We start from the raw sequence: 57,671 nt of genomic DNA on the forward strand, positions 1-57,671 counted from the left end.
ATAACAATCATCTCGACCGGAGCATCGCGGAGTGGAGAGATCTATCTAGACAGATTTCTCGACTTCGTTGTACTTCGCTCGAAATGACGACTAATCTTTATTGAAAAATAACCAATCTATTTTAAACCAGCTACAATCTTTTTCGCCATTTCATCATGCGATTCAATTACTTTTAAAGTATTTGTAGCCCATTCTTTAATGCTTTGGTCGCGGTTTTCTGTACCTTGTTTAAATAATGCCACTGTTTTATCATGATCGGTAACCATCATATCCATATAATGTTTATCAAAAGCGGCACCTGTCATTTTTTTCATTTCATCCAAATGAATCTGCTGATCAGCAGGTAAAGCATCCGGCGTAATTACTTTTTTGCTTTGAGCTAATGTTTTTAGTTCAGTATTGGCTTTGGTGTGATCAGCCAGCATTTTCGCTGCAAAATCTTTTACTTGAGCGCTTTTTGCATTTTTAGCTGCAATTTTTGCCGCTTCAACCTCCATAATGCCACCTACAGCTGCTTTTCTCAAGAAGGTTGCACCTGCTTCATCAATTCCAGATTCGGTGCTTTCTGAGCCTGCAACATGGTTGCCATTTACCATTGTAGTATCGCCGGAAACACTGTCTTTCGTAGTTGCCGATTTTTTATCTGCAGTTTGACAGGCCTGGAATGAAAGGGCTAATGCAAAAGCTGTTGACAATAAAAATATCTTTTTCATGTTTTTTCTATGTTTTGATGTGTATGAAAAACACAGGAACTTAAAAAAGGTTTTTTAATCTATTCTGCAGCTTTACTGTAAATATCCGGAATTACAATACCCATTTGCCTTTCAGGGTTTTCAATCTGTGAAAAGCCAAATTGTTCATACAAACCATGGGCATCTAATGTAGCCAGTTGATAACGGCGTAATCCCTGCAGGTCAGGGTGAAAGATCATGAACGACATCAGTTTTTTAGATAAGCCCAAACCGCGATAACTATCTTTAACATACACATCGCAAAGCCATGCAAATGTAGCTTTATCGGTTACCCAACGGGCAAAACCAACTTGTTCCGGCCCTTTATAAATGCCGAAGCATAGCGAATTTTCTATAGAACGTTTTACGGTATCGAATGGAATATTTTTCGCCCAATAGGATTCCGTACTTAAATAATGATGGATGGCTTCTATATCTAAAAGATCCTTTTTGTCAGAAAATATAAATCCGTTTTCGCTGATTTCCACGTTGTTTGGGTTAACTGGTTAATTGTTTAAATTGGTTAACTGTAGAGATTGGTTAATTGTAGAATTGGTTAACTGATAGATTTCGCTAAGACAGTTAACCAATTAACCAGTTTATACAATTAACCCTATTAATTACGCATGTTAATGTATTGCAGTGGCTGGCCAAAATCTTCATTTCTGCAAAGATTGATCACCGCTTGTAAATCGTCGATTTTTTTTGCCGTTACACGCACCTGATCATCCATAATAGAAGCCTGAACTTTTAATCCGCTGGCTTTAATCTTGGCAACAACTTTTTTAGCTGCTTCTTTATCCAATCCTTCTTTAATGCTGATTTCTTTTCTGATCATATTACCCGAAGCCTGTTGCTCATCGCCAAAATCCAAACTTTTAGGGTCTAAATTCTGTTTCATCATCCTCGAAATAATCGAACCTTCTATGGCTTTAAGGCGCATATCGTCTTCGGTAACTATGGTTACAATGTTTGTTTTTTTATCCAGTTCGACGGTGCTTTTTGATCCGTTAAAGTCGAATCGGTTAAGGATTTCTTTCTTGGCATTATTGATCGCATTATCTAATGTTTGCGCGTCAACTTTACTCACTATATCAAAAGAAGGCATGGTTTTAGCTTTAAAGTAAAAAAATAAGTAGATTTAGTAGAAATTAATCTACGTCACAAAAAAACGAAAAATAATATGAAAACCACTAAACCAAAGTCTCAAAAAAAGATCACTAAGAAAGAAGCTAAAAAACAATTAGAGCAGTCAATCACTGATAAGTTCTTAGATGTAATTAAAAGTTTAGGTCACGATGTATCTGAAATTAGTACAGAGGTTGGAAAGGCGAGTAAACGTGTGGCTAAAAAATTAACCAAGAAATTTACCATTGTAAAAGCCGATGTAGGCCAAAAAATAGATGAGTTATTGCACGCATCAAAAGAAAAGGCAAAAACGGAAAAGAAACCAGTTGCTAAAGCGGTTAGCAAAGCAGAAAAATCAGCCGAAAAAGTAGTTAAGAAGGCAGTGTCTAAAGCTAAACCTGTGGTGCAGAGCATTAAGGTAGCTGCGATTGAAACCGAAGAAAAAGCCGAAAAAGTATTGGCAAAACCAGTTGCTGAAGTTAAAAAATCAGTTGCAGCACCGGCAACAGTTGCCAAAAAAGCGGTAACTACAGCAAGCAAAGCTCCTGCAAAGGCCACGGCAGCTGTAAAAAAAGCTACAGTTCCTGCAGCTGATCCGGAAAAAACAGCACCAGTTGTTAAAAAAACAGTAGCTAAAACTACACCTGCCGTTAAGAAAGTGGTTAAAGCTCCGGCCAAAAAATAAATTTGTTAACGTTAATGTGTAGATGAATTAACATCGATTTAACAAATTAATATGCAGTTTTGAGCATCCCTGTTTTCGACAGGGATTTTTATTTTTTTAAATGAGCAATAAGAAGATCCCCTTTTTTAACCGCGAAATTAGCTGGCTTTACTTTAACGACCGCGTGCTACAGGAAGCTGCTGACGAAACCGTGCCGTTAATTGAGCGTATTAAATTTCTATCCATATTTTCTTCAAATTTAGAAGAGTTTTATCGGGTAAGGGTAGCCACTATGACCCGGCTTACCAATCTGAACGATAAAGCAAAAGCACTTTTAGGATTCAACCCAAAAAAAATCCTGAACGAGATTAAAAACATTGTGGTGAAGCAGGAAAGAAAGTTCGACCAGCTTTTTCAGGCCACTTTAATCAACGAACTTGCACAAAACAGGATTTTTATCTTAAACGATACCCAGCTGAACGTAAGCAGGGGTGAGTTTGTGAAAAACCATTTCAGGGATAAAATTTTATCCAACCTGGTTCCGATTATGCTTGATATGGAAAAGCCTTTTCCAGAACTGAAAGACCGTTATTTGTATTTCTTCGTAAAACTATCTAAAAAGGATACAAAAGTAAGGGAAAAGTATGCCCTCATCGAAATTCCGCCTAATTTACCCCGGTTTTTAGTACTTCCTGAAACAAATGACCTTAAATTTATCATTCTGGCCGAAGACATCATCAGGTATTGTTTAGATGATATTTTTTATGTTTTTACCTACGATAATTTAGAGGCTTATTCGATTCAGTTAACACGTGATGCTGAACTGGATATTGATAAAAATATCAATGATAAATTTATTGAAGACTTAAAAAGCAGTTTAGAAAAGCGCAAAAAGGGGAAACCAATGCGTTTATTATACGATTCGGCTATGCCTTTGAATATGCTTACGGTTTTGGTGAATAAATTAAAACTCGAAGCAGAAAGCCTGATTCCAGGTAACCGTTATCATAAATTCGGCGATTTTATTGCCTTCCCTAATGTAGGGAAAAAGGAACTGGAATATACTCCAAATGTGCCGTTAAAAGTTCATGGTTTACACCGTACCGAGAGTGTTTTTAGTAAGGTATCACAACGTGATTATTTGGTCAATCTGCCTTACCAATCTTACGATTACATTATTTTGTTTTTACGCGAGGCTGCCATTGATCCAAAGGTTTCCGAAATACAGATTACCTTATACCGTTTAGCCGAAAATTCAAAAGTAATTAATGCATTGATTAATGCTGCTAAAAATGGAAAGGCCGTTTCTGTTGTATTAGAGCTTAAAGCACGATTTGATGAACAGGCCAATATTTATTGGACTACCCGTTTAATGGAAGAAGGAGTTAAGGTAAATTATGGTTTAACCGATTATAAAGTTCACTCAAAAATCTGTTTGGTAAAACGGATTGAGAAAGATAAACCCGTATACTATGCCAATTTAGCAACTGGTAATTTTAACGAAAAAACTGCTGGCTTATATTGCGATCATAGTATTTTTACAGCCAAAAAGGAAATTACCAATGATCTGGTAAAACTTTTTGATGCCCTGAGCAAACGTACCGTAACCAAAGGTTTTAAACATTTAATTGTATCACCTTTAGAGAGCCGCTCCAAACTGGTTAATTTTATTAATCGCGAAATCAGAAATGCAAAGCAGGGTAAATTGGCCTATATCATGTTAAAAGTAAATAGTTTAGCTGATGAAGGTATTATAGCCAAACTTTATGATGCAAGCAATGCAGGGGTTAAAATCCAGTTAATTATCAGGGGAATCTGTTGTCTGGTGCCGGGCGTAAAGGGTTTCAGTGAAAATATAACCGCCATTAGCATTATCGATAAATTTCTGGAGCATGCCAGGGTGTACATTTTCGGAAACAATGGCAAAAACGACATGTATCTCTCTTCTGCCGATTTAATGAGCCGGAACTTTGAACACCGTGTCGAGGTGGGTTTTCCGGTTTTAGATCACGATGTGAAACAGGAGATTCAGGACATCATTGATCTGCAGCTGCAGGACAATACTAAATCGAGGCAGATTAATGCTTTAAACAACAATAAGTACCATAAAAATAGATTAAGCAAAAAAATACGGGCGCAAGTAGATATTTATAACTATTTAAAAACCAAGCATCAATCATAATGTTAAGATACGCAGCTATAGATATCGGTTCGAATGCAGTGAGGTTACTCATTGCTGATATCAGCAAACAAGACGGAAAATATAAATACAAAAAGAATACTTTAATCCGTGTGCCGCTCCGCCTGGGCGATGATGCTTTTTTAGATCAACATATTTCAGATAAAAAATCAGCAGATCTGGTAAAAACGATGACGGCTTTTAAAAATCTGATGGATGTTTATCATGTTTCCGAATATTTAGCTTGTGCAACATCTGCTATGAGGGAAGCCCGTAACGGACAGGATATTGTGAAACTCATTAAAGAAGAAACCGACCTTACGCTGGAGATCATCGAAGGACAAAGGGAAGCCAATATTATCTATGCCAACCATATTGAAGAGGAACTTGACGAAAATAAAACCTACCTGTATATCGATGTGGGTGGTGGTAGTACTGAACTTTCTGTTTTTGTAAAGGGAGCACCCGAAGCTTCAAGGTCTTTTAATATCGGTACCATCAGGATGCTCGATAATCAGGATAAAGAAGAAACCTGGGAGGAGATGAAAGATTGGGTGAAAGAACATACCAAAGCTTATAAGCACCTTGCAGGTATTGGTACAGGCGGCAATATCAACAAACTTTTCCGCATGTCGGATGAAAAGGATAATGCGCCTTTATCTTTACAAAAGTTAAATTCGATGTACAATAAGCTCACGGGTTACTCTTTAAAAGAGCGGATCAATACTTTAGGTTTAAATCCCGATCGTGCTGATGTTATTATACCAGCCTGCGAAATTTACCTCACTTTAATGAAATGGACAGGAATTAAACAGATTTATGTGCCTAAAGTGGGTATGGCTGATGGGATTATTAAATTATTGATCGAGGAAAAGCTGGATTAGGTAAGAAGATATAAAAGTAAAAGAGGTTATATCATAAAGTTAATTTTCATTCAAATTGTCATGTTGAGCCTGTCGAAACACTTTATCGTGTATTAAACAAGTCCTTCGACAGGCTCAGGATGACAAATCTATATTAATGTATAACCTCTTTTTTATAAAACTGTTAACCGAAAATTGCTAACTGCAAACTGATTAAGCTAATTTACCTAACGCTTCTTTAATTCTTCTTAACGCTTCTACCAAACTCTCGTCTGATGCGGCGTATGATAAACGGATATAGTTATTGTTGCCGAAAGAATCGCCACCCACGGTTGCTACGTGACCAACGTTCAATAAGTATAATGCTAAATCTGAAGAATCTTTGATTACATTTCCATCAGCATCTTTTTTACCAAAGAATGAGCTGATTTCAGGGAAGAAATAGAAAGCACCATCGGGAAGATTGGTTTTTACACCCGGAATTTCATTTAATAAGTTATAAACGAGTTCTCTGCGGCGTAAAAATGCTTCTTTCATCTCTAAAACGCTTGCTAATCCTTGCTCGTAAGCTACAATACCGGCTCTTTGTGCAATAGAACACGTTCCGGAAGTAGTTTGTCCCTGTAATTTATCATTAGCAGCCGCTATTTCTTTATTTGCAGCGATATAACCTAATCTCCATCCAGTCATGGCGAAAGCTTTAGAGAAACCGTTTACAATGATTACGCGGTCTTTAATGCTGTCGAACTGGGCGATTGATTCATGTTTGTCCACAAAGTTAATGTGTTCGTAAATCTCATCAGAAAGGATATAGATATTTGGATATTTTTCAAAAACGGCAACTAATGCAGCCAATTCCTCCTTACTGTAAACCGAGCCAGTTGGGTTACAAGGAGAAGAAAACATGAAAAGTTTCGACTTCGGTGTAATGGCCGCTTCTAACTGTGCTGGTGTAATTTTGAAATTGCTTTCAATATCCGTATCGATAAAAACAGATTTTCCTTCCGCTAAGGTTACCATTTCTGAATAAGAAACCCAATACGGTGTAGGGATAATCACTTCATCATCCGGATCGATCAAAGTTAAAATTACATTCGATAAAGACTGTTTGGCACCTGTTGAAACAACGATCTGAGAAATATCATAATCGAGGTTATTTTCTGTTTTTAACTTATTTACAATGGCCTGGCGCAGATCAGGATAACCTGGTACCGGCGAATAACGCGTATAATTTTCGTCTAATGCTTTTTTAGCAGCATTTTTTACATGGTCAGGCGTATTAAAATCGGGTTCGCCAACACTTAAACTGATGATATTAATGCCCTTAGACGCCAATTCGCGGCCAAGTTTGGTCATTTTAAGGGTTGCAGATTCTGATAGACTGTTGATTCTTTTCGATAAGGTGCTCATGGTTAATTACTTTGAGCGCAAATATATAAACCAAATATTATTCTGCACTAAAAAAGGCAGAGTTTTTCTCATTTAATTTCTCTGTTAACCGTATTTTTGAAAAAAATATACTGGTGTCGGTCAAAAAGAAAGCTATCATTATTTCTCTTGTAGTAAGTGTTGTATTAATGCTGGCCAAGTTTATTGCTTACTTTATAACAGGTTCTAACGCCATTTTAACCGATGCTGCAGAAAGCATTGTAAACGTAATTGCAGGTAGTTTTGCCTTTTACAGCATTTATTTAAGTACACAGCCTAAAGATGAAAACCACCCATACGGGCATGGAAAAGTAGAGTTTTTCTCCGTCTTTGTAGAAGGCATCCTGATTCTGATTGCGGGTATAGCTATTATTTTTAAATCTTCATACAACCTCATTTATCCTCATCCTGTTGGCGAACTGCTAACCGGAACTTTGATTATTGGCATTACCGGCTTAATTAATCTCATCGTAGGTCTTTATCTAATGAATGTTGGCAAAGAGGTACATTCGGTTACCTTACAGGCAGATGGAAAACATCTGCTTACTGATACTTACACCAGCGGAGCCATTGTTGTTGGCTTAATCCTCATTCAACTGACAAATATTATTTGGTTAGATAGCTTACTCTCTGTCTTTGTGGGCTTTTACATTGTTTATTCAGGTTATAAACTCACCCGTGGTTCGGTTGGAGGACTGATGGATGAAAGTGATTTTACGCTCGTTGAAGAGGTAGTAGAGGTGTTGCAAAAGAACCGCCACAATCCATGGATTGACGTACACAACCTTCGTACACAGCAATATGGCCCTGAATTTCACATCGATTGCCATGTAACTTTACCTTATTATTTTGATTTAAATAAAGTTCACCGCGAAATTTCGCAGATTGATGAACTGATCAACAAAAATGGGGTACGCAAAGCCGAACTTTTTATCCACGCAGATCCATGTTTGCCCGAATGTTGCCATTATTGCCACATGAGTGAATGTAAGGTTAGGGCTGAAGCTTTTAAAAAAGAAATCGTCTGGACACCAGAAATAGTCATAAAAAATAAAAAACATTTCGAAAATGAGCTACTTTAATGTAAGGGTTTATGGTTTATTGATCAATCAGCATAACGAGGTGCTGGTGAGTGATGAAGAAGAATACGGATTTCGTTTCAGCAAATTCCCCGGCGGTGGATTAGAGTTGGGCGAAGGCCTGATTGACGGATTAAAAAGAGAATTTATGGAAGAATGTGAAGCTGAAATAGAGGTTTTATCTCATTTTTATACCACCGACTTTTATGAAAAATCATCCTTTAACGATAGTCAGGTAATCAGCGTTTATTATTTGGTTAAAGAAAAAGCACCATTACAACTGGCATTTAAAGACACCATTTACGATTTTGACGGTGAAGGTGAAATTTTACAAGCTTTCAGGTGGGTAAAAATAGAAGAGTTGAATATCGAAGAGATCACCTTTAAAACCGATAAAACCGTCGCTCAACTTTTAAAAGAACAATTTTCAGTTAATTTATAATCATTTATGTCAGATACTTCCGAACTCCAAACCCTGAACCCCAAACTAAATCTAACTGAACGCGATCAAAAGGTGATTTGGCACCCTTATACCCAAATGAAAAATGCCCTTCCGCATATTCCGATTGTTAGCGGAGAAGGAGTTTATGTTTTTGATGAAAATGGTAAAAGATATATCGATGCCGTTTCGTCGTGGTGGGTAAACATACATGGACACTCACATCCTTACATTGCTGAAAAAGTAGCCGAGCAACTTAAGGTTCTGGAACATGTAATTTTTGCTGGTTTTACGCATGAACCTGCTGTTTTATTGGCAGAACGGCTTTTGCCAATATTACCAGGCAAACAGGATAAGGTTTTTTATACCGATAACGGCTCAACCGCTGTAGAAGTAGCCTTGAAAATGTGCCTGCAGTATTGGGATAATAAAGGAAAGCCAAAAACAAAGATTCTGGCGTTTAAAAATGCCTATCACGGAGATACTTTTGGTGCCATGTCGGTTAGTGGCAGGAGTATTTTTACCGATGCTTTTAACAGTTTATTATTCGATGTAGAATTTATCGACCTTCCAAACGAAGCGAACATTTCAGATCTGGTATCTCACATCTTAAATCTAACCGATACCGCTTGTTTCATTTTCGAGCCGCTTATTTTAGGCTCGGGTGGAATGTTGATGTATGAATCAAAATATTTGGATTCGCTTTTATCTGCTTGTAAAGAAGCGCAGATTTTAACCATTGCAGATGAAGTAATGACGGGTTTTGGTAGAACAGGAACTTATTTTGCATGCGAAAAGCTAACCAACAAACCCGATATTATCTGTTTAAGCAAAGGATTAACCGGCGGAACAATGCCGCTGGGCGTAACTACTTGTACCAATGAGATCTTTGAAGCTTTTTTGAGTGATGATAAGTTAAAAACCCTCTATCACGGACATTCATTTACAGCCAATCCGATTGCCTGCGTAGCTTCTTTAGCAAGTTTAGATATCCTGTTAAAAAGTGAAACACTACAAAACATTAAAAGGATAGAAGCTAAACACGCGGTATTTCTGGAAGAGATTAAAACACACCCAAAAGTAAAAGCCATCAGACAAACCGGAACGATTATCGCTATTGAATGGGAAACCGGTAATGAAACTTCTTATTTAAGTAACCTGCGTAATTTGTTGTATGCCTATTTTTTAGATAAAGGAATTATTTTAAGACCATTAGGGAATATTATTTATATCCTGCCACCTTACGTAATAAGCGATGAGGATCTGGATTATATTTATGCAACAATAAAAACGGCTTTAGAAGAGGTATAGTTTTAGGGGCGTAGCGAGATGCTAAGACCAGTATTTTTATGCGTCGTCATTGCGAGGCACAAAGCAATCTTACCACGAACGCTATCATGCTAAAGTATTATCTGTGGTGTAAGATCTTAGCATCTTACACTTCATCAAATCTTTTTAGATGTATGCTAAGTCAGGTGGTAACACCTGACTTCACTATGAAAGTTATATCGCCGTGGTTCGTGTCTCCACGAACCACTTATGGCATAAATTAAATTTCAGGTTCCAAATATTTGTTAAGCGCCTCATTAAGAATAGTTCCAGCCGCCATTAAAGCTTGTTTTTGCAAAGTCTAGTCCATTGGTTGAGAAACTTTCTATCGCCGTGGTTCGTGTCTCCACGAACCACTTACGGCATAAATTAAATTTCAGGTTCCAAATATTTGTTAAGCGCCTCATTAAGAAAATAGTTCCAGCCGCCATTAAAGCTTGTTTTTGCAAAGTCTAGTCCATTGGTTGAGAAACTTTCTATCGCCGTGGTTCGTGTCTCCACGAACCACTTATGGCATAAATTAAATTTCAGGTTCCAAATATTTGTTAAGCGCCTCATTAAGAAAATAGTTCCAGCCGCCATTAAAGCTCGTTTTTGCAAAGTCGGGACCATTAGAAGCAAAACTTTCTAAACCTGTATGCGTAAGTTTTAATAATGTTTTGTCGCCCTGTTCAAATAATTCCCAAGCCACTTCAGAGTTGCCCGGTAAACCATCATATCGCCAGGTGTAAGCTAATTTTTTGCCCGCGATAATTTCGGTTATTTCACAAAGGTGGAGGTACTGAGGCCCATCATCAGCCCCACCCGAAAATTCAAATTTAAAACCAACTTCAGGTTTAAAATCTGCCAATTGAAAATACCATTGTTTAATTTCATTGTTATCGGTTAAAGCTTTCCATACTTTTTCTATAGGAATATTGTATATCCGTTCTACGATAACTGGTTCATTTTCCATATTATTAGATAGATTTAGTTCTTATAATAGAAGTTAATTTGTAAAGCGCTTAACCTAATGGCATTTTGCTCATATCCATGTAAAGTACACTCCACCTTTGTCCATCCAGATCCACAAAACCGCAGCCATACATCCAGCCATCTTTATAACCTGGTTCGCCATAAATGGTTCCTCCGGCAGCTACAACTTTTTGGGCTAGATCATCAACTTCCTCAGGACTTTCTGCGTCAATAGAGAATAGTACTTCACCACCATGACGTATGTCGGCAATGTTGGTTCCAGCGAAGCTTTCATATAGCGCTTCTTCGAAAAGCATAATCGCTAAATTACTTTCACCCACTAAAAAACAGGCTGAATCTTCGCGTGCGCCGTATTGGAGGTTGAGGCTGAAACCTAAAGCCGTGAAGAATGCTTTCGATCGGTTAATATCTTTTACCGGAAGGTTTATCCAAAGTGATTTTGTCATAACGTTTTATATTTTGTTGTAAGTAAAGATAGGGAACAGATTGTGTAGTTGACCTTGCTAAAAACGAAAAATTATAGGGCTATTTGAGACAATTATAAATCAATGTATTTTTTTAAAAGATACGATGCATGGGGGCGTCATTCCCAACTAGATTGGGAATCTTAGTGCAATAAGCTTTAAGATTCCCGCCTGCGCGGGAATGACGACTGTCTATGTTAATTAAGCCATTTCCTACAATTTATACAATTTCTGCGGATGTTGTTCTGCGTGGTTTAAAATTAAATTCAGAATATAACTATTGGATTGGTAAATGGATAAATCGCCCTTAATCGGCGCTAAACCATCCGAAAGATAATTTTTATCGGTAAAATATCCCATTCCATAAAATTTTCCTTTTTCTACAAGCAAGCAGCTAAATTCTTCATCCTTTCTGCCTTCATCAACCAGGGCAAAGCTGGGTTGCTGATTTTGAATATCGCTTAATGCTGCATTTAATTTTTTGTTGTAAACAGCTACGGTTTCTATGCCGCTACAAGCGCCAAAACATTGTCCGTTTTCATGTGCATAACATTTTGTTGCTGTTTTTTGTAGATAGCATAGCTTTGCACAAAGCTGATGTTTATCGATTAATTGAGTTAAAAAGTTATAACCTTCCAATAAACTGTTAAAACTCTGTATGGCGTTATTGTTCTTTTTATGCTTATCAACGGCTAAACGCAGGTATCCGTTCTGGTCTTCAAAAACGTACAAATCATATTTATGCTCATAACGTTTCATGGCGCGGTTATTTTCGGGCCAAAGACGCTTAATTTCATTTGCCTCTAAAATCAGGGCCATCAATTCCGTTCCGCAGATGACGAAATCGACATGATGTATGGTGCGTAAAAACTCTTGTCGTTGCCTGTTCGGCGTATTCCCCGTAAAATGACTGGTTACGCGTTTTTTAAGGTCTTTGGCTTTGCCTACGTAAACAATTTTGCCCTTACTGTCTTTAAAATAGTAAACCCCTGGTTGATTGGGTAATCTTAAAATAGATGCTTTATCTAAATGAGGAGGCAAAACCTGTTCTTTCGAAGTTTTCTTCAGCATCTCTGTAATGATCCCTTCCTGATCATTTTTCAATAACATATTGAAAAGGATACTGGTGGCATCGGCATCGCCCGCAGCCCTGTGCCGGTTCTCTATCGGAATCTGGAGAGCAGTACACAATTTACCCAAGCTATATGAAGACTTCCCGGGAATTAATTTTCTACTTAATCTTACGGTACAAAGTTTCCTGCATTGTAAATCGTAACCCGCAGCAGCTAAATGATGTTTTAAAAATGAATAATCGAAATTCACATTGTGTGCTACAAAAACCTTATCGCTCAGCAACTGGTAGATCTGCAAGGCAACATCATTAAAAGTTGGTGCATCCCTCAGCATAGCATCATCAATGCCTGTTAAGGCAGTAATGTAGTCTGGAATTGGCTGTTTAGGGTTGATCAGGGTAGTATAAGACTCAACAATCTGATTGCCGTCATGGATATTAATGGCAACTTCAGTAATGCCATTTGCTGAGGCATGACCACCAGTGGTTTCGATATCTACAACTGCGTATAACATTAAATTGATTTAAAACACAAATCTATGCTAAAATAATTAGTATAAAAATTATTTTGATGATTTCTTTAGCATAAAAAAAGCGGTTACATTATTTAACGTAACCGCCCTGGTATTTTGTATACGAATGCTATTATAGCTTGCTCAATAATTTACTTAAATTTGGTTTAATACCAATATTAATGGGTACTGTGTTAAAAGCCCTGTTCTGGATTTTGCTAAAACCATACATGTAACTGGCTTCTACAAATAAATTGGCACCTCCAATATTATATTCAATACCTGCACCACCTTCGGCAATGCCCAATCCATTTGATTTATTATCCTGTGTAACCTGTAGGTTTGAAGTATTTACCGCAACCTGTGGGGTGAGGATAAAACCACCTCCGGCACCTGCAAAACCATAAAATGCCCATTTATTTACAATTTTGCGATAACCCAGCGCCACATTTAATAAATAGGTGGTCGCCCTGCCTTTTTGTAAAGTGTAAGTATAGCCTTCGTCTGGTGTAATCTGGTTAAAAGTAAAAGCATGTAAGCTTACTTTAGGGTATAAAAACAAACCACCGTCGCCTAGGCCTAAATTTAGGCCCAATGAAGTAGAGAATTTAGGTTTAAAATAATCTGAAGTTTCGCCCATAGGAAAGGCAAATCCAATTCCACTCATCGAATAGAGTTTATCTGGTCTGCTCTGCGCTTTGGCTTTAATTGATATAGCCACACACAGCAATATCATTGGTGTTAATAATTTTAATTTCATATCTGATTTTTTTAATTTACGGTTAAGGCATTTACTTTTTGTAGTAAATCAGCCATATTAAATGGTTTCTCTAAATAATCATCGGGATGATATTTTTGGGATGCAATATAATTTTCGTCATATCTGGCCGAAGCGAGGATAATTGGGATGCCCTCTGTTTCAGGGTTTAACCTCAGTTCTTTAAATACAGCGCGTCCATCCATTCCATTTAACATAATGTCGAGAATAATGAGGTCTGGTGCAAAATCCCTAATAGTTTTAAAGATATACCTCGGCGATAACAACGGGTAAACTTTATAATGTTCGGTTTCCAAAACTTCCTGAAAAACCTCCAATACATCAGGATCATCATCCACAACCAATACTCTTTTCAAAACAGATAAATCAATTAATAACTAAATAGACTATCCTAATACAAAGTTTAGAGAGGAATGTTTTAAGGTGCTGGTAAAAAATAGTTCGAAAGAAAAATGTTAGGCTATATAAAGCTTAAGTGGTGGGATCTGGCTTTTGTTCTTCTTGCGGTAAATTGTTTTTTATAAAATCAGCAAAATGTTCCTCATGGGTTTCGGATAAAGTGAAGGAGGTTTCTCCTGATAGTAAGATTTTATTATCCAGTACGCTTTTAATATGCTGTTTTGCAATAACTACTGTTGGGCTGATCTGGATAAATGCCGAATGTTTCTTCAGCATTTTTAAAGTTTTGATAAAATTCGATCTGGAGCTTAAAAATGTATTTTTAGTGGTTTTAAACCGGATATCTTCTCCAAGTTCTTCTACTGCAATCAGTTCATTCAGATCAATTCGTTCCAAATCCCCGTTTTCTCCCTGCAAAGGGATGTAAAAGAAATATTCGTCACTTACTGAAAACATATTTGGTGCTTCTTTACCAGTAGGGTAAAGGTTATTTATGGTTTTAGTAAAATGCAGAATAGAATATGGCTTAAGCAGATAGGCATCAGCCTCTACTTTAAAAGCATCAATGGCATAACGCGCATGTGCGGTGGTAAAAACCAGGTGTTTGGTTTTTTGCCTTAATAAACCAGCCAGTTCAAGGCCCGAAAGCGAAGGCATTTCTACATCCATAAAAATAATATCCACAGGATTGGAGACAGATATTTCTGCGAGTGCCTGGAGCGGTTCGGTAAAAGTTTGGATCAGTTTTAAATCAGGCAACTTATCCATATACGAAATTAAGCTTTCGAGAGCGTACGGGTCGTCATCAATAGCGATGCAACTTATTGGCATTTTTTCATGTTTAGGTGATGCAAATTACAATTTCACCTAATAAAAAGGAAAAAAAACGTCTTGGTAACGGATTTTTATCTATTCGGCAAGGAAAATTGGCTTTTCTTTTGAAATTGTTGCAGAATTTTAAAGTTTTGAGTGAAAATATTAAATCAAGTAGCTGTTGTGAGCTTTATCTTTAATATTACCCTATAATAGTTTTTCGCGTCGCTGAAGTAGTTAAAAGATGCATTTTCGCCATAGGTGTAAGCTAACCGCTTTTTAATATTTTTTATGCCGGCACTTAAACCAGACTTATTTTTAACAGCCTTAATTAAATTGGATGTTTCGATAATCAGGTGATTCTCTTCAATTTTTAAGCTCACCTCTGCCGGATCAGATTCTTTGGATAATTCCCCATGTTTAAATATGTTCTCCACCAGCGTAATAAGTACCATCGGAATGATCTGCAGGTTTCTGATTTCATCATCGTACCAAAAACGGAGCCGGATGTTATGGTCATTGCGGAGTTGGTGCAAATTAATCAGATTTTCTACCTGGTTAATTTCTTCTCCCAATAGTATAAATTCCCGGTCTTTATTACTGTCTACAGAATAACGCATCATTTCCGAAAGGGAATGGATAGCTTCTGCAGCAACAGGAGAAGAATCGCGGGCATTTTGATAAATGAAATCTAAGGTATTAAATAACAAATGAGGCTGTATCTGTGCTTTTAGGAAAGCATTTTCCGAACGGGCAATCTGGATGAGGTTATATAAACGCTGTTTTTCCAGTTCTTCAGTCTTTTTTCGCTCCTTAATGTAACGCATTAAAAAGTAATATCCCGTAGAAAAACACATGAAATATACGCACCGGTACAATGGGGCTAAAAAATACTGCAGATTTAACTCAATCTTCCTGGAGCCGGTATATGCTGTATGGTAAATAATAATGTAATCGAGCAAAATGGCAATCATTAGATAAGCCGTAATTTCGAGTATTACAGCCAGTGGCAGTTTCCATACGGTTTGTTTTGGGTTTTTAAAACCTATTGTCAGCACCACATGGGCATGCATATAAAAAGTAATGATATTAAGCGTATAATATAAAATGTAAGGAGGGAAGCGGCCAAATTTCCCGTTAATAAGCCCTACTATAATAGATTCGTAAAAGATAAAGATGATCCAGACTATGATGTGGAGTTTTTTACCGATCACCCACTCTAATACTGGGCTTTTTCTTCTATTTACGCTTTCGTTTGTTGCGTTCATCTGGCTAGTTAATTGGGGGACGGCTATATAATTAACAAAAAAACCAGTGGTTTAATTGTTTAACAACGAAAATACTAAAAAATTAGTTTTAAGAACGATTAGTTTTGATCGTTTTTTCTTTAATGTACTCCTGTATGCTTTCGCGGTAGTTATTTCCAATGTTAATGGTTAAGTCGTTGATCATTTTTAATGTATTGCCTTCTACCTTCTCTATGTAATTTTTGGCAATGATAAAGGAACGGTGAGCCTGTGCAAAATTCTGATAATCCTTTAAAATAATCTTAATCTCTGATAAGGCGATGTACGATACAATGGTTTCGTTCAGGGTGAAAATCCTTACATAATTTTGAAGACTCTCTATTGCAACAATATCCGTATACCTTACTTTAATCAGGTTATTCTTTTCGCTTTTGTTGCGTACAAAAAAATAATCATCTTCTTGCTTTACCGTAATGTTAGGTACACTGGGTGTGTATGGAAAGAGGTGATTGATGGTTTCGGCAAAGCGTGCAAAAGTATAGGGTTTCAATAAATAGGCACTTGCATACATTTCAAAAGCTTCGTAAGCATATTTAGAATGTGAAGTGGTAAATATTAATTTGTTGGTTTTATGCCGAATGGCCTTTGATAATTCAATACCCGAAATCATGGGCATATCTACATCTATAAAAATAATATCAATTTGCTCTCCAGCGGTAATTTCTTTCAAAGCCTGTAGCGGATCGGTATAGGATTGTATTAACTGAACATTTGTGAGGCTGTTGATATACGCTGTTATCCCGTTGACGGCATGTATGTCGTCATCGATTACGATGCATGTAAGTTTCATTAGGTGTGTGTTAAGTTCTACTAAATTATAGCTTGCATTTTTAAATAAAGAAATTATTTTCCATTTGTATTTGTGATTAGTAGCGATTGTAAAGAATATGATACTAATATGTTTTCAGAACAAAATTGCCGCTACAACCGATGGAAGCAACAATATCTGATGTCAGAAAAAGAAAACAAATTGTTTTAATTACTTGTATAACAATATATTGTATTTTGATTCGTAGTAATTAATAGATATATTTAATAACCTAAATATTAATCCCGAAAATCCCTAAACCAATATTTCATGAAAAATAAAATCCGCACCACAAATAGATTAAACGTATCCATAACCAAAAAAGTTATCGAACTACAAGAAAGAGGGTACGATTGTGATTTCCTTTTATTGGCAAACGGCAGCCTGCTGTGCATGCAAACCAATTTTAATTATCCGGTAAATACGGTATCCATTAAAGAGATGGAGCATGGTTACGATTTTTTCAGCCATTCTTACAAACATGTACATACCATAGAAACAGGGAATGGCGAAAGGGGAGTACTCTTAACCGAAAAAGCATTTTAGCTTAAGCTTTCGTTTTCTTACAATTTTATTTCTGCTCAAGGCCAGAGATTTGTAGTCTAATTAAAATTTAAAATATGACACATTCAATCCAGCCTATAATATTGATTACCGGCGCAACAGGAAGCGTTGGTTCAGCATTGGCAGAACAATTAGCTCAAAAGAACATTCCTTTCAGGGCATTGGTAAGAAACCTTGATAAAGCCGGTAATTTAAAACATCTTAATGGGGCCGAATTGGTTATCGGCGATTTTAACGATCAGCAAAGTATTGTAAATGCCTTAAAGGGGATCGAAAAAGTTTTTCTCTTAAGTAATTCTTCCGAAGATGCTGAAAGGTTGCAATGCAATTTTGTTGATGCCATTGCTAAAGGTGAGGTAAAACATATTGTTAAGCTTTCGCAGTTTGCTGCAAATATCAATTCGCCAGTTCGGTTTCTTCGTTACCACGCCGCTGTAGAGCAGAAAATAAAAGATACAGGTTTACAATACACTTTTTTAAGGCCAAATTTATTTATGCAGGGACTGCTTGGTTTTGCCGGTCTGATTAAATACCAGCAAAAATTTTTCGCCATTGCAGGTGACGCTAAAATTAGTTTGGTCGATACCCGCGATATTGCAGCAGTTGCCTTAAACGCCTTGCTTAGCAGGGATAATGAAAGTAAAATTTACAACATTACCGGTCCTGAAGCCATCAGTCATAAAGAAATTGCCGAAATTCTCTCCACAGTATTAGGGAAAAAAATTGAATACATTAATGTTTCTGATGCAGAATTGCTAACTGCTTTGTCCCAGGTTGGTTTTCCAGCTTGGCAGGCAGCAGGTTTAATAGAAGATTATGCGCATTATGCACTTGGCGAAGCCGCTGTGCTTAGCAATGATGTAATGGAAGTAACCGGAACAGTTCCAAGAACATTCGCGGATTTTGTTAAAGAATACAGGGCTGCTTTTGAGTAGGGGGGCAATGTGATTAATTTAATGGTTTAAACCAAAGATGCATACAGATAAACACAGATTTTTATAGCTGTGTTTATCCTTAATAACATTTATCACCGTGCCGAATGTTATCAGCTTACACTTCCATCATTTTCAGAAAATACTTCTTGAAGATAATCAGTCAGATGGAAACACCTGACAGATTTTTTTTAAAAAACTTTCCATTATTTATTTTGTTTAAATTTTATTTGAATATATTTAAACAAAATAATGACTTATTCCATTTCAGATCTTGAACAGCTTTCGGGCATTCATTCCCATACCATCAGGATCTGGGAGCAACGGTATAATGCATTAAGTCCGATGAGGACGGAGGGGAATACCCGTTTATATGACGATAAGCAGTTAATCAAACTCTTAAATATCGTTAGTTTAAATAAAAGCGGTTTAAAAATTTCAAAAATCTGCCGTCTTTCTGATGAAGCCATTGAAACGCTTTTAGATGAGCAGCTTAGTTATCCTTCTCTGGATGAAGAGGCAGAATACTACATTTCTAAACTGATTACTAGCGGATTGGCTTTTGATGAGCTGTCTTTTAATCATTTAATTGATGAAGTGATCGATAAATTAGGCCTTTCGCTCTGTTACAGGAAAATTATGTACCCATTATTGGTTCGTTTAGGCTTAATGTGGCGAAAAGATGATATTTGTCCTGCTCATGAGCATTTTCTTTCCAATATTATCCGTCAGAAAATATTTACACACATCAATCACCTTCCATCGGCACCATCTTCGGCCAGCAAATGGCTTCTTTTTCTACCTGAAGATGAAGATCACGACATCGGATTGCTTTTTGCCAATTATATGCTGAGGATGCACAGCCACCAGGTTATTTTCTTAGGTAGTAAAGTTCCGCTGGATTCAATTAAACGTGTGTTTGCATCACTAAATGTAGATCATGTTTTATTTTTTATGGTAAAATCCCGGGCAACATCAGCGGCTCAGAAATATATAGATCAATTATCAGCAGTATGCGCATCTGCGCAGATCCACCTTGCCGGAAATGGTCAGGTGATAAGCAAGTTACAAAATATCGGTCACATCAATTGGTTTAAAAGCCTTGATGAATTTGAAGCATCCATCCCCAATCCTCGTTTACATGAAAGAAATTTTTGATCAACTCTCCGCCGATTGCAGCCGCCTTACCACCAGGCGTTATAGTACCAGCTTCTCATTCGGTATTTATTTTCTTGGTAAAGAACTGCGCTTGCCCATTCATTCTATTTATGGTTTTGTGCGTTTGGCTGATGAGATTGTAGATAGTTTCCATCGCTTTGATAAAAAATTTCTACTTGAGAAATTTAAGCACGACACTTTTGAGGCGATTGAACTGGGCATTAGTTTAAATCCGATATTAAATTCTTTTCAAAAGGTGGTAAATCATTACCAGATTGATCATGAACTCATCGTTCTATTTCTAAAAAGTATGGAAATGGACCTTTCCGAGCAGAAATATACTTCAGAACTATATAATGAATATATCCTGGGCTCCGCAGAAGTAGTAGGCTTGATGTGTTTAAAGGTTTTTACCAATGGAAATAATGAGGATTACGAACAGCTAAAGCCATATGCAATGAAATTGGGCTCTGCTTTTCAAAAAGTTAACTTTCTACGGGATGTTAAGGCTGATCATCAGGCGCTTAACCGTAATTATTTTCCTAATGTTAACATTGCAGTATTCTGCGACAACCAGAAAAAGGAAATTGAACGTGAAATTGACGAAGAGTTTGAGGTGGCATTGGCAGGTATCAAGATGTTGCCAGCAAGTTCCCGCAATGGCGTATATCTTTCATACATCTATTATAAAAAGTTATTTACCAAGATAAAGCGCCTAAGTGCGGATAAAATTATGACGGAAAGGATCAGAATCTCTAACACACGTAAAGTTGGTTTGATGTTTGATTCGATCATCCGCAATAAGTTAAATGTAATTTAAATGGAAGAACAAGTTATTCTGGTAGATCAGGATGATGTGCCGAGGGGCCAGATGGAGAAAATGGAAGCACACGAAAAAGGCTTGCTTCACCGTGCCTTTTCTGTTTTTATTTTTAATTCTAAAAATGAACTTTTATTGCAACAGCGGGCTTTAAGCAAATATCATTCTGGAGGCCTGTGGACTAATACCTGCTGTAGTCACCCAAGAATGGGCGAAAGCAATATGGATGCTGCCAAAAGACGCTTAAAAGAAGAAATGGGAATGGAATGTGAATTAAATTACCTGTTTAAATTTACTTATAAGGCCGATTTTGAAGATGGTTTAACCGAACACGAAGTAGATCATGTTTTCTTTGGTACCAGTGACGAATTGCCTGTGATAAACCGGAATGAAGTAGAAAATTTTAAATACATCAATCTGGAAGCTTTGGCGAGTGATATTGAAGTTAATCCCGGCATTTATACTCCCTGGCTCAGGATTTGTTTAGATAAGGTAATGGAGCATGTAAAACGTACGGAAACAAAAAACGGGCATACAGCCTAAGCCGTATACCCGTATCTAAATTAACGCTCTCGAGGACAAATATAAGACTAGTTTCTAAAAATCCTAAAAGTTTAACATTTCTTTTACTTTCAGATTATACTTAAAAGTTTCGTTTGAAATGTTGTTAGAAATAACCCGCTAATATTTAGTTTATTAGGTTTTTAAGGGAGAGATACAAAGAAAAATTTTTATTGGGCTCAATGATATAATTTTTGACATTTCTCACAATAATAGGTTTGCCGATGTGTTTTGCCCAGCTCTTTTTTCTCAATAGAATGCTTTCGTGGACATTCTTTCTGGCTATAAACTTCCCAGTGTTTGCTTAATGTATTTTCCTTTTTCCATTTCAAAAAATCGAAACTGTAATTCCGGGCTTCTTTAACTAAAGCTTTTAATTTTGCCGGTGGTAAATTTTTGATTTTTGTTAGCGGATGTACGCGGATACGGTACAATACCTCATTTTTAATGATATTACCCACACCACTAAAAATCTGTTGATCTAAAAGTACATCACAAACCAAGGCTTCAGGGATTTCTTTTAGCTTTTTAATGGCAGACTTACTATTCCACTCATCAGCCATTATATCATTTTCCCAGTTATAATGTTCTTTAACGTTTCCTTCGAGCAGATCGACTTTGCAGGTGTAAAAATTCAGTTCGTCTTTTTTGAAAACAAGCCTTAATGTTAATCGCGTTTTCTTTCGGTCATTGATCAGATAGGTGCCAAAAAGCATAAAATGAATTCTGACGGTAAAATCTTTAAAACAGATCAGAAAATGTTTGCCCCAGCTTTTAAAATCATCTATTTTTTCATGTAAAAGCCGGTCTTTATCAAGGTTTTTTGCATTACCACTAACTTCCAATACCTCAGGCTTGTTCAGATGAAGTTCTTTTATCAAATCTTTTAATATTACAATGGATGGGCCTTCAGGCATATTATTCTTCCTCCAGTTTCTGAAATTTAAATTTATCTTTTATATAGGCATTAAAATACCTTCCTTTTGATCCTGAAGCTTTTAATAGCTTGTAAACTTTTTCAGGAACCTTTTTATAGAGGTAAACCATATCGGTAGTGAATATGATCTTCAACGTCCCATTAGCTTGATCATAACTAAAGTATTTAATTACTGATGATGGCATAACCAGTTAATTTATAAATTAAAACAGCTGCTAATACAGATGGTTTAATCGTTTTTAAGCTCCGATTCTTCTTTTGCTACCTTTATCTTTTCTTTTTTAAGGTCGACCCTGATGATGTTATATAAACTCATATATACATTAGCGATCCAAACGATAGAGAAAAAGGCAATAATATAACCACGCCAGTCAGGGTAGATTAAGGTAAACCTGGTCACAATCAATAAAATGGCGGTAACATAATGGCTAAAGCAATATTCGCAGGTAAAAACGTAGAAAAATTTCCTTTTAACCAGTTTGTTGCAGTTTTTCGAACGATCTACACAAAATTCTCGCGCTTCTTTAAAAATTTCTTCTTTGGTAACTGTCCATGCAATACAGGCAACGGGCAGGGCCATTATAAAAAGGTAATAAATGTGTGCTTCCATAACAATCAGATCCGGGTATAAGTACAACCTCAAAGCCCCTAAAATGTTTAATTAAGCGAGAAACATTTTATGTACATTTATGTTAGTTCATTATCTAATCAATATTGTTATGGAAAGATCAGAAATTATATCGCTGTTGGAAGTTATCAATCAACAGGTTAGTTCGTCAGTTTTAGGTGGGATGGAAGAAGAATATGAAGAATTGGAAAGCATGGGACTGATAACCATTAACCGTGAGTCAGTGCAATGGTCGTCGGCAATGACCCCTGCCGGAAATGCTTATTTAGGGCATGATTAAATTGAATTGGGAATAGAATGCTGTTGACAGCTATAGTAAAACCGTCATTTCGATCCGGTAGCTAATCGGATCGAAATGACGAGTTTGTTAAGCGTTGCTGCTGCTTGAGCATTACTACTAAACGCTGACTGATTTATTGCCGGAATTCTAGTAAATTTGCGGCAAGTTTAGAATTGTGCCCAAACAACAAACGGCCATTCTATTCTGCAGATATGAACGATTTACAACTCAGAACAGTAAATGTTACCCGATACGTTACACCTTTGCGTGAAGGAGGCTCGATGCCTGCCATTGCAGAGGCTGACGATAATTTCCTGTATGTACTTAAATTTAGGGGGGCTGGCCAGGGCACCCGGGCACTAATTGCTGAATTAATAGGTGGCGAAATTGCCCGTATGCTGGGTTTGCGTGTGCCCGAACTGGTTTTTGCCAATCTTGATGAGGCATTTGGAAGAACTGAACCTGATGAAGAAATCCAGGATCTGTTAAAAGCAAGCGTTGGGTTAAATTTAGCACTGCATTACCTTTCGGGAGCCATTACTTTCGATCCGACGGTAACTACGGTTGATACTAAACTAGCTTCACAGATTGTTTGGTTAGATTGCTTTTTAACCAATATGGACCGCACTTGTCGCAATACCAATATGCTCATCTGGCATAAGGAACTTTGGTTAATTGACCATGGAGCTGCTTTATATTTTCATCACTCCTGGCAAAACTGGGAAGAACAAGCCGTTAAACCTTTCTTTTTAGTAAAAGACCATGTATTATTGCCCTGGGCTACTGAGCTTGAAAGCGTACAAGAAGAATTTATCAAAATCCTCACTCCTGAAAAAATATCGGCTGTAATCAACTTAATTCCTGACGATTGGTTGGAGGGAGAAACGAACTTTGAAACCAAAGAGGCCCATCGTAAAGCCTATATTTATTTCCTTACCGAAAGGTTAGCTCACTCGGATATATTTTTAAAAGAAGCACAGCATGCAAGAGAAATTCTTATTTGAGTATGCTGTAATCCGCGTAATGCCGAGGGTAGAACGTGAGGAATTTATTAATGTGGGCATTATTTTATTTTGTGCTAAACAGAAATTTTTAAAAAGCATTTTTGTGTTAGATGAAGCCAGGATAAGCGCCTTTTCAGCTGGAATTGATGTTTCGGAACTGAAAGAAAATCTAACTGCATTTGAACGGATCAGTGTTGCTGCTAAAGGATCTGGCCCGATTGGACAATATGATCAGGCTTCGCGTTTCAGGTGGCTTACCGCAACCAGAAGCACAGTGGTACAATGCTCGAAAGTGCATCCGGGTTTTTGTGATGATGCGGAGGAGACTTTGTTGAGGTTACACCAAGAGCTGGTTTTATAGTGCCATGCGCATGGCGCTGGGCGCTAGGCATTTGATTTAACTTTAACAACAAATATCTTCAGCTCTTAAACGATCTAATATTCAGCAATCTTCCATCAATTAACCAGTTAACCGATTTAAACAATTAACCATCTAGCCTTGCCAAAAGAATATTTCAAAAAACTTCAGGACCTGCTAAACACCGAGCGCGAAGAAGATTTACAATCCTATTTAAAACTTACTGAAAATACTTCTGCTGCAGATAGGAGGGCTTTAGGTTTAACCTGGTATCCGATTGCGGTCAGAAACACAGAAATCGGCCGTGGCGATTATTTAACAGTAGAACTGGAACGGACTACACATCAGGATTTTTCACATCAATTCCGTTTCGGATCTGCCGTAGTGTTATTTTCAAATCATGATGCCAAAGAAGATCGTATCGAAGGGATTATCACACATCAGAGTGGAAGCAGCATGAAAATCAGCTTGAGGGTAGATGAATTACCTGACTGGACCAGGAACGGGAAACTGGGTGTTGATTTGCTTTTTGATAATAACAGTTACGACGAGATGCAGAATGCGCTTAAACAGGCCACAAATCTTGCAGAAAATGATACTGAAAATAAACTGATCAGAATCTTAACGAAAGGTGAAAAACCTTCATTTAGAGGAGAAGAAAAGTTTATTATTCCCAATACCTTAAACGATTCGCAACAGTTGGCTGTAAATAAAATTGTTTCGGCTGATCATTTAGCCGTAGTCCATGGTCCTCCGGGAACAGGAAAAACCACAACGCTTGTACACGCCATCAAATCGCTTGCAAAACATAGTGATCAAAAGATACTGGTTGTGGCGCCAAGCAATACTGCAGTTGATCTATTAACGGAAAAACTGGCTGCTGAAGGTTTAAAAGTAATCAGGGTAGGCAATCCTGCAAGAGTTTCGGAAAGATTGCTTGCGGCTACGCTCGATCATCAAATGGCAGATCATCCCGAAATGAAAACCATTAAAGCGTTAAAAAAGCAGGCCAGTGAGTATAAAAACATGGCTCATAAATACAAACGCAGCTTTGGTAAGGCAGAACGTGAGCAACGCAAAGCCCTGTTCGATGAAGCCCATAAAATTGGAAAAGAAGTAGAAAAAACAGAACAGTATATTATGGATAACCTGTTTACCAAAGCGCAGATTATTACCGCTACTTTGGTAGGCGCGAATCATTATACTGTTAGAAACTTAAAATACAATACCATCATTATCGATGAAGCTGGACAAGCCTTAGAACCGGCCTGCTGGATCCCTATTTTGAAAGCGCAAAAAGTGATTTTGGCAGGAGATCACTTCCAGCTTTCTCCAACGATAAAATCAAATGAAGCAGCAAGAAATGGATTGAGTAATACTTTACTTGAAAAAGCTATAAATCTTCATCCAGAGGCTGTTGTGTTGCTTAAGGAACAATACAGGATGAATAAAGATATTATGGGTTATTCCTCTCTGGTATTCTATAATAATGAGTTAAAGGCGCATCGCTCAGTGGCTGATCATGTATTGTTTGCGGGAGATCAACCCATACAGTTTATTGATACGGCAGGTTGCAGTTATGATGAAAAATTAGATGGAACAAGCACCACCAACCCTGATGAGGCTGCATTTTTGGTCAAACATTTAACACACCTGGTGAGTAATTTAACGGCTCAACCTTTAGGGAGTTTTCCATCTGTCGCCATTGTTTCTCCTTACAAACAGCAGGTACAGATTTTAAAAGCATTGGTACAGGAAAATGAAATATTGATTCCGCACCTGGATAAAATTGCTGTAAATACCATCGATAGTTTTCAGGGGCAGGAACGTGATGTGGTATACATTAGTTTAACCAGAAGTAACGGTGAAGGAAGCATTGGCTTTTTATCGGATACAAGAAGGATGAACGTAGCCATGACGAGGGCCCGAAAAAAACTAGTGATTGTTGGCGACAGTTCTACGCTCTCAAAATCTAAATTCTATGCATCATTTATTCAATATGCAGAAAAATTGAATGCTTATCATAGCGCCTGGGAATTTATGGACCTATAGTTATAAAACTGTTACCTTTAATACGGGGAAGAGCTGAATAAAATTATTATTTTTACGTTTAATCATCCCAGATTTAATTTGTAATTCTTGGTTTTTTAAATATATAGATTTTTTGAAAATATTTATGCCGGTAAATATTGTATGCGGCTTACTATATTAATTATTCATGACTGAAACTATTAAAATTCTCATCGCTGATGATAGCGATATGATGAGGCTTGTAATGAAGCGTTTGTTTAGCAATTACGTTGTTTCACCGAATATTTCTGAAACCAAGAATTTATCTGATACCATAAATTACCTAAAAGAAGAATCGATAGACTTTTTACTTCTGGATATTAACATGCCACAAGGGGATAGTAATCCGGATACCATAAGAGAGATTTTAACGATCCAGCCTGATATAAAAATTTGTATGTTCAGTGGCAATGATAAAGATCTGCTGGAGCAAGATTTTTTAGAAGCCGGTGCCGTTGGTTTTGTTCAAAAAGATGAAAAAATGGGCGATTCTCTTCAACAGGTAATCAACAGTGTTTTTAATTAAGCCTTTTCGAGTTTCTTTTCTTCTTCAAGTTTGCCAGATATACTTGCACCTGCTATTAACAGTTCGTGGGTAATTGTTTTGGTATATTCAGTTATTTCTGATTTAAAATCTTTTACCGAAGATCCAGATCTGATCTCTTCCAGCCTTTTTTCCCATTGTCCGGTAAGTTCGGCCTGAGCAATCTGTTTATCTTTAACTACCTCATAAACGGCCAAACCCTTATTGGTAGGCACCAGATTTCTTTTTTCTCTGGTAATGTATTCTCTCGTAATTAAAGTTTCGATAATGGATGCACGTGTAGCCGGAGTGCCTAAACCACTGTCTTTCATGGCGTAACGTAGCTCTTCATCTTCAATTTCTTTACCACAGGTTTCGAGTGCTTTTAACAACGATGCCTCATTATACATCGGTTTTGGCTTGGTCTGTTTCTCTAAAAGTGATTTTTCTGTAATAGGTAACAGTTCGCCAACTGCAACTTTGGGTAACGCAGCATTATCTTCGTCTTTTTTATCGTCTTCCGGATCATTAAAAACAGCTCTCCAGCCTGCAGAGCGGATTACTGTTCCATTGGCAACAAAGGTAAGTCCCGATTGTATGGTGATTTTGGTGAGTTCTTTTAAACATTCCTGATGGAAAGCTTCAATCATCCGGCCTACAACCATGTCATATACAGCCTGTTTATCCGGACTTAGGCCATAAGCCTGTTCGCCAGTAGGTAAAACAGCATGGTGATCGGTTACTTTCTTTGCATTAACACTCCGTTTGTTAAGTGTAACTGTCTGTAAAAACTGAGCCTGTTTTCCAAAATCGGGATGATCTGTAAATTTTGTAATCAGATCCGGAACGCCTGCAAAAACATCATCTCCAATATAACGCGATCCGGTACGTGGATAAGAAACCAGTTTACTTTCGTAAAGGTTCTGCAAAATATTAAGCGTCTGGTCGGCGGTATATCCCTTTTTCTTATTGGCTTCCTGTTGCAAGCTACTTAAATCGTGCAATAGCGGTGGTGGTTCTTTTCTTGGTTTTGCTTCAACCGCTGTAATGTTACCGCCCGTAGGGAAACCAGAGGCCACATCTTCTACCAGTGCAAATAACTTTTCTACTTCTTCTTTATCTTTATAATTGGAGGTAGAAACCGCTTTAAAAGCTTGCTCATCTTTAGTAAGCAAGATGCTGATCTGGTAATAAGTTTGAGGCACAAAGTTTTTAATCTCTAAAAAGCGGGCGCAAATCATCGCCAGGGTAGGTGTTTGTACCCTTCCTAAAGAAAGTACTGTTCGGTTTCCAGCAGAAATACTTAAAGCTTGTGTGGCATTCATCCCCACCAACCAATCAGATTCTGAACGGCAATGTGCAGAATTAAACAAAGTATCGTAATCGGTACCGGGTTTTAGGTTTCTAAATCCATCTTTTATCGCTTCATCTGTTTGTGAGGAGATCCAAAGGCGCTTAAAAGGCTTTTTACACTTTAAGTAGTAGTAAATGTACCTAAAGATTAATTCGCCCTCACGCCCGGCATCCGTTGCCACAATAATTTCGGTAGCCTCGTCAAAAAGTTTTTTAATGGTATCTAGTTGTTTCCTTACTGCAGGATCTTCTACAAAACCATCTTTTGTTTTAATTTTTCGTATGGCAAGTTTGAATTTTTGCGGCAGCATAGGTAAATGCTGTTTCCGCCAACCGATAAAGCCATAATCTTGCGGTGGTGCCAATTGTAATAAATGCCCAAATGCCCAGGTAAAAGAATATCCTTTACCTTCAATGTATCCATCTTTTCTGGTGGTTGCTCCGAAAACTTTAGCAAGTTCACGACCAACAGAGGGCTTTTCTGCAATTACAATCTTCATGAATGGGCTTATCTTTTCAACCCCAAAGATGCTCAAAATAATGGCAATAGCTTAAAAAAATTACTCACAATGCCATTTAATGCTCTTTTTTAAAAACAAATACCTGCTAAGTTTGTCCATGATCTGTGTTGATAATTTTTATATCAAATTGATTAACAATTCGGTAATACATCGATCTAACCGCTACAATTGATTTTTATTAATGGACAAAATTTATGATCTGCTGGGAAGTAAGATAAAAGTGGAACTAGAACCACAGCTCATCCGGGTGTATAGCAATGCAGCACTCTGGCAATTTCTTGATGGCAAAGCCGATAGCCGGTTTAACCTGATGGTTGATGTAATTAAAGCAGATTATAATCAACATTTTGGCAAGGCGCTTGCCATTTCAAACGATTCGCTTATTGTAGAAATTCTTGTTCACGTGTATTGCGATTACCTGGGCTTAAATTTTAACCGCATTGTTAGGGTAAAATGGATTCAGGTTTTGGTTAAAAAGCTACTTAAAAGGGCCGAAATTGTAGATTGCGGCGAAAAAGGTGTAGACAGTAATCGTTGGGTGTGGGACTTACTGTCGGGCAGCAAATCCCTGTTTATCCGAATGCTTCCTAAAAACCTCAATGCGAAAAATATCAAATTGCATTAATCCACCTGCGCAGCGAAGAGCTGTTCTTGATTAAGAACTACACTTGCAGCCAGCGTTTCATTTAAAAACGCAGAGTTATATTGCTGGTCTGAATTATTGATAAAAAGTACTGTTCTGTCTGAAATGGTATTGATCACCTGATCGGCCAGTTTAGCAGCAACTGCCGGACAACCCTGACTTCTGCCCAATCTACCCAATTGATCTATACTTTGCTGGCTTACGTAACTTGCTCCATGCACCACAATTGATCTTTCCCTTGCATTGCTATTAAAACCCTGATCCATGCCATCCAATTTGAGCGAACGACCATGTTTACCATTATAAATTTCGCCGGTTAAATAGAAGCCCAAACTGCTCTGGTTGGAGTTGATGTTATTAGAGAAAGATGAAGGTTTATCGCCACCGCTGTTTTGGCCATGGGCTACCCAGGTGTTCATTAGCAGTTTCCTGTTAGCCAGATCGATGATATAAAGGCGCTTTTTACAGCTTTCCTGGTCAAAATCGGCAATGGTTAAGATGGATTTGGCATGTAGTAAACCCGAATATTTCATGTTGTAAAATCCGGTTAATGCCTTTTCGAAAACCTGTTCACTTAGTCCGGCAGAATCTAAATGTACCTGATGATAAATGTTTAAAATGAATTGATTGTATAGGCTATCTGCAGCTATGGCTCTAACTGCTTCTTGTTGTGAGTGTGGAAGCTCCACGGCTTTCCAACTTGTTCCGACAATGCTCATACCCGCTAATAAAATCGTAGCAATGCCCAGGATGTGTCTCTTCATTCAGTTTGGTTTAGTTTGATATTGAGCTATTTATACGGTGATTTTACTTAAATGTTGCCCACATCTATTTTGTAGTGTTAAAAATACAGGTTGTTTTACACTCTCGTGACTAAAGCCCTGATTATATAGCTTTGAAGAATGTGAATTTCTTTTTATTCAGAGAATTAAGCTAACAAAGCCATTTATTTAGTGTTATCTCTTAAATCCCGGACTATGAAAATTTTATTAACTGGTGCAAATGGCTATATCGGTACAAGATTGCTTCCGCTTCTACTGGAAGAAAAGCATGAAATTATTTGTATGGTTAGGGATAAGCGTCGGTTCATTTCCGAATCTGAATTAAGCGATCAGGTAAAAATTATTACCGGTGATTTGCTTGAAGCTGATACCTTAAATGAAATTCCTGAAGATATAGATGCCGCTTATTACCTGGTGCATTCCATGTCATCCAGCCAGACCGGATTTTCGGATATGGAGAAAGCCTCTTCAGAAAATTTTTCTGAAGCTGTTAAAAAGACAAATTGTAAGCAGATTGTCTATTTAACCGGCATTGCCAACGATGAACATTTATCTAAACATTTGGGATCGAGGTTAGCAGTTGAAGAAGAACTTAAATCATCAGGAAAAGCCTGTACCATTTTAAGGGCAGCCATTATTATTGGCTCTGGAAGTGCCTCATTCGAAATTATACGCGATTTAACGGAGAAAATTCCTTTCATGATTACACCAAAATGGGTGGAAACACGCTGTCAGCCAATTGGCATACGCGATGTTTTAGCTTATCTGATCGGTGTACTGCACAATGATAAAGCTTATAATCAAACTTTCGATATCGGAGGACCTGATATATTGACCTATAAAGAAATGCTTTTGGGCTATGCAAAAGAACGGGGTTTAAAGAGATGGATTGTGACTGTTCCTGTTTTAACGCCAAGGTTATCTTCACTTTGGCTAAACATGATTACACCCGTGCCTTATTCGCTCGCGAGAAGTTTGGTGGATAGCATGAAAAATGAAGTGATATGTAAAGATAACCGCATCCAGCAAGTGGTGCCACGCGATTGTTTAAGTTACGCTGAATCATTACATCTTGCCTTCGAAAAAATCGACCAGAATTCCATTGTTTCGAGCTGGAAAGATGCTTTGAACCGTGGTTATCTCCATTCAAATTTTATGGACCAGATTAAGGTGCCACAAAATGGTACCCTACAATATAAAGTTAAAATGCCTTTTGAACGTAAAGCGGAGGAAGTTTTTGAGAATATCTGGAGCATTGGTGGTAATAGGGGTTGGTATTTTATGGATTGGCTTTGGCATTTACGCGGATTTTTGGATAAAATGTTTGGAGGGGTAGGAACGCGCAGGGGGAGAACCAGCAATACTGATCTTCAGGCTGGTGATGTACTGGATTTTTGGCGGGTTTTACTTGCCGATAAAAAAGCTAAAAGACTGTTGTTGTACGCAGAAATGAAAGTGCCGGGTGAGGCCTGGCTCGAATTAAAACTGATTGAATTTCATGGCAAGGCATTCCTGTCGCAAATAGCTACTTTCAGGCCAAAAGGTTTATGGGGCCGGATATATTGGTACGCCATGTGGCCTTTTCACATTGTGCTTTTTAAAGGTATGGCGAAAGAGATTACTACTTATCAACCCAATAATTAAATCTATTTAGCTATTTTTGCCGAATAGATTAAAAAAATGGCCGACCAAGAAAATGATTATTCCTTCTGGACAAAATACAAGAGATTTGCTTCTACAGAAATCTTAATGTACCTCATCATGATTATTGGCATTGGTTTGGGGATTATTTTCTTAAGCTAAGGGTGTTTTGTTTCCCGTAGATTCCGCAGAAAAGGGCCGCAGATTGATTTTGTCACCCCGAGCGGAGTCGAATATGGTCTCTTTACAAGTTGTTTTAGCATTATGCTAACCAATGGCTAATGAACCAACGAGCTATTTCTTCAAACTAAGCGCTAGTTTTAAATAATCAGCTGAATTTACATCGTTAATAAATTTCGAAAAGTCGGCATATTTTTCCGCAGGAAACGTTCCATCGTTTAAAATAAACTTTCTATAGTATGTTAATTTTTTGCCTTCTATAGATGTTTTACAAACATATTGCCCAAAATCACTTTTAAAAGTTTTATCCTGTCCTATAATTAATGTGGTATCTACATTATCAGGTAGGGTATATACAATCGTATCCTCATCGGTATAACCACGGTTAATGTATACAGGCAATATTCTGTTTTTTATTTCGGGGATTGATTTTTTGATGTTAAAGGTATTAAGCTGTAAAAACATTTTGTTGCCATTAACAGGCGCATAATTGCGGATATTAAGGGTAATTTCTTCCGTTAATTTAGGTGCCATATCTTTTTTCTGTGCAAATGCCACCGTTTCAAAATCTATATTATCAATATTGTAGGTTTCTTTAAGTAGTTTATGTTGTTCGGTGATGGATTTACCGATCAATTCTTCCTGATTTTCGTATTGTGAACCTTCGTAAACCGTATTCATTTTCCCGGTAATGTTTCCATCGGCCTCGATAATGAGGTTTGCTTTGCGGATCTGCAGGTTCTCGGCAGTGGTTAATTTTGGGGTATGCAACAATTTTCCTCCTTCAGGCGTACAGGCCAGTACCAGCCGGTCGTCGGTAAAATCGCTTAAAAAGCCAAATGGAATTTTCTGACTGGTACATTCCAGCCAGGTGGTATCGCCTTTTAAAGGCATGCAGAGAATAATGTGGTTACCCTGCACCATACTTGCATATTTCGGATCCATGCTCTTTTTTTCTGAACCAGCCTCCACTACACAATAATGCGATTCTATATCGGCAGCACTCAACAAGCTTTGCATGTAGTTTACCAATGCTTTACAATCGCCATAACCCAGGCGGTCTACCTCGCTGGCAGCAATGGGCTGAAAACCACCAATGCCGATCTGCACACTGATGTACCTGGTTTTGTCCTGCAGGTATTGGTAAATTTTCCGTGCTTTATCTTTATCTGTTTTTTCGTTTTTAACTAAATCTTTCACCATTTGAACCGTTGCAGGTGGCAATGTTTTACGCTCTTTTAATAAATCGTCGTAAATCCATTTGCCTAGTTCTTGCCAGTTGGTGTAATTTCCTTTATGGTTATAATAGTAAAAATCGAGTGGGGCAATTTGTATGCTGGTGGCATAAGTTTCATGAGCAGGACTGTAAGGCTCAGTTCTAACGGCTAATATATTATTTACCTTCCAGATGGTTTTTTTCTGCTTTTCATCTGTGATTACTTCTGGTGTTCCGTTATAGTTTTGGGTTTTTACCCTTGTCTGATCAGTAGGTTTGCAGATGAAGGTATAACTGCTTTTTTCCACTGAAACATCGTCGGCAGGCTTGGGCGTCCAGTCGGGAATAATGAGGTTTTGTTTATTCCTGATTTCGTAGTTGTAAACCACCGTGTAAGGATATTCGTTTACCGAAGGAAGGTAATGTTTCACACGGCTATCCACAAAAAGAGAGAAACCATCGGCCGCACTCACATCTGCAAAATTGCTTTGGTTAAACTTAGTGACCGCAAGGCCTATGCTGTTGTACACTTCGCCCTTAATTCCTTTAATTGATATATTTTTATCATAGTAGATCACCAACCGGGCTTCATCTTCACCATTTTGGTTAAATACGGTGATGGCCTTTTTAACGCTCAACATCACATTATCAGGCGTACGCATATCGATTACGGTTTCCTGGTTACGGATACAGGCATTGGCACGGTTACGCAGGCTCGCTGGTATTAAATCAACATCGTAATTATCCTGGGCATACCCAATAACAGAGATGAAAAGCAAAAATGCCACCGTGAATAAAAATTTCATCTAATTTGCTTTTTTTAGTAAAAACTCAGTTTTTTGGTTTTGAATAATTTTACTATAAAATTCTTTTAGGTAAAGGTATTCATCTGCCTGATAAATGGCATTGTTAAGTTGCATAATTTGGCTAACCGAAATCGTGTTATCCTGTAAACCCGTTTGTAATAAATATTTTCCACCAGCGTTGGGTAAACCGATGGCCATATCTTTAGGTTTTTCTAATAGTTCGTACTTTTCAGGTAATGTTACATTGATGACGATGCGTTCATCTGATGCTGCACCTAAATCAACAGGATAAGTGCGTTCGTTTAGGTTAAACGGATTTTTCGAAATGGGGTTAATAAAAAACGGACTAAAATAAAATTGTTTGTTGTTCGATCCATCATTCACTGTAAATTCAATTTCATATTTTTCTGTCAAAGCATTTTCTACGCTATCTAAGTTAGAAATGCTGTGCTCCAGTATTTTTATCCTGGTTAAACGCTCATCCAGTTTCTCTACATATTCATCAGGAGAGTTGTAACGCGAAATATCTTTTCTTTTTGCATAAGCTGCGTAACCCATGCTATGCGTTAGCAACGTTCCAACAATTTTCCCATCAGTGGTCATTTTTCCGGTCAGGACATAATTAGTTGTAGATTTTTGGCTGGCTTTTAAATCGATCCAATATGATGGTTTTTTCAGGTTGATTACCCTGCCCTGATCATTGATACATCTTAAAGGTAACAAAGCGAAGGGCAGAAGCGGTTCAGTGGCGTCTAATAAATAACTTTTATCGCCAATATTTACCTTGGCAACTAAATAGTTAAAATCGCTCATTACCGGATAAAGTTTATTTACGGTTCCATTATCACGTGTAGATAAGAGCACGGCTTCAGCATCAAGGTTAGCTGCAGAAAGTGCAGCAATCAAACTCAGGTTAACATCTGCTACATTGCCCGATCTGTTATCAAGTGACTTTTTTATATTATCTTCTGAATATACCCCGTAATAATTATTCCACTTGATCTGTTTTTTAATGTAATTATAAATGGCTTTAGCTTTTTCAAGATCGTCTGTACTGCCCTTGGTAATGGTTGGAATAAGCTCTTTAAAAATATCCTTTCTTTTCATCTGGTCGCCCAGCGTTTTGTAATTAGAAAGTTCATAGTCAACATCTTTCCAGGTTTTGGTATAAAAAGTTTTTCCACCATTGATATTCTGTACATCAGAAAGTTCGAAATAAATAGCTGATTTAAAATTACTTGGAGCTGTCATGTTATCTTCCTCTATAAATGCCGGGATGTTTTTCATCAGGTAAGTCATCTTCGAGCAGTCGATTGCAACGCCTGATAGACGCAAACATTCTTTACTGAGCTCCGATTTCTGATCCGTTAGTTTCTGAAAACCACGTAAGGAAACATTGTAATTGTAAATGCCTGGGATATACGCAACATATTCACTGGATACTTTTGGAATATCACCCTGAAACTCCCATGTTTTATAATTAAACAGGTTCGGAGATCTTAAAATATAACTGTACTCAATTACCGATCCTTCTTTCAAATTAGGAAGGGTAAATTTAGTCAGGCGGGTATATTTCGACCTGTTTTCTGTAAAAACAGCTTTTTTATCCATCACCGATTCCACAAAGTTGTTATCGACGTAATTAAAGGTTGATGCTTTTAAATCGCTTATCGTTTCTTCACGGTTACTGTCTTTATAAGTTGGAATTACGATATTGGCTTCCTTAAAACCTTCTTTGTTGTAAATTTTGATTTTTACGTGGTGTTCAAAAATTAAAACCAGGCTATGGGTATTGTCGTCTATCTGGATCGAGGCCGTACCAAATTCTTTTAAAACAATAGCATTGGCGTTGCTGTCGAGTGTTTTTCTGTCGAACTGATAATCATCATGGGTAATGGCCCCATAGTTAAAGTTTTGAGCTTGAGTCGTTAATGATAGAATTAATAGAAACAGTAAACTTAGCGTCTTATTCATTTGAGCGTATATAAATTGGCGCAATTTAATGCTAGAAACTAACATTCTGAAATAATTTGACAATTAAATTTATAAATTAATAAAGGGGTTTTAGAGAACTAATGAAACCTTTTTAGCACTTTTGAAAAAAAGAATTTGACATTCCGATTCAAATCTAAATGTCGCCAATCTCACATCTTACAAAATGAAATTAAATTTAAAACGCCCTTTAGCCTTTTTTGATCTAGAAGCTACAGGGATAAATGTCGGAGCTGATAGAATAGTAGAAATTGCCATTTTAAAAGCCATGCCAGATGGTACCGAAATTGTTAAAACATGGCGTGTAAACCCCGAAATGCCTATTCCTTTGCAAACATCATTAATACATGGTATTTACGATGAAGACATTGCAAATGAGCCTACTTTTAAAGTCCTTGCAGCAGAAATTGCCGAGTTTATAGGAGATAGCGACCTCGCCGGATACAATTCGAATAAATTTGATATCCCGATGCTTTTAGAAGAATTTTTAAGGGCTGAAGTTGATTTCGACATGAATAACCGCAAGTTTGTTGATGTGCAGAATATTTTCCACCAGATGGAACAACGTACTTTAAAAGCAGCCTATAAATTTTATTGCCAGGAAGACCTGATTAATGCACACGCTGCTGAAGCCGATGTAATTGCCACTTACAAGGTGTTACTTGGTCAATTGGAAATGTACAAAGAAACCGAATTTGAGAGCAAACAAGGTGTAAAAAGCATTCCGGTGGTGAACGATGTTGATGCGTTGCATATTTTTACCAATATCAATAAACCGGTAGATTTTGCTGGTCGCTTGGTGTATAACGATAACGATGAAGTGTGTTTCAATTTTGGTAAACACAAAGGCAAAACTACTCATCAGGTATTTTCTGTGGAGCCTAGTTATTATGCATGGATGAAACAGGGTGATTTTCCTTTGTACACAAAAAAGAAACTGGATGAGGAGTGGGCAAAGTTTAATGCTAAGAAAAACCAAAACAAGACTGCAAAGCCGCAAAGCAATCCACCGGGAAATAAACCTGCCTATCAACCAAAACCACAGCCTAAACCAGAAAAACCTGCACAACCGATCAATAATGATATGTTAGAGCAGTTGAAAATGAAATTTGGTAAGTAGAATGGTTAATCGGTTAATTGTTTAAATCGGTTAACTAATGTTGAACGCTATGCGCATTGCGCTAAACCCTAAGCTCAAAAAATGAAATCTATTAAAATATTAAGTCTATTGTTGTTTAGTGCGGTTTATGCTAGGGCGCAAACAACTTTACCGATAGCGCCTGAGTTTCAGAAAACCTATCAAAAGGAAACCAGGAATGCAAACGGAAAACCTGGCAAAAACTATTGGCAAAATACTTCAAAATATGATCTGAATGTAGATTTCAATCCTACCAGCAGGTTGTTAAAAGGTAAGGTGCAGGTAACTTATACCAATAATAGTCCTGATACCTTGAAGGAAATTTGGTTTAAGCTTTATCCAAACCTATATAAAAAGGGTACGCCGAGAAAATCAAAATTCGCAGAGTCTGATTTGGGTGATGGCGTAGCGATCGGGAAGATGGCCGCAAATGGAAAACCGGTTACAGATTTTAAAATAGACGGTACCAATATGACGGTAAACGTTCCTGCTATTTTGCCTGGTAAAACCATCAGTTTTCTAATTGATTATAGTTATACTTTAAATAAAGGTTCACACATGCGTACTGGTCAGGTAGATGAAGGTTCGCATTTTGTAGCTTATTTCTTTCCGCGCATTGCCGTATACGATGATGTTGATGGCTGGAATAAATATCCTTACACGGGTGCCGAGGAGTTTTATAACGATTTCGATCAGTTTAATGCATCCATTACGGTCCCTGGCGGGTATGGTGTTTGGGCAACCGGCGATCTGAAAAATCCTTCGGAAGTTTTTCAGAAAGATGTGGTGTCGAGAATGTTATCTGCTGAAAAAAACGATGCCATTATTGATGTAATTACGGATAAAGATCTTGCTGATAAAAAAGTAACACAACCAAATGCTTTTAATACATTTAAGTTTGAAGCCAAAAATGTCACCGATTTTGTATTTGCCCTGAGTGATCATTACCTGTGGAAATCGAGCAGTTTGGTTGTTGATCCTAAAACGAAAAGAAGAACCCGTGTGGATGCTGTTTTTAATCCAAAACATAAAGATTATTATGAGGTAATTGATTTTGCCCGTAAAACGGTAGAAGCCATGAGTTATACTTTTCCGAAATGGCCTTATCCATATAACCACGAAACCATTTTTGATGGTTTAGACCAGATGGAATACCCGATGATGGTGAATGATAACCCGGTTGATAATCGTACAGATGCCATTACCTTAACCGATCACGAAATCTTCCATACTATGTTCCCTTTTTACATGGGCATAAATGAAACCAAATATGGCTGGATGGATGAGGGCTGGGCAACAATAGGCGAGTGGTTAATTTCTCCAATCATTGATCCAACCATTGTTGATGAATATGGTATTCAACCTACAGCTTCTTCTTCAGGTGGAAAAGACGATACGCCAATTATGACGCTAACACCAGATTTAAAAGGATCGGGTTCTTTTACCAATTCTTATCCTAAGCCTGGACTAGCTTATCTGTTTATTAAAGATTATTTGGGTGATGAGTTGTTTACCAAAGCTTTACATACTTATATTAAAAACTGGAACGGTAAACATCCTATGCCTTACGATTTCTTTAACAGCATAAATGAAGGTAGTGGAAAAAATTTAAACTGGTTCTGGAAAGCCTGGTTTTTTGAAGGTGGCGTAACAGATATGGCGATAAAAGCTGTTGATAAAACTTCAGGTGGTTATACCGTTACTGTTGAAAACAAGAGCATTAAACCTTTGCCTATCGATTTAACCTTGACTTTTGAGGATGGTTCAGTTGAAAAGAACCATAGCACCATTGGTGTATGGGAAAAAGGGAGTCAACAGGTGAAAATTGAGTTGAAAACGAATAAAAAATTATCAAAAGTGGTGATGGGAAATCCGCATACACCGGATAAAATGAAAAGTGATAATAGTTTTTCGGTGAATTAGGAACAAGAGCTGTAATTTCTAGAATCAATTTTTTCGAGAGAACTTCAAGAACAGATACAAAAAATCGATCGTCATTTCGACTGGAGCATAGCGGAATGGAGAAATCTTTGAACAATGTTAAAAGATTCTCCACTACGGTAGAAATGACGATTTTTCTAAATAATTTATCTCCTTTGATTTCGTTAATATTTATTGTTCCTTAAGAAGAAACTATGCCTGATAACGAAAAGTATACGTTTTAATGGTACAGACACTTTCTAGCTTAGAAACTAATAAATTTAAATAAATAAGTTTTCGCCTGCTGCTACTATATTTTCTTTATTAATAAGGTTTAAGTTAGGTACATGCCCCAGGCTTTTTACTTTTCCATATTGTTGAATATACCTTTCGGTCTCCTGATTTTCATCACCATTAAAAACGATTCCCTTTACCGGAATTTCGTATTGTTTAAGCAAATTAAGCGATAAAAGGGTGTGATTAATGCTGCCCAGATAATTTTGAGAGACCAATATTGCTTCTGCATTTAATTTTTTAATCAGGTCAATAATCAGTTCGTTTTCATTTAGTGGAACCATTAAACCACCGGCACCTTCAATAATTAAATGATTATCAGTTGCAGGGATATTTATTTTATCGAGATCAATCTCTATTCCATCAAGCATGGCCGATAAATGTGGCGATAAAGGTTGTGTTAACCGATAGCTTTCAGGATGGATGATTGTTTTTTCGTTACTGATTAAACTTTTGATTGTGATACTATCGCTGGTATCTAAATCTCCAGATTGTATCGGTTTCCAATAATCAGCCTTTAATTTCTCGGTTAGGATGGCGCTGATTAAAGTTTTTCCTATTCCTGTTCCTATTCCCGTTATAAAATACATTGCCATTTAATTTAATTCTTTAAGGTGTTTAACCAACGAAATAATTTCATCGTCGGTATTAAAAGTGTGCAGGCAAATCCTCAGCCTTTCTTTGCCTAAAGCTACGGTTGGACTTAATATAGCCCTAACATCAAAACCTTTACTTTGTAATGTAGTTGCGACCTGTTTGGTGGTTTCATTTGAAGAAAAAATTACTCCCTGAATGGCGCTTTTGCTATCGAGTGCATGGATATTTTGTTCTTTTATTGTTTTTCTGAACAATGCAATTTTTTGATGAATGAGCTGGTGATCTATGTTAATCAAAAACTGGTAAGCTGATTTAATGGCTACAATGTTATGAATTGGCGATGCTGTAGTATAAATGAAAGACCTTGCAAAATTGATCAGATAATGGCGCAGGCTTTTACTGCCCAATATAATGGCTCCATGTACGCCCATCGCCTTGCCGAATGTAATAATACGTGCGAATACCTTTTCCCTTAGGTTTAACTGGTTGACTAATCCTTGCCCTTTGTCGCCAAAAATACCTGTGGCATGTGCCTCATCCACGATTAAACTGGCCTGGTACTGTTCGCAAAGGTTTGCTATTTCGATCAGCGGGGCAATATCGCCATCCATAGAATATACACTTTCTATCACTACGAAAATGTTTCCTTTTGCCAGATGAAGTTTTGTTTCGAGGTCTTTAATGTTGTTATGAAGAAATTTGTAGCGGGTGGCATGATTTAAACGACAGCCGTCTATAATACTGGCATGAATCAGCTCATCGGTAATAATGGTATCGCCACGTTGCGGAACGCTCGACAGCAAGCCTATATTTGCATCGTAACCGGAGTTGAAAATCAAGCCACTCTCTGCCAGGTGGAAATCGGCAATAAACTGTTCGGTTTCTTCAGTATATGCGGTATTGCCGCTGAGCAACCTCGAACCTCCTGCACCATTTAAATAATGAGGAATCTTTGCTATATGATCTTCGATCAGTTTTTTTAACCCGGCTGATCTGGCAAAACCTAAATAATCATTTGAACAAAAATCAACAGGAGGGATGCTGGTTGATAAATTTCTGATGGAAAGGTTTTCCTTCCGCTCCTGAAGTTTGCCGTTAAGAAACTGTTCAATTTTGCTCATCGGTCAAAAGTAAATAAAGAGAAAGCATAAAATATAAATCTTTCAAAAAAAATGACACAGATAGTTTACAGTTGGTAAAGGCCATATCTGGTTTAGAATTGATAAATTTGTGTTGTTATGCGTGAAAATAAATATGATGACAGCGAGTTTTTTAAACAGTATAGTTTAATGAACCGTTCAATAAATGGTTTGGAAGGGGCTGGAGAATGGCATATCCTCAGAAGCCTTTTCCCTGATTTTGAAAACAAAATTGTGCTGGATCTGGGTTGTGGCTTTGGCTGGCATGCCAAATATGCGGTTGATCATGGCGCAAAATCAGTTGTGGCGATTGATTTATCCGAAAATATGCTAAAAAAGGCAATTGAGATCAATTCCTCGCCAAAAATAGATTATCAATTGTGTGCGATAGAAGATTTTAATTTTAAAGAGGAGGCCTATGATATTGTAATCAGTTCGCTTTCTTTTCATTACTTAGCCTCATTTGAAGAAATATCCCGCCAAATAAATAAAAGTCTTGTAAAAGGCGGCGTTTTTGTTTTTTCTGTTGAACATCCCATATTTACTGCTCAAGGCAAACAGGATTGGAGTTATGATACAGAGGGAAAACCGATGCACTGGCCACTTGATGATTATTTTATGGAAGGCAAACGTACGGCCAATTTTTTGGGAGCAGATGTGGTGAAATATCATAGGACATTAACCTCCTATATAAGCAGTTTACTTAATAACGGTTTTGAAATCAAAGCCCTGGTAGAACCAACGCCCAGCGAATTGAGCTTGTCGGAAATCCCTGAAATGAAAAATGAACTAAGGCGCCCCATGTTTTTGATCATCTCTGCAGTTAAAAAATAATCATTTGAGTATAAAAAAAGCGTCCTGGATAACCAGAACGCTTTTGAAAATTAATTAATTACTCTTTATTTATCTATCCTTGTGCAGGTGGATTAGAAACTACAGGTGCTTTATCTTTATTTCCTCTGCCCATTCCTTTTCTCATTTTCTCTCCTTTTTCTCTGGCTTCGGCACGGAAAGCATCCATTTTTGTTTTTTGATCTGCAGTTAAAACAGCATCTATTTTAGCTTTTTGTTCATCCATTGCTGCTTTACGTTCTTCCATCTTGCCTTTCCTATCGCCTTTATCAGCAGATCTCCAGGTATCCATTTTCTTTGCGTTTTCCAACTCAATGGCATAGATTTTAGTTTTCTGATCGGCGGTTAAGCTTAACTGTTTTTCCAATCTTGCGGTTACTTTGTCTGCCCTTTGTTCTGCAGTCATTTTTGGCATTGGCCTTCTGGCATGCTTTGTTGTGTCTTGAGCAAATGCAGCGGTTAAACCCATTACTGCAATTGCGATTGTTAAAATTGCCTTTTTCATGTTATGTTTTTTTATGTGTTTGTTGAATTAATAGATACATAAAAACGCAAACGGTTTAATCGGCTCTTGTTAAAAAATGTTAATTTTTATTTAACTGCGAAATAGATTTCTGCATCTGGGCCATCATTTGCGTCAGCGTTTCCATAGTTGGATCTGGTGTTGGCTCTGGTAATGAGGTTGATATATAGGCTTTTGCCTTCCAGATTTCGAGAATATCTTCTGCCGCAATAGTATAAGGATCGTACACCTTATTATCAGATATTAATTTCAAATCTTTATTTTCTCTGAAACGGTTGCCAGCCCTTTTATATACTACACCTTCGTTTTTACTGATGACGATGTAAGTTTCTCCTGTTTTTACTTCGTTCCAGTTGTCTAAATATTCACCGATAATCACACTGCCTGGCTGAACAGGTAACATACTATCGCCCATAATCTCAAAGGCCCTGAATGTACCCTGCCTCAAAGCAGCTAAAGGAAGCTGGAATTTAGGAAGATCGCTAATGTACTGTGGATCGGAGAAGCCGTTTAAATAACCCGCACTTGCTTTCACAGGAACCAGTTCGATGTTCTCACGGTCGTTCTGATCTACTGAAATGCTGAGTACGCGGAGGTTGGAGCCCTGGCTTTTTGGCTTCGGTTTCCAGCTGTCGGATATTTTCTCATTAATGAACTCGTCGATGGTCAGATCAAAATATTCTGCTATTTTTTTTAGTAAATCATATTTAGGTTCCGCCCGGTCTTCCTCATAAGCGCCGATAAGCGATCTTTTGATTTCCATAATATCAGCGAAATTCTGCTGTGTATGGCCTTTTTTCTTCCTGAGGTACTTTAAATTATTTGAAATATTCGACATAAAAATAAATTTTAAAATAAATTTGGAATTACTAAAATAGTTAGTAATTTTATGCTCATAAAGTTAGTAATATTATTTTGAATTGCAAGAACATATACTAAATAGTTTAGTTTAAAATTTAAATACAAGATTGATGAAAAAGTTTGTTTATATCGTTACCGACAGAAATCGTACAAGTATGCACGTGGGCATGAGCTCTGATTTGATTAAGACACTGGATTTCTACAAACAGATGCCAAACTTATTTTTTGATAGCGGACAGCAATTAACCCGTTTGGTTTATTTTGAAGAGTTTAAAACAGAAGCGCAGGCGTTGATTCGTTTTAAATCGATCAGCAGGTTTACACGTATGCAAAAAGAACGTTTGGTGAGGTCTTGTAATCCTGACTGGATTGATTTGACTATAGGCCTTGATTTCGAAAATATTCTTTTACACAGAAATATCACCAACCAGGTTAAGCTATCCTTCTCGAGTTTATCTTAACTCATATAAAGGTGTAATAAGGTAAGAAATAAAAGAATTATAATGAAAGCAAAAGTTATGTATAAAATTAATGCTTGAATGATTAGTTCCGTTAGGATATTTAATCATTCAAGCATTTGACAATAACTTGATATAGGTAATTTGAGCTTATAAAAAAGATTATATGTGGATGAGTAGGTTATTATTTATTCAACAACTCAGCCACCTGCGAACATCTGAATTTATATAACTTTCAAACCCTTCAAAATTATGTAAGTAATTTTATGTTGCATAATTGAGCTAAAGGACAGTAAGTAGGGTATCATTTATTAACCACCTGAGCTAACTTAGAATAAGTGAGTTTATACAACTTTACAATATTCAACTTTCCAACCCTTAACCTGTAAACCAATAATTCAGCTCTCTCTACCACCCTGGGGCAAAAGTTAAACCGAAAACTCCGGTTTTAACATCTTTTCTTTGAAAGGGGATCGCATAATAAGGTTCCAATACAAAGTAACCAAAAACATTTACCCTTAGTGATATACCAACACTCATTGCCGGTACACGCTCTGTTGTAGCCTGATAGGTAACGGGATTTCCTTTGGTATCTAAAACTGGCGCGCCTTTGCTATCTAATAAAGTCTCTGTAGTGTAAGTTGGCTCGCTTTTAAACTTCACTTTAGTATCGTTTGTCCAGGCTAAACCTGCATCAAAGAATAAGTTGAGATCTGAAAATAATAACTTAGATGGTATTGCTGCCAACTTTTTAGGACCTGTAAATGGTAATCGGACTTCAAAATTGAAGACAGCAATTTTACTACCTGCCAATTGATTGATGTCAAATGATTCTGATGACTGCGCAGACGTATTTTTATAAATCGAGTTCGATTCGTAACCCCGGATGAGGTAAGGATAACCCACATACATTGGATAAAGCCTGTCAGCATCTTTACCAATTCTTAAGGTATTGTAACTTCTTACGGCAAAAGTTACCGGCTTAGCTCTCCAATATTTACGTAGATCGGCTGTAACACCTGCGAAATTATAAGTGCCAAAGTATTTTTCTCCGCTTACACGGTATCTGTAACCATCAAGTGGGCCTGTTAAGCCAAAAATGGAATTATCACCAACAAAACCGGCATTCAATTGATAAAGGGTAAATGAACTTAATGGAATACCAATCGCATCTGCAGCAACATCGTTAGCAACCCTGCTTTTGTCTGAGCCGATATAATAACCGTTCGCATCGTAATAATTGCTGTATCTGTCAACACGGTAACTGTAATGCGAAAATGCTCCGCCCAATTCAAAACGGTGTATTTTACTAAATGGATAAGCGCCAAAAACCTGAAACTGGTCTTCGAAAGTTCTCACGATATCCGTTCTATCTACCTGTGCTTTGGTGGTTTTATTATCGCCATTTGGAATATCTTCATAGCCATAAGATCTAAATCCTGATACATAAGGGATGTGCGAAATGGCTGCTCCCCAGTTGATCCTGCTTTTTTGATTAATGTATCCTACCAATCCACCGAAATCATAAATTTCTCCATTGACAGATAGATTCGCGATAATTTGATTGGTACCCAATATATCGCTGAACATCCCCACAATACCCCCAGAAACACCTGTTCCAAAACGACTGGTAGAAACGCCAACACCACTGTTTGCCAGGTAATCTAATCTGAATTTTGGTCTGTATGGAACCGTTCTCATCGAATCGGCTACGATTTTTTCGAATCGGTCGAAGTTGTTCAGGTTGGAATTGATGATGTTTACTCCTATATTTTCCATAGGAGGGAGGATTGCTGCATCGAAGTTTTCTTCGCGGTTACCAATGCGTTTAGCCTTGAAACTGCTCAATTTGGCATTGTATAAAGTATAACGTTGGTAACGGTAATAGCTATATACAATATCATCTGTTGTGGAAACCGAAATGGCTGGCGAAAACTCGGTAATTCCACTGATACCGGTAAAATAATCGGTTAACTGATCAACCGTATTATCAGTGAAATTGTATTTATATAAGTTTCTGAAACCATCTCTGTTTGAGAGGAAGTAGATATTCTGACTATTTGCAGAAAATTGTGCGTTTAAGTTGTTTGCTCCGGGGAAAACATCAAGATTGCTCACCGTTTTAGAGGCAATATCATATACTGCTAAGTTAATGGGTAATACAGCGTTGATTACGTTTGCCTGAATTGCAGCTCTATCTGATGAAAATACTAATTTTTTACCGTCAGGAGAATAACTCGGTGCATAATCAGAATATACATCATCTGTAATCTGAGTCACTGCTTTGGAATCGAGATTATAAGAGAAAATATCACTTTGTCCTTCAACCATGCCCGAAAATGCAATATCTTTTCCATTTGGCGACCAGGTTAAATTACCAAATTGTTGCACCTGTGCCATTGGAGTTTGAGAAACGGTGGTGCCATTAGCAACGTTGATGATCATCATCTGGTTTTTACCTTGACTGAAAATACTGAAGGCAAACTGTTTGCTATCGGGCGACCATGCCCCGGCAGATTCGATAAAGTTAAAATCATCAATGTGGCCGTTTGATATCTGACTGCTTAATTTCCTGATGATACGTCCTGTTTTTGCATCTGCAAGGAACAGATCGATACCAAAAAGATCTTTTTCAGACATAAAAGCCAGGTATTTTCCATCAGGACTAAGGGCAGGGGCAACGTTCATGTTTCCCGCATTCTTATTATCGATGATTTTAGTACCAGTAATTTTAATCTGAGAACTATCGGCTTTTAACATCGGCTTGTAATGTGCATCTATGGAGTTTTTCCAAAGACCAGACAGCGTTTTGTCGTCGTAACCAAAAGTGTATCTAATGGCATTTTCGTAGCCATATTTTGCTGTATTCTTAAATAAAGGAACAATAGTGGTATCACCATATTGCGAACCGATATAAGTCCAAAAAGCCTGACCATAACGATAAGGAAAGTATTTGTTGGAATTGGTTAAGTCTTTTAAAGAAGGAATGTCGCGGTTCAACATGGCATCACGCATCCACATGGAAGTAAAAGCATCTTTTTTACCAATAGAAAGGTATTCGGCCATCCCTTCAACCATCCATAATGGTGTCTGTCCAACATTTTCCAAACTGATCGAATCTTTCTCTAATAAAAGGTGATATTGAAAGGCGTGAACCAACTCGTGACCTAAAACGTGTCTGGTTTGGCTGTTTAATTCCATAACAGGCATAATTACCCTGTTTTTCAGCGCTTCGGTAACCCCGCCTGTTCCAATGCCAATTTCTCCGTTAAGTACCGTTGTTTGTTGGAAATCAGGATGGTTATTATATAAAATAATTGGATTTTTCTTTAAAAAAGTATCTCTAAAAACCTCCTGATGCATTTTGTACCAGGTTTCGGCATCCTGCGAAAAGCGTTTTAAAAGTTTCTCATTTTTAATGTAGTAGTAAATTTCGAAATGGGGTGTTTGTAAAACTTTAAAATCAAGTGTTTTGTACCTCACCTTATTTTGACCGAAATATTGTGCTTTAACAGAAAAAGAAAGAATAAGCAACAGCAATAAGGAACAATACCGCTTTAATAAAGTAGAGCCTTTTTTCATATATATGGTTTTAGTAATGATTGTTCAATAATTTACAAAAATGAAAAGGTAAAAATCCGGAAATAAAAATAGCAATAGTTTAAAAGACTATTAAAAATTTAACACTTTTTAAAATTTCACTACCTGTTTTACACAAGCAGTGAGCTATTGTTGATTGTTGTTTTCGTTTTTCTTTCTTTCCTTTTCTTCCTGACGCTGTTTTCTCTTCAGTTCACGTTCTTCTTTTCTGGTTAGCGGAACAGTGGGGGTAACGGGATTTTGAGCAGGCTCTGTTTTCTTTTCTTCTTTTTTAACCTCAGGTTCGTTGTTTACCGGTTCAGTAGTAACGGGTACTTCGGTAGGAACGGTAAAATCAGTAGAATCAACTGTTACGCTGTCTGTTGATGTTGTGTCCCTGATAATTCTTGGACTAGGGCAATTGTAAGTGCGGGTAATATCAACTGTTGCTTTGGGGAAGGGACCATAAGTATATCCTGATTTTGGATCGAGGTAAACTTTTTCCATAAACTTTGCAAAAATTGGCAGGGCAGTTCTCGATCCTTCACCTTGCTCACCATTTTTAAAGTGGGCTGTTCTTTCATCACAACCTACCCAAACACCCGTTACCAGATCTTTGGTTAAACCCATGTACCAGGCATCAACATAATCAGAAGAAGTACCGGTTTTACCACCAATCTGGTTGTTTTTCTTAAACAGGTTAGGCCACTCCCACAAGGCTTGTGAAGTACCTTCTGGTTCTTCCATGCCGCCACGGAACATGTACGTCATTAACCAGGCAATTTCTTCAGTTAAAACACGCTTGGTTTTTGGCTTAAATTCGTCAATTATGTTATTGTCCTGGTCGGTAATTTTTTCAACCAATATGGGGTCGGTTTTAATCCCTTTATTCATGAAAGTAGCGTAGGCTTTTACCATTTCGTAAACGCTAACATCGTTTGAACCTAAACTTACTGATGGAACAGATTCCAAATGACTGTCAATACCACATTCGTGCGCATATTTAACCACATTATCCCAACCTACCTTTTCGGTAACCTGTGCGGTAATGGTATTCACCGATTTTGCCATTGCCCAACGTAAACTCATTTCTCGGTAAGAAACACTGTAATCGGCATTTTTAGGCTCCCAGTATTTGGTCTGGCCCTTATCCTGATAAGCAATTTTAACTGGTTTATCAGTAAATTTATCACAAGGGCTCATGCCTTGTTCTAAAGCAGTTAAATAGGCAAAAGGTTTAAATGTAGATCCTGCCTGGCGTTTAGCCTGATTAACATGATCGTATTTGAAAAATTTATGATCGATACCGCCCACCCAAACTTTAATTTTTCCGCTGGCAGGTTCCATGGTCATCATACCCGTATTTATGATTTTTCCGTAATAACGAATAGAATCTAAAGTAGAAAACAAAGTATCGCGATCACCTTTATAGGTAAAAATCTGCATCCTTTTCTTTTTGTTAAAATAGGCTTTAACAGAATCTGGATTATTCGGAAATTTCTTTTGTAAAAGGGCATAGATTGGCAGGTTTTTCATTGCTCTATCCGGATAATCGACTTTTTGTTTTTCAGAATCATACCATGGATCTTCATTGCCCCAAACACTGTAGAACCTGCGTTGTAAGATCCTCATCTCATCAGCAACGGCTTCTTCGGCATATCCCTGAAGTCTTGAATCGATAGTAGTATAAATTTTTAAGCCATCTTCGTAAAGATCGTAACCATTATCAGTGCACCATTTTTCGAGATATTTAGCTACTGCAGCCCTTAAATAAGAGTCGCCATCGCTGCCATCCTGCATTTTACCTTCTTTTAATTTGATGGGTTCTTTTGATAATTCAGCCAAGCTATCCTTGCTCAGGTATTTGTACTTATTCATCTGAGCCAGCACCACATTTCTCCTTTCCAGTGCCTTTGCAGGGTTTTTGGTAGGGTTATATAAGGTAGTACCCTTCAACATTCCCACCAACATGGCTGCATCGGTAGTAGATAAATCTTTAGCTTCTTTATCAAAATAAATCCGGCTGGCCGTTTTTATACCATAAGTATTATTACCGAACGAAACGGTATTGAGGTACATCGTAATGATGTCGTTTTTAGAATAATTAGACTCCAGTTTTACTGCAGTTTGCCATTCCTTTAATTTAACAATCAATGTTCTCACTAAAGGGATTTTGATTAATAAGCCCTGCGATTTATTATAACGTGTACGGTAAAGGTTTTTTGCCAATTGTTGCGTAATGGTACTGGCACCGCCATCTTTACCTAAGCCTATAACAGCCCGGCCCACAGCCTGAGCATCAATTCCCCAGTGTTTGTAAAAACGTACATCTTCTGTTGCTACCAAAGCTTGTATCACGCTAGGGGCAATTTCTTCATAGTTTACAGGAGTTCTGTTCTCTTTAAAGTACCGTCCGATCAATTTTCTATCAGCGGTATAAAGTTCTGAACCTACACGAAGGGTAGGCGCTTTGATATCATGAACACTTGGAGAATAGCCAAACAACCACAAAAAATTTAGCTGAAGCGCAGAAAAGAAAATTATTATAAAAAATAAAAATATGGCAGAATAACGTAAGTACTTGTTTTTTATCTCTTTAAACATATTGGATATGGTGATATTTAGGTAATTGCTGTGGCGTTAAATATAAAAAACTCTATATGCAAATTAACGTATTTAATTTACTTATTTTTTAGTTCTATATTTAAATTACAGATGCATCGATTTATATAAATAATACATGACTATGAAGAACGAATTTAAAGGCTTAATTGTACAAGGGGATAAGAAATTTTCGCTAAAAAACCATAAAACCGACTTTACCGGTGGATACAATAAGGAAAAAGCAAAAGATGCACTGGTAAATTCGAAAATAGAGCTTAACCACCTGCAGGAAAAATTGTATGCATCGGGAAAACATTCGGTACTGATTATCTTCCAGGCAATGGATGCGGCAGGTAAGGACAGTGCTATTGAACATGTGATGAGCGGATTAAATCCACAAGGATGTCAGGTTTACAGTTTTAAAGTACCTACATCTAAAGAATATGAACATGATTTTTTATGGAGGCATTATAAAGCCTTGCCAGAACGCGGACGGATCGGTATCCATAACCGTTCGCATTATGAGAATGTTTTGGTTTGTAAAGTACATCCTGAATATATTTTGAGTGAAAATATTCCGGGTTTTACGGAAGTAAAAAAGATTAACAAAGATTTTTGGCAACAACGTTATAAAAGCATCAAAAACTTTGAGGATCATTTAACTGCCAACGGAACAGTGATTCTGAAATTTTTCTTAAATGTGAGTAAAGAGGAGCAAAAAGAACGCTTTTTAGAGCGTATAGAGGATCCTACAAAAAACTGGAAATTTTCTTCAGGAGATATTAAGGAAAGGGCTTTGTGGGATAAATATATGGATGCTTATGAAGATGCCATCAATGCAACAAGTACCGAAGAATTGCCCTGGCACATTATACCAGCAGATAAAAAATGGTTTGCCCGTTTGGCCATTAGTGAGATTATCGTTGATAAATTAAAAAGTTTAGATCTCAAATTTCCGGTATTGGGTGAAGATGAAACAGCTAAATTGAGTGAAACCAAGAGTATTTTGCTAAGTGAATAAAAAAATGCAGGTCTATAAGCCGGGTTCTGTTTCCTGATTGCTCAGGCTTCTATCATTTATCCACTATAAACGTTGCCGTTTATCTCTAACGACCTACCCACTAACATCGGACGGGCAGCCCTTTATCCCGACATAAAGTCGGGATGTTAGCCTATTTGGTCTTTCAACTCCCGGGGTTTACAAACCACTGCAGTCGCCTGCAATGCTCGTGCGCTCTTACCGCACGTTTTCACCCTTATCCCGATGCCGCAAGCGGATACTGGACGGTATATTTTCTGTTGCACTAATCCGTAGCTCAGGTTTTCATTCCTGAACCCCTTTCCGTTAGAAAGCGGGATGCCCTGCGTTGCCCGGACTTTCCTCTCTTCCGGTTTTACCCGAAACAGCGATAGAACAACCTGCATTTTGCGCAAAGATGGTTTTTTTTGACCACAAAGACACAAAGAACACGAAGATTTTGTATTTATTTACAATTCTGTAAATCTTTCGAAACCTGAGCGTAAGGTACAAAGCCCTGTTTATTGCCAAAAGAATTGGTTACAAAAACCATTACCTGTGCTACGTCAATATCAGCCAGTTCAGGGAATGCGGGCATTTTTTCTTTGTACTCTTTACCATGAACAATCAACGTTTCATTAGCTCCGTTTTTAATAAAACAGGCCAAACGGGCTTTATTTGACTTTAAAAACAGTGAATCGGTTAAAGGCGGCGCAAGCTGACCTAAGCCTTCACCATTTTCACCATGGCAATTTTGGCATTTGGCTTTATAAATGTCTTTTCCGTTCGACATGTAATTTTGCAGATCAATGGTTTCTTGATTTTGGCAGGAAACAATGATGCCTGTAATAAAAAGGAAAAAGATTGAACTGATGATGTACTTGCGCATAGATGTTAGTTATTAACCACAGATAAGGACAGATGAACACAGATTTAGTTGTATGTTATCTCTGTTTATCCTGTATATCTGTGGTTGAAAATATTATTTGTACTTGCCCAGGAAGTATGGGATTCATTGAAAAATAGCATTATTCCGTGTAAATCCGTGTTTCTGCAGCAATCTTATTACTTTTTATATTCTGCCAATAAAACAGGAATATCCTTTTTTAACTGCTCTACCTGATCTTCTTTGGTGCCATCATAAGCACCACGGATACGTCTGTCTTTATCAATTAAAACTAAATAGCCCTGGTGGATATAACCATCCTTAGCAGTACTGTCTTCGCCAACGGCCACCAAGTAGTTTTTTTCGGCCAAAGTGTACACGCTATCTTTAGTACCATAAAGAAACTGCCATTTAGGACCATCAACGCCTAGTTTTTGAGCATACTTTTTCAAAACATGAGGTTTGTCGTATTTAAAATCAATCGTGTGTGATACAAACATTACATCTGGATTGGTTTTAAAGTCATTATAAACCGTCATTAAATTGCGGTGCATGGTAGGGCAGATGGTGGTACAGGAAGTAAAAAAGAAATCGGCCACATAAACTTTGCCATCCGTTGCCTTATTGGTAGTTACAACGCTATCCTGGTTTAAGAAAGACCAATTTGGAATGGTTTGATAAACCGTATCGATTTTTTCTACACCAGCAGCATCTTTAACGGTTTCGGCATGACGCTCGCCATAAAAAGGAAGTTTTCTCTCTTGTTTACAGGCTGTAAATATAGAAATAGCCATTAGGGATACAGCTAAATAAGCAGTGATTTTATTCATGATGTTATTTTAAAATGTAAATATACGAGGTAATTTTGTCTGGGACGTTAATTGTTTCGAAAAGTCCGAAAGTCGGGAGTCTAAGCATTTAAAATACACGGATTCATATCTTCCGACCTCGGTCTTCCCGACTCCTAACTTGTTAATTCTTTTTGAGAGTCCGCGGTCAGATGTCCGAAAGTCGGAGGTTTGGGCAACTAAAATATATGGCTACATATCTTCTGACCTCGGACTTCGGACTCCTGACTCCCGACTTATTTTTTTACGTACTTTGCGGGCTCTGCTACAAACTTTTGCTTACAGCTTTCTGAACAAAAATTATAGGTAACTTTATTATAAATCGTTGTTTTTGATGCATTAGCTTTAATCTTCATTTTGCAAACAGGATCTGTTACCACTTTTTTTGCTGAATCGATCAAATTTGTTTTTGGTGCATCAATCATAGATGTTGCATTTGATTTTACTGCTATTGTTGCTAATCCAATTAGGATTATTGCTGAAATTGATTTTTTCATTTTGATTTTCTTTAAGGTCGGCGGTCGGAAAGACCGAGGTTTGGGTACTTAACGGCTAAGCCCCATATCTTCCGACTCCGGTCTTCTGACCTCCGACTTATTGATTAATTATTTAATTTTATATATTTTAATTAACGAATCTGATTCTCTCGTAACCTTGATGTAACTATCTTCAACAGCCCTGATTTTGACCATTTCGGATTTGTAATAATCAAGATCTTCCTGGTCCGTTTTTCCTTTAAAATCGTCTTTGAAGAAGTGCATCCAATCCATCATTTTTTCATCAGCAGCATTTAATTTTGTAATTAAATCTTTGATTTTTTGTTTTTGTAACAATGAATCCTGAGCAAGTTTAACCTGATTGGATACCAGGATTTTATCTAACTTCATTTTATTTTTCACTACTTTTTCTCCATCAACCATCAATTTATCATGGATGTTAAGTACTTCCTGACGTATAGCTTTCGCATCAGGCTCCGTTTTACACGAAAAAAGCAGTGCTGTGGCTAGGCTTAACAACAAAATGTTTAGTCTTTTCATATTCTTTGATTTAAAAATTATAGGTAATCCCAACGTAAACCTTTCCCGCACTCATTGGATGGTCGGTTTCAGCTTCCCAGATGTTCTTTTGAATACCTGCATTTAGTGCTACATTTTTATAAAAAACATCTACACCTGCACCACCCATCAGGTTGTTCATCACGTGCTCTCCGGTTTTTTGACCTTTGTATTTTTCTCCACCAGAATACTCGTAAAAGAACTGTGCAGATGGCATAACCTGAACATCCTTTCCGATTCTTTGGGTATAAAAAATATTCAGGAAACTGGTTGTACTGTTCGCAATGCCTTCATCACGACCGTTGGTTCCGTTAACCTTGTAAGAAGTGTTTAAACTTGCTCCAAATTTGCCCAGGCCAACCATATAATTTAGGTATACAAAGCCATCAGTGCTTCCCGTTCCAGCCTGCATTAGCGACGAATAGCGGATACCGGCAGTATTTTTAAAATCATTTTTGCCTGTTGGTAATTTTATACCCGCTCCTGCAATCAGCTGTTGTTTAAAGTTATCTTCCAGTTTCTGAACGAGGTGATAACCCGCATATAAATTGATATCGCCAAGGCCCGAAATAGAAGAAGTATAGCCATTATAACGCTCACTGTTGGAAACGTAAGGTAAAATGGCATTAATTTCCAGTTTGCTGTTGATGAAATATTTCCCTCTGATTTCTAAAGAACGGTAAAGTTCGTAATCTGCTGGATTACCTGCATGATTGGTTATCGGAGAATCCTGACTACGGGCGGGAATAAAGAAATTTCCCCCATTAGGGAACAGGGAATGCGATTGTCCTTCATAACCATTAAAAGAACGGTAGCGGTATAAAAGACTGATACTATTGCGGTTATAATATGGAGTAATTCCCATAAAACAGCCGCAAATGTCGCAGGCAAAAACCTGGCTGCTGCAGAGTACTAAAATTAGAATTAATAATTTACGACTCACTGTATAATGTATTTTTGATAAATTCATTGTCTGTTAGTGTTTTTAAGAATACTTTAATCTGCTCTTTTTCTGTTGAGCTTAAGGAGATGCCACTTTTTAATTGTGCATCAAGATTGGCTGATGCTTTAACGCCAGAATTGTAGTGTTCTAAAACCTCATCCAAACTGTAAAAACGGCCATCGTGCATGTATGGACTGGTATATTCTATGTTACGTAAGGTAGGTACGCGGAATTTTCCAAAATCAGATGCCAGGCCTGTAATATGCGATCGCCCTTCGTCGCTACTTACCATATCCAAACCATGACTTCGGTATGAAAAATCAGTAAAAAAAGGTTCAACGTGGCAGGATGTACATTTTTCTTTGAATATGTTGTATCCAGCCTGTTCTGTAACAGTAAAAGAAGTCCCACTTTCTTTACGCATTACCTTATCATATTTTGAATTGCCCGAAACCAATACTGCCGTAAATTGCGTTATCGACTTCAAAATAAGTTGCGAGTTAATTTCTGTTGAACCAAAGGCCTGCTTAAATAAATCGGGATAAGGCGCTGTGTTTTTAAGGAACGTCACGATTGTTTGTATATCAGTACCCATTTCGCAGGCATCGGTAATGGCGTTTAATGGCGAAGTTTCGATGTTTTTTACGCCTCCATCCCAAAAGAACGCTTTTTGCCAGGCCAGGTTAAAAAGTGGAGGCGTATTCCGCTTTCCCTGGCAATTATTCACGCCATGGCTCACTTTATGATCCAGTTGGGTAAAAGCAGCAAACTGCTGATGGCAGCTTCCGCATGAAACGCTTTTATCGGCCGATAGTCGTGCTTCGTAAAATAATTTCTTGCCCAATGCAAAACCTGCATTGGTTAATTTATTGTCTTCGAAATTGTATGCCGGAGCAGGGAAGTTAGCAGGAACCGAAAAGGTGATTTTCTTTTCCTCAGGTGTTAGCTCATCTTCATTTTTGCTACAGGCATACATCATCGCAATGCTGATTAAAAGCACTGCGATGACGGTTATTTTCCTCAACATTAATTATGGATGTGATCTAAACGGAATAAACCATTTGCATAATTATTGGCTACAATAACAGAATTTGCACCACCCATGGTAAAGTTTAAATTAGCAAAGCTAATGTCGGTTTTACCTGTAAACAATGCAGCCGCATTTACAATAAAGTGCATGTTCGGTTTGCCATCGGTACGTACACGGAGCGGATTTGCCGCATTAATCTCTGTAGCAAAAGTTCTGATGGTATTATTTGGATCGGTAACGCCACCAATGTGGAAAGTAAGCATATTTCCGGCAGCTGCTGACTGTGGTGAAGTTCCTTCTAGTTTAACGAATATGTAACCGCTGTTCCAGGTCCAGAACATACCATTGATTGGATCCAAAGCTCCGGTTTGTGCACCGGCAAAATTACGGGCATAATCTACACCAATAGTATATTCAATCTTAGTATAATCGCCTGTCGGAACATCTTTTAAGGTAATGTTTGTCGATTCTGCTTTCGAAGCATCAATTAAAAAATAGCTCTCCGGAATGAGATAAGTCGTTCCATCTGCTTTGCTTAATTTGATATTGCTAACATAGTATTTAAATACGTTAATTTTAAAATCTTCGCCTTTGGCATTTTTGTAAGTAGTGGTATTTAAAACTAAAGGACTTCCGTTTACCTGGTTTTCAAACTCAATAGAGAAAGTAGATTTAGTGTCAGCGGCAACTTCATTGCTGTCTTTTTTGCAAGAAGATAATAGTATAATAGGGCATAACAATGCCAAAAAGTATTGTGATAATTTCATTTTAAGAAAATTGGATAAGTAAAAAATAATTGAAGAAATTCTAATACAGTTGTCATGCTGATCCGATAGCTATCGGATTCATTTCAGCATCTTTTGATGAAATACACCATAGACCCTGAAATAAATTCAGGGTGACGATCGCAAAGAAAAGTTTACTTAAACCGTTTTCGGTGGATGGAAAATAGAAATCGAAAGATCTTTAACCGGTTTTTCGATGTAAAGATTTTCTGAAGTGATGATAAAATAGGGAAGATGATGATTTAAAGCTATTGTCTGAAACTGAGGTTCAGCCTCAGTAACTCTTTTCAGGTTTTCCTGAGCCTGTTTGTTTTTGCCTTCGAGCTCTTTTAGCTTTTTAGCCAGGAAACATTGTCCATCGCAATGGAGCTCAGGATGTTCTTTGTTAATACAGAATACACTTGTAATGTACTCTTTATTCATTTTGTACCCGGAATAAATCGCCAATTGCATGAAACCATTAGAAACGGTACAGGTAATTAAAAGATATATGAGGACTTTTTTGAACATTTTTATTGTGCTGCAAAAGTATTAAAGAATTTGGTTGCGGCAAAGAAAAATTAAATTGAATTATGCAACGACAACTTTCAATCGTGTGATTGTTTTTAGCCACGGATTCACGGAGGACACGGAAAAATTTTTCTTATCATTTTTTTTGGCTGTTCCTCCGTGTTGATCTGTGTCTCCGTGGCTATAAATTACCTGCATTTTTAGTTAAAACAAATTTTATCTATCTTGCCATACACAAAAATGAAACCTATGAAATTATTTAGAACTATCGCAGTGATGATGGTATTGTCATCATGTGCCAAAAAAGAGGTACCCGATGTACCACCAATTTTTAACGACCCCAATTGGACCAGAGTCGAAATTGCTGGTGGGAGAGAAGCTCACGCCGTTTATGGGGATATTGACGATACATTAATGGTATCTACCCTAACAGAAATTTATCAAACTACCGATAAGGGCAAGACCTGGAAAAAAACAAAAGTAAATAATCAACCTATTTATGGTTTTCTATCTGTAAAGGATACCATTTTTGGTTTACAGGCAAACAGCTTGAAGGATAAAGCCAATGAAAAATTGGCAACTTTTAGCCAGTATTTTAGTTTGGATAAAGGATTTACATGGGATAGGTGCGCTAAATACGATATCTCAGAAGAGCGATCTCAAGAATATGCAGTTGTTTTTTTAGACTATCAGA

58 protein-coding genes and 1 other RNA gene (1 of these 59 running past the window's edge) are annotated in these 57,671 nt (G+C 37.4%); 25 read left to right on the plus strand and 34 right to left on the minus strand.

The window, feature by feature from the left end; genetic code table 11:
• Nucleotides 1-116 precede the first annotated feature (116 nt).
• The 3 genes from U859_RS30375 to U859_RS0111165 all read right to left on the minus strand — a co-directional run bounded on the left by U859_RS30375 (nt 117) and on the right by U859_RS0111165 (nt 1,839).
• On the minus strand, nt 117-713 hold the full coding sequence (locus tag U859_RS30375; RefSeq protein WP_025143455.1) for a DUF4142 domain-containing protein: 597 nt from the start codon (nt 711-713) through the stop codon (nt 117-119).
• Between the two features lie 59 nt (nt 714-772).
• The gene (locus U859_RS0111160; protein WP_025143456.1) at nt 773-1,219 is read right to left on the minus strand and encodes a GNAT family N-acetyltransferase; all 447 of its coding nucleotides are present in this window, start codon (nt 1,217-1,219) and stop codon (nt 773-775) included.
• Between the two features lie 128 nt (nt 1,220-1,347).
• Nucleotides 1,348-1,839, minus strand: a complete 492-nt coding sequence (locus tag U859_RS0111165) for a YajQ family cyclic di-GMP-binding protein (RefSeq protein WP_025143457.1) — start codon at nt 1,837-1,839, stop codon at nt 1,348-1,350.
• Nucleotides 1,840-1,914: 75 nt separating this feature from the next.
• On the opposite strand from U859_RS0111165, the gene U859_RS31050 reads away from it, so the two are divergent.
• From U859_RS31050 to U859_RS0111180, 3 genes are all read left to right on the plus strand, one after another.
• The gene (locus U859_RS31050; RefSeq protein ID WP_025143458.1) at nt 1,915-2,544 is read left to right on the plus strand and encodes a hypothetical protein; all 630 of its coding nucleotides are present in this window, start codon (nt 1,915-1,917) and stop codon (nt 2,542-2,544) included.
• A 100-nt stretch (nt 2,545-2,644) separates the two neighbouring features.
• Nucleotides 2,645-4,705, plus strand: coding sequence for a polyphosphate kinase 1 (gene ppk1 / locus U859_RS0111175; RefSeq protein WP_025143459.1), 2,061 nt, complete (start codon nt 2,645-2,647; stop codon nt 4,703-4,705).
• Nucleotides 4,705-5,586 carry an exopolyphosphatase gene (locus tag U859_RS0111180; protein ID WP_025143460.1) on the plus strand — a complete coding sequence of 294 codons (882 nt, stop codon included), beginning with the start codon at nt 4,705-4,707 and terminating at the stop codon, nt 5,584-5,586. The genes ppk1 and U859_RS0111180 overlap by 1 nt, the downstream gene beginning before the upstream one ends.
• Before the next feature lie 192 nt (nt 5,587-5,778).
• Here the strand turns inward: U859_RS0111180 and U859_RS0111185 are convergent, their stop codons facing one another.
• The gene (locus U859_RS0111185) at nt 5,779-6,975 is read right to left on the minus strand and encodes a pyridoxal phosphate-dependent aminotransferase (RefSeq protein WP_025143461.1); all 1,197 of its coding nucleotides are present in this window, start codon (nt 6,973-6,975) and stop codon (nt 5,779-5,781) included.
• A gap of 113 nt (nt 6,976-7,088) precedes the next feature.
• Here U859_RS0111185 and U859_RS0111190 point away from each other — a divergent pair, with 113 nt between their 5' ends.
• From U859_RS0111190 to bioA, 3 genes are read left to right on the plus strand one after another with little or no spacing between them, the layout of a single operon-like run.
• Nucleotides 7,089-8,075, plus strand: coding sequence for a cation diffusion facilitator family transporter (locus U859_RS0111190; RefSeq protein ID WP_025143462.1), 987 nt, complete (start codon nt 7,089-7,091; stop codon nt 8,073-8,075).
• Nucleotides 8,062-8,514 carry an NUDIX domain-containing protein gene (locus U859_RS0111195; RefSeq protein WP_025143463.1) on the plus strand — a complete coding sequence of 151 codons (453 nt, stop codon included), beginning with the start codon at nt 8,062-8,064 and terminating at the stop codon, nt 8,512-8,514. The genes U859_RS0111190 and U859_RS0111195 overlap by 14 nt, the downstream gene beginning before the upstream one ends.
• A gap of 6 nt (nt 8,515-8,520) precedes the next feature.
• Nucleotides 8,521-9,822, plus strand: coding sequence for an adenosylmethionine--8-amino-7-oxononanoate transaminase (gene bioA / locus U859_RS0111200; protein ID WP_025143464.1), 1,302 nt, complete (start codon nt 8,521-8,523; stop codon nt 9,820-9,822).
• Nucleotides 9,823-10,360: 538 nt separating this feature from the next.
• On the opposite strand, the gene U859_RS0111205 is transcribed toward bioA, so the two are convergent.
• The 8 genes from U859_RS0111205 to U859_RS0111240 form a co-directional block, all read right to left on the minus strand.
• Complete coding sequence (locus U859_RS0111205) at nt 10,361-10,795, minus strand: SRPBCC domain-containing protein (RefSeq protein ID WP_025143465.1); 435 nt, start codon at nt 10,793-10,795, stop codon at nt 10,361-10,363.
• 49 nt (nt 10,796-10,844) lie between these two features.
• Nucleotides 10,845-11,261 (minus strand): VOC family protein, encoded by a 417-nt coding sequence (locus tag U859_RS0111210; RefSeq protein ID WP_025143466.1) that lies wholly within the window; start codon nt 11,259-11,261, stop codon nt 10,845-10,847.
• Nucleotides 11,262-11,492: 231 nt separating this feature from the next.
• Complete coding sequence (locus U859_RS0111215) at nt 11,493-12,866, minus strand: exonuclease domain-containing protein (RefSeq protein WP_025143467.1); 1,374 nt, start codon at nt 12,864-12,866, stop codon at nt 11,493-11,495.
• Nucleotides 12,867-12,996: 130 nt separating this feature from the next.
• Nucleotides 12,997-13,623, minus strand: a complete 627-nt coding sequence (locus tag U859_RS0111220) for an autotransporter outer membrane beta-barrel domain-containing protein (protein WP_025143468.1) — start codon at nt 13,621-13,623, stop codon at nt 12,997-12,999.
• Between the two features lie 11 nt (nt 13,624-13,634).
• Nucleotides 13,635-13,997: a two-component system response regulator gene (locus U859_RS0111225; RefSeq protein WP_025143469.1), complete on the minus strand. Its 363-nt coding sequence runs from the start codon at nt 13,995-13,997 to the stop codon at nt 13,635-13,637.
• 115 nt (nt 13,998-14,112) lie between these two features.
• Nucleotides 14,113-14,871: a LytR/AlgR family response regulator transcription factor gene (locus U859_RS0111230; protein ID WP_025143470.1), complete on the minus strand. Its 759-nt coding sequence runs from the start codon at nt 14,869-14,871 to the stop codon at nt 14,113-14,115.
• 152 nt (nt 14,872-15,023) lie between these two features.
• Complete coding sequence (locus U859_RS0111235; RefSeq protein ID WP_025143471.1) at nt 15,024-16,121, minus strand: sensor histidine kinase; 1,098 nt, start codon at nt 16,119-16,121, stop codon at nt 15,024-15,026.
• An 88-nt stretch (nt 16,122-16,209) separates the two neighbouring features.
• A complete protein-coding gene (locus U859_RS0111240) occupies nt 16,210-16,950 on the minus strand; it encodes a LytR/AlgR family response regulator transcription factor (RefSeq protein WP_025143472.1) in 741 nt (246 codons plus the stop codon).
• A gap of 288 nt (nt 16,951-17,238) precedes the next feature.
• Between U859_RS0111240 and U859_RS0111245 the strand changes: the two genes are divergently transcribed.
• The 5 genes from U859_RS0111245 (at nt 17,239) to idi (ending at nt 20,985) form a co-directional block, all read left to right on the plus strand.
• Nucleotides 17,239-17,514, plus strand: a complete 276-nt coding sequence (locus U859_RS0111245; RefSeq protein ID WP_025143473.1) for a hypothetical protein — start codon at nt 17,239-17,241, stop codon at nt 17,512-17,514.
• Nucleotides 17,515-17,588: 74 nt separating this feature from the next.
• The gene (locus U859_RS0111250) at nt 17,589-18,467 is read left to right on the plus strand and encodes an SDR family oxidoreductase (RefSeq protein WP_029985660.1); all 879 of its coding nucleotides are present in this window, start codon (nt 17,589-17,591) and stop codon (nt 18,465-18,467) included.
• A 249-nt stretch (nt 18,468-18,716) separates the two neighbouring features.
• Nucleotides 18,717-19,622, plus strand: coding sequence for a MerR family transcriptional regulator (locus U859_RS0111255; protein WP_037505374.1), 906 nt, complete (start codon nt 18,717-18,719; stop codon nt 19,620-19,622).
• The gene (locus U859_RS0111260) at nt 19,606-20,442 is read left to right on the plus strand and encodes a phytoene/squalene synthase family protein (RefSeq protein WP_025143476.1); all 837 of its coding nucleotides are present in this window, start codon (nt 19,606-19,608) and stop codon (nt 20,440-20,442) included. Before U859_RS0111255 ends, U859_RS0111260 begins: the two co-directional genes overlap by 17 nt.
• Nucleotides 20,443-20,985, plus strand: a complete 543-nt coding sequence (idi, locus tag U859_RS0111265) for an isopentenyl-diphosphate Delta-isomerase (RefSeq protein ID WP_025143477.1) — start codon at nt 20,443-20,445, stop codon at nt 20,983-20,985.
• Between the two features lie 197 nt (nt 20,986-21,182).
• Here idi and U859_RS0111270 read toward each other — a convergent pair whose 3' ends face one another.
• Genes U859_RS0111270 through U859_RS0111280 form a run of 3 tightly spaced genes read right to left on the minus strand, consistent with a single transcriptional unit; the run spans nt 21,183 to nt 22,550 of the window.
• On the minus strand, nt 21,183-21,920 hold the full coding sequence (locus U859_RS0111270) for a DNA-formamidopyrimidine glycosylase family protein (protein ID WP_025143478.1): 738 nt from the start codon (nt 21,918-21,920) through the stop codon (nt 21,183-21,185).
• A 1-nt stretch (nt 21,921) separates the two neighbouring features.
• On the minus strand, nt 21,922-22,125 hold the full coding sequence (locus U859_RS0111275) for a KTSC domain-containing protein (protein WP_025143479.1): 204 nt from the start codon (nt 22,123-22,125) through the stop codon (nt 21,922-21,924).
• 44 nt (nt 22,126-22,169) lie between these two features.
• Nucleotides 22,170-22,550 carry a hypothetical protein gene (locus tag U859_RS0111280; RefSeq protein WP_025143480.1) on the minus strand — a complete coding sequence of 127 codons (381 nt, stop codon included), beginning with the start codon at nt 22,548-22,550 and terminating at the stop codon, nt 22,170-22,172.
• Between the two features lie 109 nt (nt 22,551-22,659).
• Between U859_RS0111280 and U859_RS0111285 the strand changes: the two genes are divergently transcribed.
• The 5 genes from U859_RS0111285 to U859_RS0111305 all read left to right on the plus strand — a co-directional run bounded on the left by U859_RS0111285 (nt 22,660) and on the right by U859_RS0111305 (nt 26,806).
• Nucleotides 22,660-22,848, plus strand: coding sequence for a hypothetical protein (locus U859_RS0111285; protein WP_025143481.1), 189 nt, complete (start codon nt 22,660-22,662; stop codon nt 22,846-22,848).
• Between the two features lie 212 nt (nt 22,849-23,060).
• On the plus strand, nt 23,061-23,852 hold the full coding sequence (locus U859_RS0111290; protein ID WP_025143482.1) for a HipA family kinase: 792 nt from the start codon (nt 23,061-23,063) through the stop codon (nt 23,850-23,852).
• The gene (locus tag U859_RS0111295; RefSeq protein ID WP_025143483.1) at nt 23,830-24,213 is read left to right on the plus strand and encodes a DUF3037 domain-containing protein; all 384 of its coding nucleotides are present in this window, start codon (nt 23,830-23,832) and stop codon (nt 24,211-24,213) included. Before U859_RS0111290 ends, U859_RS0111295 begins: the two co-directional genes overlap by 23 nt.
• Before the next feature lie 138 nt (nt 24,214-24,351).
• Entirely contained in the window at nt 24,352-26,262 is a 1,911-nt protein-coding gene (locus U859_RS0111300; RefSeq protein ID WP_025143484.1) for an AAA domain-containing protein, read from the plus strand.
• Nucleotides 26,263-26,428: 166 nt separating this feature from the next.
• Nucleotides 26,429-26,806 carry a response regulator transcription factor gene (locus U859_RS0111305; protein ID WP_025143485.1) on the plus strand — a complete coding sequence of 126 codons (378 nt, stop codon included), beginning with the start codon at nt 26,429-26,431 and terminating at the stop codon, nt 26,804-26,806.
• Here U859_RS0111305 and topB read toward each other — a convergent pair.
• Nucleotides 26,803-28,656 (minus strand): DNA topoisomerase III, encoded by a 1,854-nt coding sequence (gene topB, locus U859_RS0111310; protein WP_025143486.1) that lies wholly within the window; start codon nt 28,654-28,656, stop codon nt 26,803-26,805. The two genes, U859_RS0111305 and topB, sit on opposite strands and share 4 nt — an antisense overlap.
• A gap of 202 nt (nt 28,657-28,858) precedes the next feature.
• Between topB and U859_RS31055 the strand changes: the two genes are divergently transcribed.
• Nucleotides 28,859-29,302 (plus strand): hypothetical protein, encoded by a 444-nt coding sequence (locus U859_RS31055; protein ID WP_025143487.1) that lies wholly within the window; start codon nt 28,859-28,861, stop codon nt 29,300-29,302.
• Here U859_RS31055 and U859_RS0111320 read toward each other — a convergent pair.
• Complete coding sequence (locus U859_RS0111320; protein WP_025143488.1) at nt 29,299-30,084, minus strand: murein L,D-transpeptidase catalytic domain family protein; 786 nt, start codon at nt 30,082-30,084, stop codon at nt 29,299-29,301. The genes U859_RS31055 and U859_RS0111320 overlap by 4 nt on opposite strands.
• Nucleotides 30,085-30,297: 213 nt before the next feature.
• On the opposite strand from U859_RS0111320, the gene U859_RS0111325 reads away from it, so the two are divergent.
• Together U859_RS0111325 and U859_RS32480 are read left to right on the plus strand one after the other, a co-directional pair.
• Complete coding sequence (locus U859_RS0111325) at nt 30,298-31,746, plus strand: SDR family oxidoreductase (protein ID WP_025143489.1); 1,449 nt, start codon at nt 30,298-30,300, stop codon at nt 31,744-31,746.
• Between the two features lie 36 nt (nt 31,747-31,782).
• The gene (locus U859_RS32480; protein WP_262496791.1) at nt 31,783-31,905 is read left to right on the plus strand and encodes a hypothetical protein; all 123 of its coding nucleotides are present in this window, start codon (nt 31,783-31,785) and stop codon (nt 31,903-31,905) included.
• 132 nt (nt 31,906-32,037) lie between these two features.
• On the opposite strand, the gene U859_RS0111335 is transcribed toward U859_RS32480, so the two are convergent.
• Both U859_RS0111335 and U859_RS0111340 read right to left on the minus strand, forming a co-directional pair.
• Nucleotides 32,038-33,945 carry a DUF3857 domain-containing transglutaminase family protein gene (locus U859_RS0111335; RefSeq protein WP_025143490.1) on the minus strand — a complete coding sequence of 636 codons (1,908 nt, stop codon included), beginning with the start codon at nt 33,943-33,945 and terminating at the stop codon, nt 32,038-32,040.
• On the minus strand, nt 33,946-35,919 hold the full coding sequence (locus tag U859_RS0111340; RefSeq protein ID WP_025143491.1) for a DUF3857 domain-containing protein: 1,974 nt from the start codon (nt 35,917-35,919) through the stop codon (nt 33,946-33,948).
• A gap of 184 nt (nt 35,920-36,103) precedes the next feature.
• On the opposite strand from U859_RS0111340, the gene U859_RS0111345 reads away from it, so the two are divergent.
• Nucleotides 36,104-37,057, plus strand: a complete 954-nt coding sequence (locus U859_RS0111345) for a 3'-5' exonuclease (protein WP_025143492.1) — start codon at nt 36,104-36,106, stop codon at nt 37,055-37,057.
• Between the two features lie 81 nt (nt 37,058-37,138).
• Nucleotides 37,139-38,998, plus strand: a complete 1,860-nt coding sequence (locus tag U859_RS0111350; protein ID WP_025143493.1) for a M1 family metallopeptidase — start codon at nt 37,139-37,141, stop codon at nt 38,996-38,998.
• Nucleotides 38,999-39,276: 278 nt separating this feature from the next.
• Here U859_RS0111350 and bioD read toward each other — a convergent pair whose 3' ends face one another.
• Together bioD and U859_RS0111360 are read right to left on the minus strand one after the other, a co-directional pair.
• Nucleotides 39,277-39,879 (minus strand): dethiobiotin synthase, encoded by a 603-nt coding sequence (gene bioD, locus U859_RS0111355; RefSeq protein ID WP_316931568.1) that lies wholly within the window; start codon nt 39,877-39,879, stop codon nt 39,277-39,279.
• Between the two features lie 6 nt (nt 39,880-39,885).
• A complete protein-coding gene (locus tag U859_RS0111360) occupies nt 39,886-41,007 on the minus strand; it encodes an aminotransferase class I/II-fold pyridoxal phosphate-dependent enzyme (RefSeq protein WP_025143495.1) in 1,122 nt (373 codons plus the stop codon).
• Between the two features lie 117 nt (nt 41,008-41,124).
• Here U859_RS0111360 and U859_RS0111365 point away from each other — a divergent pair, with 117 nt between their 5' ends.
• Complete coding sequence (locus U859_RS0111365; RefSeq protein ID WP_025143496.1) at nt 41,125-41,859, plus strand: class I SAM-dependent methyltransferase; 735 nt, start codon at nt 41,125-41,127, stop codon at nt 41,857-41,859.
• Between the two features lie 73 nt (nt 41,860-41,932).
• Here the strand turns inward: U859_RS0111365 and U859_RS0111370 are convergent, their stop codons facing one another.
• The gene (locus tag U859_RS0111370) at nt 41,933-42,382 is read right to left on the minus strand and encodes a hypothetical protein (protein WP_025143497.1); all 450 of its coding nucleotides are present in this window, start codon (nt 42,380-42,382) and stop codon (nt 41,933-41,935) included.
• A 79-nt stretch (nt 42,383-42,461) separates the two neighbouring features.
• Entirely contained in the window at nt 42,462-43,238 is a 777-nt protein-coding gene (locus tag U859_RS0111375; RefSeq protein WP_025143498.1) for an XRE family transcriptional regulator, read from the minus strand.
• Nucleotides 43,239-43,371: 133 nt separating this feature from the next.
• Between U859_RS0111375 and U859_RS0111380 the strand changes: the two genes are divergently transcribed.
• Nucleotides 43,372-43,722, plus strand: a complete 351-nt coding sequence (locus U859_RS0111380) for a GIY-YIG nuclease family protein (protein WP_025143499.1) — start codon at nt 43,372-43,374, stop codon at nt 43,720-43,722.
• Between the two features lie 405 nt (nt 43,723-44,127).
• On the opposite strand, the gene U859_RS0111385 is transcribed toward U859_RS0111380, so the two are convergent.
• Complete coding sequence (locus U859_RS0111385) at nt 44,128-47,301, minus strand: peptidase MA family metallohydrolase (RefSeq protein ID WP_025143500.1); 3,174 nt, start codon at nt 47,299-47,301, stop codon at nt 44,128-44,130.
• 144 nt (nt 47,302-47,445) lie between these two features.
• A complete protein-coding gene (locus U859_RS0111390) occupies nt 47,446-49,902 on the minus strand; it encodes a transglycosylase domain-containing protein (protein WP_025143501.1) in 2,457 nt (818 codons plus the stop codon).
• Nucleotides 49,903-50,044: 142 nt separating this feature from the next.
• Here U859_RS0111390 and U859_RS0111395 point away from each other — a divergent pair, with 142 nt between their 5' ends.
• The gene (locus tag U859_RS0111395) at nt 50,045-50,923 is read left to right on the plus strand and encodes a polyphosphate kinase 2 family protein (protein WP_025143502.1); all 879 of its coding nucleotides are present in this window, start codon (nt 50,045-50,047) and stop codon (nt 50,921-50,923) included.
• Here U859_RS0111395 and rnpB read toward each other — a convergent pair.
• From rnpB to U859_RS31060, 9 genes are all read right to left on the minus strand, one after another.
• Nucleotides 50,923-51,328: RNase P RNA component class A (rnpB, locus tag U859_RS31070), an RNA gene on the minus strand. The two genes, U859_RS0111395 and rnpB, sit on opposite strands and share 1 nt — an antisense overlap.
• Nucleotides 51,329-51,386: 58 nt before the next feature.
• Nucleotides 51,387-51,809 (minus strand): c-type cytochrome, encoded by a 423-nt coding sequence (locus tag U859_RS0111405; RefSeq protein ID WP_025143504.1) that lies wholly within the window; start codon nt 51,807-51,809, stop codon nt 51,387-51,389.
• 176 nt (nt 51,810-51,985) lie between these two features.
• Nucleotides 51,986-52,636 carry an SCO family protein gene (locus tag U859_RS0111410; protein ID WP_025143505.1) on the minus strand — a complete coding sequence of 217 codons (651 nt, stop codon included), beginning with the start codon at nt 52,634-52,636 and terminating at the stop codon, nt 51,986-51,988.
• Nucleotides 52,637-52,890: 254 nt separating this feature from the next.
• Complete coding sequence (locus U859_RS31605) at nt 52,891-53,151, minus strand: YHS domain-containing protein (protein WP_025143506.1); 261 nt, start codon at nt 53,149-53,151, stop codon at nt 52,891-52,893.
• 108 nt (nt 53,152-53,259) lie between these two features.
• A complete protein-coding gene (locus U859_RS0111425) occupies nt 53,260-53,691 on the minus strand; it encodes a hypothetical protein (protein WP_025143507.1) in 432 nt (143 codons plus the stop codon).
• A 10-nt stretch (nt 53,692-53,701) separates the two neighbouring features.
• The gene (locus U859_RS0111430) at nt 53,702-54,679 is read right to left on the minus strand and encodes a transporter (protein WP_084153056.1); all 978 of its coding nucleotides are present in this window, start codon (nt 54,677-54,679) and stop codon (nt 53,702-53,704) included.
• Nucleotides 54,642-55,679, minus strand: a complete 1,038-nt coding sequence (locus tag U859_RS0111435) for a cytochrome-c peroxidase (RefSeq protein ID WP_037505375.1) — start codon at nt 55,677-55,679, stop codon at nt 54,642-54,644. Before U859_RS0111435 ends, U859_RS0111430 begins: the two co-directional genes overlap by 38 nt.
• Complete coding sequence (locus U859_RS30385) at nt 55,679-56,449, minus strand: MbnP family protein (protein ID WP_025143510.1); 771 nt, start codon at nt 56,447-56,449, stop codon at nt 55,679-55,681. The genes U859_RS0111435 and U859_RS30385 overlap by 1 nt, the downstream gene beginning before the upstream one ends.
• A 156-nt stretch (nt 56,450-56,605) precedes the next feature.
• Nucleotides 56,606-56,977, minus strand: coding sequence for a hypothetical protein (locus tag U859_RS31060; protein WP_025143511.1), 372 nt, complete (start codon nt 56,975-56,977; stop codon nt 56,606-56,608).
• Between the two features lie 249 nt (nt 56,978-57,226).
• On the opposite strand from U859_RS31060, the gene U859_RS0111450 reads away from it, so the two are divergent.
• A protein-coding gene (locus U859_RS0111450; RefSeq protein ID WP_162799919.1) for a hypothetical protein crosses the window boundary here: on the plus strand, nt 57,227-57,671 show its 5' portion. Its footprint extends 287 nt past the window's final position; only the first 445 of its 732 coding nucleotides appear in the window; its start codon is at nt 57,227-57,229; its stop codon lies off the right edge, out of view.

Origin of the sequence: Pedobacter jeongneungensis, assembly GCF_000633455.1 — a bacterium.
Lineage (GTDB): Bacteria > Bacteroidota > Bacteroidia > Sphingobacteriales > Sphingobacteriaceae > Pedobacter > Pedobacter jeongneungensis_A.

Coding starts and splice junctions, on each gene's coding strand:
- U859_RS30375 (WP_025143455.1), bottom strand. CDS start 713: ATGAAAAAGATATTTTTATTGTCAACAGCTTTTGCATTAGCCCTTTCA.
- U859_RS0111165 (WP_025143457.1), bottom strand. CDS start 1,839: ATGCCTTCTTTTGATATAGTGAGTAAAGTTGACGCGCAAACATTAGAT.
- U859_RS31050 (WP_025143458.1), top strand. CDS start 1,915: ATGAAAACCACTAAACCAAAGTCTCAAAAAAAGATCACTAAGAAAGAA.
- ppk1 (WP_025143459.1), top strand. CDS start 2,645: ATGAGCAATAAGAAGATCCCCTTTTTTAACCGCGAAATTAGCTGGCTT.
- U859_RS0111180 (WP_025143460.1), top strand. CDS start 4,705: ATGTTAAGATACGCAGCTATAGATATCGGTTCGAATGCAGTGAGGTTA.
- U859_RS0111185 (WP_025143461.1), bottom strand. CDS start 6,975: ATGAGCACCTTATCGAAAAGAATCAACAGTCTATCAGAATCTGCAACC.
- U859_RS0111195 (WP_025143463.1), top strand. CDS start 8,062: ATGAGCTACTTTAATGTAAGGGTTTATGGTTTATTGATCAATCAGCAT.
- bioA (WP_025143464.1), top strand. CDS start 8,521: ATGTCAGATACTTCCGAACTCCAAACCCTGAACCCCAAACTAAATCTA.
- U859_RS0111205 (WP_025143465.1), bottom strand. CDS start 10,795: ATGGAAAATGAACCAGTTATCGTAGAACGGATATACAATATTCCTATA.
- U859_RS0111210 (WP_025143466.1), bottom strand. CDS start 11,261: ATGACAAAATCACTTTGGATAAACCTTCCGGTAAAAGATATTAACCGA.
- U859_RS0111215 (WP_025143467.1), bottom strand. CDS start 12,866: ATGTTATACGCAGTTGTAGATATCGAAACCACTGGTGGTCATGCCTCA.
- U859_RS0111220 (WP_025143468.1), bottom strand. CDS start 13,623: ATGAAATTAAAATTATTAACACCAATGATATTGCTGTGTGTGGCTATA.
- U859_RS0111230 (WP_025143470.1), bottom strand. CDS start 14,871: ATGCCAATAAGTTGCATCGCTATTGATGACGACCCGTACGCTCTCGAA.
- U859_RS0111235 (WP_025143471.1), bottom strand. CDS start 16,121: ATGAACGCAACAAACGAAAGCGTAAATAGAAGAAAAAGCCCAGTATTA.
- U859_RS0111240 (WP_025143472.1), bottom strand. CDS start 16,950: ATGAAACTTACATGCATCGTAATCGATGACGACATACATGCCGTCAAC.
- U859_RS0111245 (WP_025143473.1), top strand. CDS start 17,239: ATGAAAAATAAAATCCGCACCACAAATAGATTAAACGTATCCATAACC.
- U859_RS0111250 (WP_029985660.1), top strand. CDS start 17,589: ATGACACATTCAATCCAGCCTATAATATTGATTACCGGCGCAACAGGA.
- U859_RS0111255 (WP_037505374.1), top strand. CDS start 18,717: ATGACTTATTCCATTTCAGATCTTGAACAGCTTTCGGGCATTCATTCC.
- U859_RS0111260 (WP_025143476.1), top strand. CDS start 19,606: ATGAAAGAAATTTTTGATCAACTCTCCGCCGATTGCAGCCGCCTTACC.
- idi (WP_025143477.1), top strand. CDS start 20,443: ATGGAAGAACAAGTTATTCTGGTAGATCAGGATGATGTGCCGAGGGGC.
- U859_RS0111270 (WP_025143478.1), bottom strand. CDS start 21,920: ATGCCTGAAGGCCCATCCATTGTAATATTAAAAGATTTGATAAAAGAA.
- U859_RS0111275 (WP_025143479.1), bottom strand. CDS start 22,125: ATGCCATCATCAGTAATTAAATACTTTAGTTATGATCAAGCTAATGGG.
- U859_RS0111280 (WP_025143480.1), bottom strand. CDS start 22,550: ATGGAAGCACACATTTATTACCTTTTTATAATGGCCCTGCCCGTTGCC.
- U859_RS0111285 (WP_025143481.1), top strand. CDS start 22,660: ATGGAAAGATCAGAAATTATATCGCTGTTGGAAGTTATCAATCAACAG.
- U859_RS0111290 (WP_025143482.1), top strand. CDS start 23,061: ATGAACGATTTACAACTCAGAACAGTAAATGTTACCCGATACGTTACA.
- U859_RS0111295 (WP_025143483.1), top strand. CDS start 23,830: ATGCAAGAGAAATTCTTATTTGAGTATGCTGTAATCCGCGTAATGCCG.
- U859_RS0111305 (WP_025143485.1), top strand. CDS start 26,429: ATGACTGAAACTATTAAAATTCTCATCGCTGATGATAGCGATATGATG.
- topB (WP_025143486.1), bottom strand. CDS start 28,656: ATGAAGATTGTAATTGCAGAAAAGCCCTCTGTTGGTCGTGAACTTGCT.
- U859_RS31055 (WP_025143487.1), top strand. CDS start 28,859: ATGGACAAAATTTATGATCTGCTGGGAAGTAAGATAAAAGTGGAACTA.
- U859_RS0111320 (WP_025143488.1), bottom strand. CDS start 30,084: ATGAAGAGACACATCCTGGGCATTGCTACGATTTTATTAGCGGGTATG.
- U859_RS0111325 (WP_025143489.1), top strand. CDS start 30,298: ATGAAAATTTTATTAACTGGTGCAAATGGCTATATCGGTACAAGATTG.
- U859_RS32480 (WP_262496791.1), top strand. CDS start 31,783: ATGGCCGACCAAGAAAATGATTATTCCTTCTGGACAAAATACAAGAGA.
- U859_RS0111335 (WP_025143490.1), bottom strand. CDS start 33,945: ATGAAATTTTTATTCACGGTGGCATTTTTGCTTTTCATCTCTGTTATT.
- U859_RS0111340 (WP_025143491.1), bottom strand. CDS start 35,919: ATGAATAAGACGCTAAGTTTACTGTTTCTATTAATTCTATCATTAACG.
- U859_RS0111345 (WP_025143492.1), top strand. CDS start 36,104: ATGAAATTAAATTTAAAACGCCCTTTAGCCTTTTTTGATCTAGAAGCT.
- U859_RS0111350 (WP_025143493.1), top strand. CDS start 37,139: ATGAAATCTATTAAAATATTAAGTCTATTGTTGTTTAGTGCGGTTTAT.
- bioD (WP_316931568.1), bottom strand. CDS start 39,879: ATGTATTTTATAACGGGAATAGGAACAGGAATAGGAAAAACTTTAATC.
- U859_RS0111360 (WP_025143495.1), bottom strand. CDS start 41,007: ATGAGCAAAATTGAACAGTTTCTTAACGGCAAACTTCAGGAGCGGAAG.
- U859_RS0111365 (WP_025143496.1), top strand. CDS start 41,125: ATGCGTGAAAATAAATATGATGACAGCGAGTTTTTTAAACAGTATAGT.
- U859_RS0111370 (WP_025143497.1), bottom strand. CDS start 42,382: ATGAAAAAGGCAATTTTAACAATCGCAATTGCAGTAATGGGTTTAACC.
- U859_RS0111375 (WP_025143498.1), bottom strand. CDS start 43,238: ATGTCGAATATTTCAAATAATTTAAAGTACCTCAGGAAGAAAAAAGGC.
- U859_RS0111380 (WP_025143499.1), top strand. CDS start 43,372: ATGAAAAAGTTTGTTTATATCGTTACCGACAGAAATCGTACAAGTATG.
- U859_RS0111385 (WP_025143500.1), bottom strand. CDS start 47,301: ATGAAAAAAGGCTCTACTTTATTAAAGCGGTATTGTTCCTTATTGCTG.
- U859_RS0111390 (WP_025143501.1), bottom strand. CDS start 49,902: ATGTTTAAAGAGATAAAAAACAAGTACTTACGTTATTCTGCCATATTT.
- U859_RS0111395 (WP_025143502.1), top strand. CDS start 50,045: ATGAAGAACGAATTTAAAGGCTTAATTGTACAAGGGGATAAGAAATTT.
- U859_RS0111405 (WP_025143504.1), bottom strand. CDS start 51,809: ATGCGCAAGTACATCATCAGTTCAATCTTTTTCCTTTTTATTACAGGC.
- U859_RS0111410 (WP_025143505.1), bottom strand. CDS start 52,636: ATGAATAAAATCACTGCTTATTTAGCTGTATCCCTAATGGCTATTTCT.
- U859_RS31605 (WP_025143506.1), bottom strand. CDS start 53,151: ATGAAAAAATCAATTTCAGCAATAATCCTAATTGGATTAGCAACAATA.
- U859_RS0111425 (WP_025143507.1), bottom strand. CDS start 53,691: ATGAAAAGACTAAACATTTTGTTGTTAAGCCTAGCCACAGCACTGCTT.
- U859_RS0111430 (WP_084153056.1), bottom strand. CDS start 54,679: ATGAATTTATCAAAAATACATTATACAGTGAGTCGTAAATTATTAATT.
- U859_RS0111435 (WP_037505375.1), bottom strand. CDS start 55,679: ATGTTGAGGAAAATAACCGTCATCGCAGTGCTTTTAATCAGCATTGCG.
- U859_RS30385 (WP_025143510.1), bottom strand. CDS start 56,449: ATGAAATTATCACAATACTTTTTGGCATTGTTATGCCCTATTATACTA.
- U859_RS31060 (WP_025143511.1), bottom strand. CDS start 56,977: ATGTTCAAAAAAGTCCTCATATATCTTTTAATTACCTGTACCGTTTCT.